At 31.4% G+C, this 57,671-nt stretch carries 56 protein-coding genes and 1 pseudogene (2 of these 57 cut by a window edge); 26 read left to right on the forward strand and 31 right to left on the reverse strand.

Features of this window, described 5'->3' with window-relative positions:
- From ACY3JO_RS07925 to uvrC, 15 genes and pseudogenes are all read right to left on the reverse strand, one after another.
- Positions 1-138: the start of a pyrimidine-nucleoside phosphorylase gene (locus tag ACY3JO_RS07925; RefSeq protein ID WP_463084459.1), read on the reverse strand. It extends 1,167 nt beyond the left edge of the window; only the first 138 of its 1,305 coding nucleotides appear in the window; its start codon is at positions 136-138; its stop codon lies off the left edge, out of view.
- The gene (locus ACY3JO_RS07930) at positions 135-1,319 is read right to left on the reverse strand and encodes a phosphopentomutase (RefSeq protein WP_463084460.1); all 1,185 of its coding nucleotides are present in this window, start codon (positions 1,317-1,319) and stop codon (positions 135-137) included. Before ACY3JO_RS07930 ends, ACY3JO_RS07925 begins: the two co-directional genes overlap by 4 nt.
- On the reverse strand, positions 1,316-2,206 hold the full coding sequence (xerD, locus tag ACY3JO_RS07935; RefSeq protein ID WP_463084461.1) for a site-specific tyrosine recombinase XerD: 891 nt from the start codon (positions 2,204-2,206) through the stop codon (positions 1,316-1,318). The genes ACY3JO_RS07930 and xerD overlap by 4 nt, the downstream gene beginning before the upstream one ends.
- A complete protein-coding gene (gene rlmB, locus ACY3JO_RS07940) occupies positions 2,203-2,922 on the reverse strand; it encodes a 23S rRNA (guanosine(2251)-2'-O)-methyltransferase RlmB (RefSeq protein ID WP_463084462.1) in 720 nt (239 codons plus the stop codon). Before rlmB ends, xerD begins: the two co-directional genes overlap by 4 nt.
- A 17-nt stretch (positions 2,923-2,939) precedes the next feature.
- Complete coding sequence (ispF, locus tag ACY3JO_RS07945; RefSeq protein ID WP_463084463.1) at positions 2,940-3,434, reverse strand: 2-C-methyl-D-erythritol 2,4-cyclodiphosphate synthase; 495 nt, start codon at positions 3,432-3,434, stop codon at positions 2,940-2,942.
- Entirely contained in the window at positions 3,395-4,087 is a 693-nt protein-coding gene (ispD, locus tag ACY3JO_RS07950; RefSeq protein ID WP_463084464.1) for a 2-C-methyl-D-erythritol 4-phosphate cytidylyltransferase, read from the reverse strand. The genes ispF and ispD overlap by 40 nt, the downstream gene beginning before the upstream one ends.
- Positions 4,075-4,680, reverse strand: a pseudogene (locus ACY3JO_RS07955) (TRAM domain-containing protein); the annotation flags it as partial. The pseudogene ACY3JO_RS07955 and the gene ispD, both read right to left, overlap by 13 nt.
- Before the next feature lie 257 nt (positions 4,681-4,937).
- Positions 4,938-5,996, reverse strand: a complete 1,059-nt coding sequence (gene disA, locus ACY3JO_RS07960; protein WP_463084465.1) for a DNA integrity scanning diadenylate cyclase DisA — start codon at positions 5,994-5,996, stop codon at positions 4,938-4,940.
- 1 nt (position 5,997) lies between these two features.
- Positions 5,998-7,347, reverse strand: a complete 1,350-nt coding sequence (radA, locus tag ACY3JO_RS07965) for a DNA repair protein RadA (RefSeq protein ID WP_463084466.1) — start codon at positions 7,345-7,347, stop codon at positions 5,998-6,000.
- Positions 7,348-7,355: 8 nt separating this feature from the next.
- On the reverse strand, positions 7,356-9,821 hold the full coding sequence (locus tag ACY3JO_RS07970) for an ATP-dependent Clp protease ATP-binding subunit (protein WP_463084467.1): 2,466 nt from the start codon (positions 9,819-9,821) through the stop codon (positions 7,356-7,358).
- Between the two features lie 31 nt (positions 9,822-9,852).
- Entirely contained in the window at positions 9,853-10,908 is a 1,056-nt protein-coding gene (locus tag ACY3JO_RS07975; protein WP_463084468.1) for an ATP--guanido phosphotransferase, read from the reverse strand.
- Entirely contained in the window at positions 10,905-11,339 is a 435-nt protein-coding gene (locus ACY3JO_RS07980) for a UvrB/UvrC motif-containing protein (protein ID WP_463084469.1), read from the reverse strand. Before ACY3JO_RS07980 ends, ACY3JO_RS07975 begins: the two co-directional genes overlap by 4 nt.
- Entirely contained in the window at positions 11,329-11,913 is a 585-nt protein-coding gene (pdxT, locus tag ACY3JO_RS07985; protein WP_463084470.1) for a pyridoxal 5'-phosphate synthase glutaminase subunit PdxT, read from the reverse strand. The genes ACY3JO_RS07980 and pdxT overlap by 11 nt, the downstream gene beginning before the upstream one ends.
- Position 11,914: 1 nt before the next feature.
- The gene (pdxS, locus tag ACY3JO_RS07990) at positions 11,915-12,802 is read right to left on the reverse strand and encodes a pyridoxal 5'-phosphate synthase lyase subunit PdxS (protein ID WP_463084471.1); all 888 of its coding nucleotides are present in this window, start codon (positions 12,800-12,802) and stop codon (positions 11,915-11,917) included.
- Positions 12,803-12,902: 100 nt separating this feature from the next.
- Positions 12,903-14,681 carry an excinuclease ABC subunit UvrC gene (uvrC, locus tag ACY3JO_RS07995; protein WP_463084472.1) on the reverse strand — a complete coding sequence of 593 codons (1,779 nt, stop codon included), beginning with the start codon at positions 14,679-14,681 and terminating at the stop codon, positions 12,903-12,905.
- A 131-nt stretch (positions 14,682-14,812) separates the two neighbouring features.
- Here uvrC and argS point away from each other — a divergent pair, with 131 nt between their 5' ends.
- From argS to ACY3JO_RS08055, 12 genes are read left to right on the forward strand one after another with little or no spacing between them, the layout of a single operon-like run.
- Positions 14,813-16,468 carry an arginine--tRNA ligase gene (argS, locus tag ACY3JO_RS08000; protein ID WP_463084473.1) on the forward strand — a complete coding sequence of 552 codons (1,656 nt, stop codon included), beginning with the start codon at positions 14,813-14,815 and terminating at the stop codon, positions 16,466-16,468.
- Between the two features lie 12 nt (positions 16,469-16,480).
- Positions 16,481-17,128 carry an MBL fold metallo-hydrolase gene (locus ACY3JO_RS08005; protein ID WP_463084474.1) on the forward strand — a complete coding sequence of 216 codons (648 nt, stop codon included), beginning with the start codon at positions 16,481-16,483 and terminating at the stop codon, positions 17,126-17,128.
- 16 nt (positions 17,129-17,144) lie between these two features.
- A complete protein-coding gene (locus ACY3JO_RS08010; RefSeq protein WP_463085666.1) occupies positions 17,145-17,696 on the forward strand; it encodes an HD domain-containing protein in 552 nt (183 codons plus the stop codon).
- Positions 17,697-17,712: 16 nt separating this feature from the next.
- Positions 17,713-18,180 (forward strand): QueT transporter family protein, encoded by a 468-nt coding sequence (locus ACY3JO_RS08015; protein WP_463084475.1) that lies wholly within the window; start codon positions 17,713-17,715, stop codon positions 18,178-18,180.
- A 12-nt stretch (positions 18,181-18,192) separates the two neighbouring features.
- Positions 18,193-19,407 (forward strand): tyrosine--tRNA ligase, encoded by a 1,215-nt coding sequence (gene tyrS, locus ACY3JO_RS08020; RefSeq protein ID WP_463084476.1) that lies wholly within the window; start codon positions 18,193-18,195, stop codon positions 19,405-19,407.
- Positions 19,404-20,252, forward strand: coding sequence for a 3D domain-containing protein (locus tag ACY3JO_RS08025; RefSeq protein ID WP_463084477.1), 849 nt, complete (start codon positions 19,404-19,406; stop codon positions 20,250-20,252). The genes tyrS and ACY3JO_RS08025 overlap by 4 nt, the downstream gene beginning before the upstream one ends.
- Entirely contained in the window at positions 20,252-21,085 is an 834-nt protein-coding gene (rsmA, locus tag ACY3JO_RS08030; RefSeq protein ID WP_463084478.1) for a 16S rRNA (adenine(1518)-N(6)/adenine(1519)-N(6))-dimethyltransferase RsmA, read from the forward strand. The genes ACY3JO_RS08025 and rsmA overlap by 1 nt, the downstream gene beginning before the upstream one ends.
- Positions 21,075-21,935 (forward strand): 4-(cytidine 5'-diphospho)-2-C-methyl-D-erythritol kinase, encoded by an 861-nt coding sequence (gene ispE, locus ACY3JO_RS08035; protein ID WP_463084479.1) that lies wholly within the window; start codon positions 21,075-21,077, stop codon positions 21,933-21,935. The genes rsmA and ispE overlap by 11 nt, the downstream gene beginning before the upstream one ends.
- 13 nt (positions 21,936-21,948) lie before the next feature.
- Positions 21,949-23,175 (forward strand): threonine ammonia-lyase, encoded by a 1,227-nt coding sequence (gene ilvA / locus ACY3JO_RS08040; protein WP_463084480.1) that lies wholly within the window; start codon positions 21,949-21,951, stop codon positions 23,173-23,175.
- Entirely contained in the window at positions 23,168-24,229 is a 1,062-nt protein-coding gene (locus ACY3JO_RS08045; RefSeq protein ID WP_463084481.1) for a M42 family metallopeptidase, read from the forward strand. The genes ilvA and ACY3JO_RS08045 overlap by 8 nt, the downstream gene beginning before the upstream one ends.
- Positions 24,226-25,200, forward strand: coding sequence for a tRNA 4-thiouridine(8) synthase ThiI (locus ACY3JO_RS08050; protein WP_463084482.1), 975 nt, complete (start codon positions 24,226-24,228; stop codon positions 25,198-25,200). Before ACY3JO_RS08045 ends, ACY3JO_RS08050 begins: the two co-directional genes overlap by 4 nt.
- 21 nt (positions 25,201-25,221) lie before the next feature.
- Positions 25,222-27,750 (forward strand): CBS domain-containing protein, encoded by a 2,529-nt coding sequence (locus ACY3JO_RS08055; protein ID WP_463084483.1) that lies wholly within the window; start codon positions 25,222-25,224, stop codon positions 27,748-27,750.
- Here ACY3JO_RS08055 and alr read toward each other — a convergent pair.
- From alr to rpmB, 11 genes are read right to left on the reverse strand one after another with little or no spacing between them, the layout of a single operon-like run.
- Positions 27,728-28,864: an alanine racemase gene (gene alr, locus ACY3JO_RS08060; protein ID WP_463084484.1), complete on the reverse strand. Its 1,137-nt coding sequence runs from the start codon at positions 28,862-28,864 to the stop codon at positions 27,728-27,730. The two genes, ACY3JO_RS08055 and alr, sit on opposite strands and share 23 nt — an antisense overlap.
- Positions 28,865-29,470, reverse strand: a complete 606-nt coding sequence (locus tag ACY3JO_RS08065) for a V-type ATP synthase subunit D (protein ID WP_463084485.1) — start codon at positions 29,468-29,470, stop codon at positions 28,865-28,867. It abuts the gene before it with no gap.
- Entirely contained in the window at positions 29,460-30,842 is a 1,383-nt protein-coding gene (locus tag ACY3JO_RS08070) for a V-type ATP synthase subunit B (protein WP_463084486.1), read from the reverse strand. The genes ACY3JO_RS08065 and ACY3JO_RS08070 overlap by 11 nt, the downstream gene beginning before the upstream one ends.
- Positions 30,835-32,604, reverse strand: a complete 1,770-nt coding sequence (locus tag ACY3JO_RS08075; protein ID WP_463084487.1) for a V-type ATP synthase subunit A — start codon at positions 32,602-32,604, stop codon at positions 30,835-30,837. The genes ACY3JO_RS08070 and ACY3JO_RS08075 overlap by 8 nt, the downstream gene beginning before the upstream one ends.
- Before the next feature lie 4 nt (positions 32,605-32,608).
- Positions 32,609-32,920 carry a V-type ATP synthase subunit F gene (locus ACY3JO_RS08080; protein WP_463084488.1) on the reverse strand — a complete coding sequence of 104 codons (312 nt, stop codon included), beginning with the start codon at positions 32,918-32,920 and terminating at the stop codon, positions 32,609-32,611.
- Positions 32,913-33,776, reverse strand: a complete 864-nt coding sequence (locus tag ACY3JO_RS08085; RefSeq protein ID WP_463084489.1) for a V-type ATPase subunit — start codon at positions 33,774-33,776, stop codon at positions 32,913-32,915. Before ACY3JO_RS08085 ends, ACY3JO_RS08080 begins: the two co-directional genes overlap by 8 nt.
- 2 nt (positions 33,777-33,778) lie before the next feature.
- Positions 33,779-34,345 (reverse strand): V-type ATP synthase subunit E family protein, encoded by a 567-nt coding sequence (locus ACY3JO_RS08090; RefSeq protein ID WP_463084490.1) that lies wholly within the window; start codon positions 34,343-34,345, stop codon positions 33,779-33,781.
- Complete coding sequence (locus ACY3JO_RS08095) at positions 34,345-34,818, reverse strand: V-type ATP synthase subunit K (protein WP_463083535.1); 474 nt, start codon at positions 34,816-34,818, stop codon at positions 34,345-34,347. The genes ACY3JO_RS08090 and ACY3JO_RS08095 overlap by 1 nt, the downstream gene beginning before the upstream one ends.
- 5 nt (positions 34,819-34,823) lie before the next feature.
- Complete coding sequence (locus tag ACY3JO_RS08100; protein ID WP_463084491.1) at positions 34,824-36,794, reverse strand: V-type ATP synthase subunit I; 1,971 nt, start codon at positions 36,792-36,794, stop codon at positions 34,824-34,826.
- A gap of 10 nt (positions 36,795-36,804) precedes the next feature.
- Positions 36,805-37,131, reverse strand: coding sequence for a chromosome partitioning protein (locus ACY3JO_RS08105; protein WP_463084492.1), 327 nt, complete (start codon positions 37,129-37,131; stop codon positions 36,805-36,807).
- A gap of 3 nt (positions 37,132-37,134) precedes the next feature.
- Positions 37,135-37,326 carry a 50S ribosomal protein L28 gene (rpmB, locus tag ACY3JO_RS08110; protein ID WP_463084493.1) on the reverse strand — a complete coding sequence of 64 codons (192 nt, stop codon included), beginning with the start codon at positions 37,324-37,326 and terminating at the stop codon, positions 37,135-37,137.
- 108 nt (positions 37,327-37,434) lie between these two features.
- Between rpmB and ACY3JO_RS08115 the strand changes: the two genes are divergently transcribed.
- From ACY3JO_RS08115 to ACY3JO_RS08180, 14 genes are all read left to right on the forward strand, one after another.
- Positions 37,435-38,253, forward strand: coding sequence for an MEMO1 family protein (locus ACY3JO_RS08115; protein ID WP_463084494.1), 819 nt, complete (start codon positions 37,435-37,437; stop codon positions 38,251-38,253).
- Positions 38,246-38,824, forward strand: a complete 579-nt coding sequence (pth, locus tag ACY3JO_RS08120) for an aminoacyl-tRNA hydrolase (RefSeq protein WP_463084495.1) — start codon at positions 38,246-38,248, stop codon at positions 38,822-38,824. The genes ACY3JO_RS08115 and pth overlap by 8 nt, the downstream gene beginning before the upstream one ends.
- Positions 38,812-41,982: a transcription-repair coupling factor gene (gene mfd, locus ACY3JO_RS08125; protein ID WP_463084496.1), complete on the forward strand. Its 3,171-nt coding sequence runs from the start codon at positions 38,812-38,814 to the stop codon at positions 41,980-41,982. Before pth ends, mfd begins: the two co-directional genes overlap by 13 nt.
- Positions 41,983-42,048: 66 nt before the next feature.
- On the forward strand, positions 42,049-43,116 hold the full coding sequence (locus ACY3JO_RS08130) for a peptidyl-prolyl cis-trans isomerase (RefSeq protein WP_463084497.1): 1,068 nt from the start codon (positions 42,049-42,051) through the stop codon (positions 43,114-43,116).
- A gap of 144 nt (positions 43,117-43,260) precedes the next feature.
- Positions 43,261-44,037, forward strand: a complete 777-nt coding sequence (gene mazG, locus ACY3JO_RS08135; RefSeq protein WP_463084498.1) for a nucleoside triphosphate pyrophosphohydrolase — start codon at positions 43,261-43,263, stop codon at positions 44,035-44,037.
- Positions 44,038-44,077: 40 nt separating this feature from the next.
- Positions 44,078-44,353 carry an HU family DNA-binding protein gene (locus ACY3JO_RS08140; RefSeq protein ID WP_463083527.1) on the forward strand — a complete coding sequence of 92 codons (276 nt, stop codon included), beginning with the start codon at positions 44,078-44,080 and terminating at the stop codon, positions 44,351-44,353.
- A 60-nt stretch (positions 44,354-44,413) separates the two neighbouring features.
- Positions 44,414-45,511, forward strand: a complete 1,098-nt coding sequence (gene gcvT, locus ACY3JO_RS08145) for a glycine cleavage system aminomethyltransferase GcvT (protein WP_463084499.1) — start codon at positions 44,414-44,416, stop codon at positions 45,509-45,511.
- Positions 45,501-45,878: a glycine cleavage system protein GcvH gene (gene gcvH, locus ACY3JO_RS08150; protein ID WP_463084500.1), complete on the forward strand. Its 378-nt coding sequence runs from the start codon at positions 45,501-45,503 to the stop codon at positions 45,876-45,878. The genes gcvT and gcvH overlap by 11 nt, the downstream gene beginning before the upstream one ends.
- A 4-nt stretch (positions 45,879-45,882) precedes the next feature.
- The gene (gene gcvPA / locus ACY3JO_RS08155) at positions 45,883-47,241 is read left to right on the forward strand and encodes an aminomethyl-transferring glycine dehydrogenase subunit GcvPA (protein WP_463084501.1); all 1,359 of its coding nucleotides are present in this window, start codon (positions 45,883-45,885) and stop codon (positions 47,239-47,241) included.
- Positions 47,238-48,680 carry an aminomethyl-transferring glycine dehydrogenase subunit GcvPB gene (gene gcvPB / locus ACY3JO_RS08160; RefSeq protein WP_463084502.1) on the forward strand — a complete coding sequence of 481 codons (1,443 nt, stop codon included), beginning with the start codon at positions 47,238-47,240 and terminating at the stop codon, positions 48,678-48,680. The genes gcvPA and gcvPB overlap by 4 nt, the downstream gene beginning before the upstream one ends.
- Positions 48,677-49,480 carry a radical SAM protein gene (locus ACY3JO_RS08165; RefSeq protein ID WP_463084503.1) on the forward strand — a complete coding sequence of 268 codons (804 nt, stop codon included), beginning with the start codon at positions 48,677-48,679 and terminating at the stop codon, positions 49,478-49,480. Before gcvPB ends, ACY3JO_RS08165 begins: the two co-directional genes overlap by 4 nt.
- Complete coding sequence (locus ACY3JO_RS08170) at positions 49,477-50,430, forward strand: radical SAM protein (protein WP_463084504.1); 954 nt, start codon at positions 49,477-49,479, stop codon at positions 50,428-50,430. Before ACY3JO_RS08165 ends, ACY3JO_RS08170 begins: the two co-directional genes overlap by 4 nt.
- Positions 50,405-51,805, forward strand: coding sequence for an HDIG domain-containing metalloprotein (locus ACY3JO_RS08175; RefSeq protein ID WP_463084505.1), 1,401 nt, complete (start codon positions 50,405-50,407; stop codon positions 51,803-51,805). Before ACY3JO_RS08170 ends, ACY3JO_RS08175 begins: the two co-directional genes overlap by 26 nt.
- Positions 51,789-52,487, forward strand: a complete 699-nt coding sequence (locus ACY3JO_RS08180) for a DNA repair protein Rad50 (RefSeq protein WP_463084506.1) — start codon at positions 51,789-51,791, stop codon at positions 52,485-52,487. Before ACY3JO_RS08175 ends, ACY3JO_RS08180 begins: the two co-directional genes overlap by 17 nt.
- Here ACY3JO_RS08180 and ACY3JO_RS08185 read toward each other — a convergent pair.
- The 5 genes in view from ACY3JO_RS08185 to dprA are tightly spaced (at most 14 nt apart) and all read right to left on the reverse strand, a layout consistent with a single transcriptional unit that may run on beyond the window.
- Positions 52,471-52,962, reverse strand: a complete 492-nt coding sequence (locus ACY3JO_RS08185; protein WP_463084507.1) for a hypothetical protein — start codon at positions 52,960-52,962, stop codon at positions 52,471-52,473. The two genes, ACY3JO_RS08180 and ACY3JO_RS08185, sit on opposite strands and share 17 nt — an antisense overlap.
- A gap of 14 nt (positions 52,963-52,976) precedes the next feature.
- Complete coding sequence (gene xerA / locus ACY3JO_RS08190) at positions 52,977-53,873, reverse strand: site-specific tyrosine recombinase/integron integrase (protein ID WP_463084508.1); 897 nt, start codon at positions 53,871-53,873, stop codon at positions 52,977-52,979.
- A 2-nt stretch (positions 53,874-53,875) separates the two neighbouring features.
- Positions 53,876-55,195, reverse strand: coding sequence for a methylenetetrahydrofolate--tRNA-(uracil(54)-C(5))-methyltransferase (FADH(2)-oxidizing) TrmFO (trmFO, locus tag ACY3JO_RS08195; protein ID WP_463084509.1), 1,320 nt, complete (start codon positions 55,193-55,195; stop codon positions 53,876-53,878).
- Complete coding sequence (gene topA / locus ACY3JO_RS08200; protein ID WP_463084510.1) at positions 55,174-57,264, reverse strand: type I DNA topoisomerase; 2,091 nt, start codon at positions 57,262-57,264, stop codon at positions 55,174-55,176. The genes trmFO and topA overlap by 22 nt, the downstream gene beginning before the upstream one ends.
- A protein-coding gene (gene dprA / locus ACY3JO_RS08205; RefSeq protein WP_463084511.1) for a DNA-processing protein DprA crosses the window boundary here: on the reverse strand, positions 57,264-57,671 show its 3' portion. It continues 678 nt past the right edge of the window; the window shows 408 of its 1,086 coding nt (coding positions 679-1,086); the start codon falls outside the window, past its right edge — the gene reads right to left on this strand; its stop codon occupies positions 57,264-57,266. Before dprA ends, topA begins: the two co-directional genes overlap by 1 nt.

Raw genomic sequence — 57,671 nt, forward strand, 5'->3', positions numbered from 1 at the left:
ATAAATTGCCATAAGCAAAACCGACATCTGATAATCTGGTATATCTCCCTTTACATAACCATTAATTATATAGGATATTTCATCGTCAGTTAATGGATGTCCATCTCTCTTTTTAATAATAAGATCTACCATATTCATAATATATTCCACCCTTCCTGAATAATACTTAAGAAACTCTTTCCATCAAGATTATTTTCAACTTTAAAGTAATCTGCTATTGTCTTTCCTAAATTAGCAAATGTCATTTGTATCCCTAAAGAATAGTTGTTTTTAAAATCTGGAGAATAGATAAGCAGAGGAACATACTCTCTTGAATGATCTGTACTTGGAGTTGTAGGATCACATCCATGATCTGCGGTTATTATTAAAAGATCTTTATCAGATAATAATTTCATAATCATTGGCAAGGATTTATCAAACTCTTCCAATGCTTTAGCCATACCAAAAGGATCATTTCTATGACCGTAAAGAGTATCAAAATCTACTAAATTTACAAAAATGAGACCCTCTTTTAATTTGTTCCAAGCAAGAAAAATATTTTCTATACCCTCTGCATTATTTTTTTGATGAAGAGAATATGTTAATCCTCTTCCTGCAAAAATATCCTCTATCTTTCCTACTCCAATTACATCATAATCATTATTTTTTAAAAAATCTAAAAGAGTATTACGGGGTGGAGGTAATGAAAAATCTTTTCTCTTAGGAGTACGATAAAAATTACCAGAGGTTCCTGCAAAAGGTCTCGCAATAATCCTTGCAACTGCATGTTCACCTTGTAAAATACTACGCGCTATTTCACACATTCTATATAATTCTTCTACAGGGATAACATCCTCATGAGCTGCAATCTGAAACACACTATCTGCGGATGTGTAAACAATAGGACAACCAGTTTTAATATGCTCTTCTCCCAATTCCTTAATTATCTCTGTACCAGAAGCAGGCTTATTCCCTAAAACTTTCCTCCCAATAGCTTTTTCAAATTTTTCTATTATTTCTTTTGGAAATCCATTTGGGTAAGTAGGAAAGGGTTTATCCAAAATTATACCTGATATCTCCCAATGACCAGTAGTAGTATCTTTTCCTGGGGAAGCTTCAGCCATCTTTCCATAAAATGCCAAAGGTCTTTCTTCGTAAGGAATTCCTTTTATAGGATATATATTAGATAAACCTAATTTACCCATATTAGGTAAATTTAATCCTCCCACTGCTTCTGCTGTATTTGCTAAGGTATTACTTTCTTCATCTCCATACTTAGAAGCATCAGGAAGCTCACCAATTCCCACCCCATCTAATATTATTAATATTACACGTTTCATTTTTCTTGCCTCCGCCCTAAAGGATGTGCTCTTCTATAAACTTCATGCAATTTACTGGAAACCACATGAGTATATATTTGCGTCGTAGATATATCAGAGTGACCAAGAAGCTCCTGAACAATACGAATATCAGCACCATTCATTAGTAAATGAGTAGCAAAGGTATGTCTAAAAGTGTGTGGAGATACTTTTTTAGATAAACCTAAGATCTTAGAATATACTTTTATGATATACCAAACACCTTGTCTTGTAATCCTATATCCTTTTTTATTTAAAAATAAAGCATCGCTATCTACAGGCTTAAAATATTCTCTTACTTTAAGATATTTTTCAATACTCTCTGAAGCGTACTCTCCTATTGGAACAATTCTTTCTTTTTCTCCTTTTCCAAAACACCTTATATATTTTTCTTTCAAGTTAACATTGTATAAATTTAGATTAACTAATTCAGAAACCCTCATACCTGTACCGTATAGGGTTTCCAAAATAGCCTGATTCCTAATACCTAAGGGGGAGGAAGGATCAGGAAGATCTAAAATACTATCTATCTCTTTTTTATCTAAAACCTCAGGAAGATAAATAGGTATCTTAGGAGTAAGTATCATACTTCCATAATTTTTAGAAAGATAGCCTTCTCTTATGAGAAATCTCAAAAAAGTTCTTATAGCTGAAATCTTCCGGGCAATAGATTTTATCTTATACTCCTTGTATAAGGTAGATAGATATTTCTGCCAATCTTCTCTATTAAAATCCTTTAAATTCTTCTTCTCTCCTTTTAAGAATGAAATAAAATGTTCTAAATCCCTTTTATATGCTTCTAAGGTATTAGAGGATAAATTTTTTTCGAATTTCAGATAAAAAAGAAAATCTTCTAATTTATCCCTCATAGACTTTCTCTTAGCTTATACAAAATAATTCCAAGAGCAACTGATACATTCAAAGAGTTCACTTTTCCATAGGGTGGTATCTTCACCAAAAGATCACAAGATTCCTTAACAAGCCTGTGAAGCCCCTCACCTTCGCTCCCTATTACTAAAGCCAAAGGAAATCTGTATTTTACTTTATCGAATTCAATATCAGTATCCAAATCTGCGCCTACTATAAGGAAATTCTCCTCTTTAAGATTCCTTAAAAAATTTGCCACATTAGATACTCTAACAACAGGTATAAAAGATAAAGCACCAGCTGAAGCCTTAAAAACAGTGGGAGTTAATCCAACACTTCTAAATTTAGGGATTACAATAGCAGATGCACCTAAAAACTCACAGGTTCGAGCAATCGCACCTAAGTTTCTTGGATCTTGAATATGATCTAAAATTACGATTATACTATTATTATCCAACTTTGTTTTTAAGTCTTCCCAAGAAACATATGGAACAGATGAGACAATAGCTAATATACCTTGAGAATTATCTTTTACTTCATTATCAATAAAATTTCTATCCACATATTGAATAGGTATATTTTTATCTTTAGCAAGATTTATTATCTCCTTGAATTTTTTATCAAAATGAATACCTTTTGCAATATAAATCTTGTTTATATTCAAATCTCCTTTTAAAGCCTCTAAAACAGGATTTTTTCCATATATTTTCTCTTCCATAAAAACTCTCCTTTTATTCAATATGCAATTAGAACTACTGCAAAGGCTGCAATTCCCTCTTTTCTCCCAATAAAACCCAATCCTTCGTTAGTAGTAGCCTTTATATTTACAGCTGATTTATCTATTCCTAAAGTAAAAGATATTCTCTCAATAATAGCTTCTCTATAAGGTAAAATCTTTGGCTCTTCTGCAATAATCATACCATCAATATTAATAATTTTTATCTTTCTTTCCTCTAAAAGACTTCTTACTTTTTCCAGTATGACCATACTTGATATGCCTTTATAATTTATATCCGAATTTGGGAAATAATATCCAATATCATAAAGTCCAGAAGCACCAAGAAGAGCATCCGAGATAGCATGAATAAGTACATCCCCATCAGAATGTCCCTTTAATCCCTTTGGATAAGGAATCTTTACCCCACCTATATATAAATCTTTTCCTTCTTCAAAAGGATGTACATCATAACCTAAACCAACTCTAATATTTTGGGAATGTAATCTATCCATATTAAATCTTCCTTTGTAGTAATTTTTATGTTAAAAGGATCTCCTTCCACTATGTATACTGGATAACCCAATCTTTCTAATAATACAGCATCATCAGTGCCTAAAAATCCATCTTGAAGAGCCTTATTATGAGCTTCTAATAATAAATTATATGGAAACATTTGGGGTGTTTGAATAAGCCATATTTTTTTTCTTTCTAAGGTAGCCTCTACCCTTCCTTTTTCATCTACTAACTTTACTGTATCTTTTGAAGGAATACCTAAAATACCAGAAGTTTTTCTTTCAATACAAAAATCTATTAATTTCTCTATATTCTCTATCTTTACAAATGGTCTTGCTGCATCATGTATTATTACATATTCGCATGGTTCCTCGATACTCCTAATCCCATTACAGACAGAATGTTGTCTTTCTTTGCCCCCTACTACTAACTTTATTTTTTTTGATAAATTCCATTCTTCAATCTTTTCCTGATAAAAATTCACCTTATCCTCTCTAACTACTAATATTAACTCTGATATTCTTTTGACCTTATCAAAAGTCTTCAAAGAATAGTAAATCAGAGGCTTATCTTTAATTTCCACAAGAAGTTTATCATCCCCAAATCTTACACTCTTTCCTCCAGCCACAATTATACCTACTATTTTTTCCAATGATCCTTATCCTCCCTTACCCTACCAAAGATAAGTCTTCCTGCAGCAGTTTGAAAGACACTTGTGACAACAACTTTTACAATTTGTCCTATATATTTTCTTCCATTTTCCACTACCACCATAGTTCCATCCTCTAAATAAGCAACCCCTTGTCCAGCCTCTTTTCCTTCTTTAACAATATTTAGGGTAAGCTCTTCTCCTGGTAAATATATTGGTTTTACAGCATTTGATAATTCATTTATATTTAACACTGTTATACCTTCTATTTTAGCAAGTTTATTTAATCCATAATCATTAGTTACTATTTTGCCCTTCAAAAGTTTCGCTAACTTTACCAATTTAGAATCTACACTTTGAATTTTAGGAAAATCCATATCTACAATTACTACTTGATCCCCCAATTCTTTTCTTATTTGATTTAGATTATCAAGTCCAAATCTTCCCCTATTCTTCTTTAAAGATTCTGAAGAATCAGCGAGTTGTTGCAATTCCTTTAAAATAAAGCGGGGAATAATTATTTTCCCTTCTATAAAATTTGTCTTCAATATATCTACTATTCTTCCATCTATAATTACACTTGTATCAAGTATTTTTACATACGGGAAATTATTAAAATCAAAAAACCTCATTCTGAAAATAAAATAAATATATATAGCAAAGACTAAAAAGGCAAAAATAAAATTTAATATATAAAGAGTATTGCCTTTGTTATACAAAAAAGACACGAATGAAAAAACTAAAAGACCTACAAATAACAAAGAAACTATTATAAACCATAATTTCCAAAGTTTTTTCATAAAGTCTCAGTCCCCCAAAAAATAAAATATTTAAATAAATCCCCTAAAAAATTTTAAAAAACTGAAGAAATTCTTTGTAACCTGCTTAAAGCCTCTCTTATTTTTTTAGCTCTCACCTCCCCAACCCCTTCTATATTATCAAGATCCTCAAAGCTACTTTCTATAATTTTAGGCAAACTACCAAAATATTCCACAATATTGTCAATAATAGCAGACGGAATAGATGTTATTCGATTTAGAATTCTATAACCTCTTGGTGTTACTAATATACTTATTTCTATTTCTTCTTTCTTATATCCCAATATCTCACCTGCAACTATAGCAAACTCTTGAAAATTTCCCTTAAAATTATCTAAAAGCTCCTTCAAAATTTCATCTGCTTCAGTAGGCTTCCTCTTGTAATCTTTTATAACTAAAATTGTCTCTTCCTTAACACCTGCAAGTAAAGCTTCTAACTGTATTTCAATTAACCTTCCTTCTATGCCAAGTTCTATAAGATAATTCTCCACTTCCTTATGAATTGTGAATAGCATACATGCCCTATGCAAAAATATAAGCACATCATAAAGATTGACTTGATTTTCCAATTCTAAAGAATTTAACTTATTCAAAAGATCATCATATATATTCCTGTATCTTTCCATAGTTTGAAGTGCTTGAGAAGCTTTAGTTAATATTTCTCCTACATCTCTTAGAACATACTTCCAATTATCCTGAAAAAGGGTAATCGTATCCTTTCTTTGAGAGACACTAATAACTAAACATCCTATCTGCCTTGCCACTCTTTCTGCTGTAGCATGTCTTGCTCCTGTTTCAGAAGAAGGAATATTGGGATCAGGCAACAATATCACATTTGCATAAAGAATTTTCTTCGCTTCTTTACTCAGTATTATTGCTCCATCCATCTTTGAAAGCTCATAAAGCCTATTGGGGGTAAATTCTATGTCTAATGGAAATCCACCATTCATAATTGGTTTAAGTTTCTCTGCCTCTCCTATTACTATTAATGCTCCGGTCTTTGCTTTTACAATCTGCTCTAAGCTTTCCCTTAAGGGTGTACCTGGAGCCACAAACTTCAATGCTTGTACAACAAATTTTTTTGGATCTGCCATTTTAAGCCCACACCTTCTCTATTTCTAAAATATTAGAAACAGGAATAAAATAAAAATCTTCCTGATCTATAATTTTACTTTTAGAAGGAATTATTGCTTTTATAAAACCAAATTTCTTTGCTTCCAAAATTCTCTTTTCTAAATGTGGTGTACTTCTTACTTCTCCTCCTAATCCTATCTCACCTATTGCTATCAAATCGTGGGGAAGAGGTTTATCCTTCAGAGCAGAAAGTATGGCCAACACTATCCCTAAGTCTATTGCAGGCTCTTCAATTTTTAAGCCTCCTACCACATTGAGAAAAACATCTTTATCAGAAAAATTAATTCTAAGTTTTTTCTCTAAAACTGCTAAAAGAAGTATTACCTTATTTAAATCTATTCCTGATGTTATCCTTCTTGGATACGTTGTATTGGTTTTACTAACCAACGCTTGTACTTCAACTAATAAAGGTTTTGTACCTTCTATTATTGGTATAACTATTGAGCCTGATATAGCTAAATTCCTATTCTCAAGCAATCTTTGAGAAATATCTTCAACTTCAATTAAACCCTCATCCTTCATCTCATAAAGCAGAAAGTCATTAGTTGGTCCAAACCTATTTTTTACAACCCTAAGTACTCTAAAATCACTATATCTTTCCCCTTCCAGATATAAGACCACATCTACTAAATGTTCTAATAATTTTGGACCTGCTATATCTCCTTCCTTTGTTACATGGCCTACTAAAATTACAGGGATCTTTGTTTTTTTTGCAAAATTTACCATCTTATTAGTACATTCCCTTACTTGAACTACATTTCCAGGAGATGTAGGAAACTCGGAGGAATAAACAGTTTGAATAGAATCCACAATTACCAAAGAATAATCAGATTTTTCTAAATAGGGTAGAATCGCCTCAATATCCCTTTCACATACAAAATCTATTTGAAGATTTGAACTACTTTTTGAAACTCTCTTAAGCCTAATTCCTACTTGCGAAAAAGTTTCTTCTGCCGATAAATATAAAACCTTTGCATTTTTACTCTGAATAGCAACAGCAATTTGTAAAAGTAGAGTAGATTTTCCTATCCCTGGTTCTCCACTTAATAAAATTACAGCCCCCTCTACAATCCCCCCTCCCAATATAAAATCAAATCCTCTTAACCCACTTTGTATTCTTTTCTCTTCTAACTGTGATATAGAATCTAATCTTACAACTTTTAAATTTTCTTCGCCTTTTAATGTTTTACTTTCTTTTTCAGAAATTTCTATAAAGGAATTCCAACTTTGACAGTTAGGACATCTGCCAAACCATCTTATACTTTCGTATCCACATACTTGACATACAAATTTAGTTTTTATTTTCGTCATTTACATTTTTATTTAGAAGGCTCCTTTGCTAAAGTGACTTTTCTGAAAACAATATTGCCATCTTTACTAAGTTCTGCCTTTATAATATCTCCTTCATTAAAATCACCCTGAAGAATAAACTCAGCAAGTGGATCTTCAATATAATATTGAATAGTTCTCTTTAATGGTCTTGCACCATATTGAGGATCACACCCTTTTTCTAATAGGAATTCTTTTAAATCATCAGAAAGTTCTATATCTAATTTCTTTTCTCTCAATCTTTCTCTAACTGGTTTCAAAAGAAGATCTAATATTTTTCTAAGATCTTCCTTTGTTAATGGTCTAAAGAAGACAATCTCGTCTAATCTATTCAAGAATTCAGGTCTGAAATATTTCTTCATTTCCGAAAGTATAGTTTCCTTTATCTTATCAAAGGATTTTTCTCGGTCCTCTTTTGATGCAAACCCTATTGTAGCTTCTTGTTTGAAGTATTCAGCGCCAAAGTTAGATGTCATTATTAATATGGTATTTCTAAAATTAACTCTTCTTCCATGTCCATCTGTAAGCTGTCCTTCATCCATTATTTGTAACAATATATTAAAAACATCACTATGGGCTTTTTCTATTTCATCAAATAGGATGACAGAATAAGGTCTTCTATGAACCTTTTCCGTTAACTGACCACCCTCCTCATATCCCACATATCCAGGGGGAGCACCAATAAGTCTTGATACAGTATGTTTCTCCATATATTCAGACATATCTAATCTAATTAAAGCATTTTCATTTCCAAAAAGGTATTCAGCTAAAGCTCTTGCAAGTTCGGTCTTTCCAACACCCGTTGGACCTAAGAACATAAATGCACCTATAGGTCTTCTTGGATCTTTCAAACCAGACCTTGATCTTCTTATAGCTCTTGACACAACACTTACAGCCTCATCTTGAGAAATAATTCTCTTATGAAGTTCTTCTTCCATTCTGAGTAATCTTTCTCTTTCTTCCATAAGAAGTTGTGCTACAGGTATACTAGTCCAGCTCGCCACCACTTGAGCTACATCCTCTGGAGTTACTACTCCTTCATTCTCAATAGATGTAGTAGCTAAGAAATTCTTAAGATATTCTTCAATTCTTCTTTCTTCATCTCTAAGTTGAGCAGCCCTTTCAAAAGCTTGATTTCTGATAGCTATTTCTTTTTGTTCTCTTATTCTTGCAAGTTCCAATTCTAAATTACTATGAGCGGTAGATTTCTGCCTTTTCAGTCTGACTCTTGCAGCTGCCTCATCAATTACATCTATAGCTTTGTCAGGAAGAAATCTATCAGTGATATACCTTACAGAAAGTTTAACAGCCTCTTCTAATGTTTCATCAGAAATTTTAACCCTATGATGAATTTCATATTTTTCTCTCAATCCCTTAAGAATTTCCAATGTCTCTTCTGGAGTTGGCTCATTAACTATAACAGGTTGGAATCTCCTTTCTAAAGCTCCATCTTTTTCTATATATTTTCTATATTCTTGGGGAGTTGTTGCTCCAATAACTTGAATTTCTCCTTTTGCTAAAGAAGGTTTTAAAATATTAGCTGCATCTACAGCTCCTTCAGCAGCTCCAGCTCCAACTAAGGTATGAATCTCATCTATAAACAAAACTACATCCTTTGCCATCTTTACTTCTTCTATTATCCTCTGCATTCTTTCCTCAAACTCACCTCTATACTTTGTACCAGCTACTATGCTACCCATATCTATAGCTACAATTCTTTTATTTAACAACGTTTCTGGTACATCTCCTTCCACAATTTTTTGGGCTAATCCTTCTACGATAGCTGTCTTCCCTACTCCAGGTTCTCCAACAAGTACTGGGTTATTCTTAGTTCTTCTACTCAATATTTGAATTATTCTTTCTAATTCCTTTTCTCTCCCAATAACAGGATCAAGTTTACCCTGTCTTGCAAGCTGAGTTAAATCTCTACCAAATTCATCCAAGGTGGCTGTTATAGCTCTCTTCTTCTTATTTGTATTCTGGGAAGCAATTTGTCTTCCCTTTATCTTTGCTGGATCAATTGGTTCTCCTAATAACTTAAGTATTTCTACTGTAACATCCTCTATCCTTACTCCCATTCCCTCTAACACGTGAGCTGCTACACCTTCTCCTTCCTTCAACAACCCAAGAAGTAAATGCTCTGTACCAATATAATTATGATTCAATTCTTGCGCAGATTCAGAAGCATACTCTAAGACCTTCTTGGCTCTTGAAGTAAAAGGAAGGGCTCCATAGGAGGTACCATCACCACGACCTATTAGTCTCTCTATCTCACTCCTGAGGTAATTAAGATCAAGACCCAAGTTTATCAAAACTTGAGCAGCTATGCCTCCATCCTCACGGAGTAACCCCAGGAGAATATGTTCTGTACCAACAGTAGAATAATTAAGCCTTCTTGCCTCCTCCTGTGCTAAGAGTAGTACTCTGTAAGCTCTTTGCGTCAACTTATCCATCATTTTCTATACACCTCCTTAACATGACACCTCCCTAATCTATTTTATAATTTTTGAAAACATCATGCAATAAATCTGCCCTCACCCTATCCCTTTCTTCAGGATCCATTTCCCTACCTAATTTAACTTGTAAATGAGCAGGCAACGTTAATATCAATAACAAATCTAATAATTTGATTGGTAAATTTATTATTTTATAAAAAGTACCAAATCTAATATTAGAAAGTAAAGAGATAACCTCCAAACTTTCTAAATATTTAGCATAATTTATAATACCCCATGCTCTTCCAAGAATATCTTCTACCCATCTTCTCCTTTCCTCAAAAAGTAATTCTCGAGCCTTTATTTCTTCATTGACGATTTTTAAAGCTATTTCCTCCATTTTTTGTATTAATTCTTCTTCGCTACAACCCAGAGAGGATTTACTTGCAATTTGATAAAAACCAGCTATAGCCTTAGTATTCTCACCATAAAAACCCCTAATCAAAACCTTAGAAGATCTCAACCTCCTAAAAAGATTTTTAATTTTCCCAGTAAAAGTTAGACCCGGTAGATGTACCAAAAAAGATATTCTTAGGCCACATCCTAAATTAGTTATACAAGAGGTAAGATAACCCATACTATTATCAAAGGCAAAATCAAAATATTCGGAAATATGATTTTCCAAAGATTGAAGCATTTTCCAACTCTCATCAATTTCTAATCCACCACTTAAAACTTGAATTCTGAAATGATCTTCTTCATTTAATCTAATACTCAATTTACCATCTTTTCTTACAATAAGACCTGTACCAGATAGATTATTAAACTGATCTTCACTTATTAAGTGTTTTTCTATTAAAACTTCAGATACTAATTTAGATAATTTCTCCAATCTCAAAAAATCGTAATCTTTATTAAATTTAGTGTCATTTTCAAATACCCATTCAACCTTATTTATAAACCTTTTTCTTTGCGGTTCGGAAGCTTGATTTGGGAATGGAAATTCTCTAACATTCCTCGCTAATCTTATCCGAGTACTCAATATTATATCTTTATGTAAATTGTCTTCTCCAAGCCACTTAAGATACTTATAATAGAATTCTCTCATCCACTCCTCTCGTTCAATTTATTCAAGAAATCTCTTAACTTTGCTGCTTTTTCATAATTCTCTTCTTCTACTGCCTTCGACAATTCTATTTTATATTTAAGTATATCTTCTTTTTTAGAAGTATTTTTAGGAATTTTTCCCTTATGTTCTTTGTTTCCATGGTAACTCTTTATTATTTCTCCTAATTCATCCTTAAAAACAGAATAACAATAATAGCAACCCACCATACCTGTTTTCTCTATCTTCTTCCAGGTTCTTCCACAATTAGGACATCTCTTTTCTTCCTTATCCTGAGGAAAGGCATTTTGAAAAAGCCTCTTAATATATTCTTGCAAGCATTCTCCACAAAGGGAATATTCTCTTATTCCTTTCTCGTCTTTTATCTCTAAAAGATATATAGCTAAATTTTTATGGCATAAATCACATTTCATTCCTTCCAATACACCTCTGTAAAAAATATTCGTGTATTCTTGTGTCATCCGTTAGCTCTGGATGAAAGGTCAATCCTAAAATACTTTTTTCTTCTACAAAAACAGGCTTTTCCATAAATACTCCAAGTACTTTGACATCTTTTCCTACATCTAATATCTGAGGTGCCCTTATAAAAACAGCCTCAAAAGGTTTATCTCCTATAGCTGGAATATCTAAATAGGTGGAAAAGCTTTCTCTTTGCCTACCGTATGCATTTCTTGAAACTGTAATATCTAAAACTCCCAAACTTTTCTGATGAGGATGATTTTCTATTCTTTTTGCAAGAAGAATTAAACCTGCACAAGTTCCCATTGCAGGAAGGCCAGCCTTTATTGCATCTTGAAGTTTTTTAAATAATCCTGTATTTTCAAGAACAGTTAAAAAGGTAGTACTTTCTCCACCAGGTATAATGATTCCATCAATCTTATCCAAATCCTCCGACTTCTTTATAAGAATAGTATCTACATCCAATTTTTTAAGCATATTTTTATGTTCAATTATGGAACCTTGAATAGAAAGTATACCTATTCTCATTTTACCAACCTCTTGTCTGTAGTAATTCGGTTTCATTCAACTTCCTTATGTCAATACCAGGCATAGGTTCACCTAAATCCTCAGAAATTTCAGCTAAAACATAAGGATCATCATAGTAGGTTACTGCAAGAACAATCGCCCTTGCTCTTTTTCTTGGATCCTTAGACTTGAAGATTCCAGATCCAACAAATACACCATCTGCACCGAGATGCATCATTAAAGCTGCATCAGCAGGTGTAGCTATTCCTCCAGCAGCAAAATTTACAACTGGGAGCTTACCAAGCCTTTTTGTTTCCATTAACACCTCTAAAGGAGCACCTAACTCTTTAGCTTTTGTTACCAATTCATCATCAGGTAGTAACACTAAAGATCTTATTTCATCCATAATTTGTCTCATATGTCTTACTGCTTCTACCACATTTCCTGTTCCAGCCTCACCCTTAGTACGTATCATAGCTGCACCTTCTGCAATTCTTCTTAAAGCCTCTCCCAAATCTCTAGCACCACAAACAAAAGGAACTTTAAAAGCATGCTTATTTATATGATATTTTTCATCGGCAGGTGTCAAAACTTCACTCTCATCAATAAAATCTACACCTAAGGCTTCAAGAATCTGGGCTTCTACAAAATGCCCAATCCTTACCTTAGCCATAACAGGTATACTAACAGCAGACATTATCTCTTTTATCTTCTTTGGATCAGCCATTCTCGCTACTCCACCCTGGGCTCTAATATCAGCAGGTACCCTCTCCAAAGCCATCACAGCAACAGCCCCAGCTTCTTCTGCTATTTCAGCTTGCTCAGCATTAGTAACATCCATGATAACTCCACCTTTTAACATCTGAGCAAGACCTCTTTTTACTTTATCTGTTCCTGTAAATATTTCCATATTTCACAACCTCCTTTAAGGAAAAGGAATATATTTTTTAAAATGTATACTCCTTTTATAAAAAATTGTCAAAAGTTAAAGTATTAAAAATACTTTAAAGTTACCCATTAAAATACATATATATCTTTTCAGCAACCTTTTCAGGAATTCCTGGTATGTTTTTTAGTTCTTCTAAAGAAGCCTTTTTTATGTCTTCTATAGAAGAAAAATGTTCCATAAGTATTTTCCACCTCTTCTGGCCAACCCCTGAAATCTTCATTAAGGAAGGCTCTAATATCTTTTTTCTATGAAGCTTTCTATGATAAGAGATTGCAAACCTATGAGCCTCGTCTCTTACATGTTGTAATAAATGAAGAGCATAGGAATCCTTTGGAAGAACAATTGGTTTTGATCTATCTGGAAGAAAAATCTCTTCATTTTCCTTAGCAAGAGCTATAATTAATTTAGTCTTTATACCTATCTCATTAAGTACTTCCATAGCAGAGCTTAATTGTCCTTTTCCCCCATCAATAAGTATAATATCTGCCAAAGGATCTTCATCTATCCTTTTTAATCTTCTTCTTAATACCTCTTGAAGCATTAAGAAATCATTTGGGAATTCTTCTACGTACTTTATCTTATATCGCCTATATCTACCCTTATCAGGAAAACCTTTAAAAAAGAAAACCTTAGATCCTACAGCCTCCTTACCTTGAAGATTTGAAATATCAAAACCTTCTATGGACAATGGTATATCATCAAGCCCAAACAATTTTTGTAATTCTACAAGGGCTCCCCACACTTTCTCTGATTTTAAGCTTTCAATACTTAAATCCTTTAAAGCCATTTCTAAAAGTTTACTTTCATCTTCATTTACAGGTAGCCTTAAATTAACAGATGCTCCTTTCTTCTCAGAAAGATACTTAATAATATCAAAATCTTCGTAAGATATTTCTTGAGGAATTATAATAATATCAGGAATCTCCCTATTAAGATAATACTGAAGAATAAAAGCTCTAATTATTTCATCTTTAACAAAATCATAAGAAAGATTTAAGACAAATATTCTTTTCTCTATTAATTTACCTTCTCTTACAAGATATACTAAAATTTTGGCCTTATGATCCTCAATATATAATTGAATAAGATCTTTGTTTTCATTATTAAAAGAAATAATCTTTTGTCTTTCACCCAAATTTTGAAGAGTCTTTATCTTATCTCTCATTTTTGCTGCTTTCTCAAACTCTAAATTATCTGAATAATTTTTCATCTCTACAAACAATTTTTCAATTATCTTTTCATATTTACCTTCCAAAAAAGAAAGCACATCTTTTACCATATCCCAATACTCTTCCTTACTCACATATCCTTGACATGGAGCCTTACAGTTACCTATGTAATAATTAAGACAAGGTCTTTTAGGCTTGCTTTTTGGTAAATTCCAACTACAAGATCTCAGATTAAATATTTTCTTAACGAGAGATATTGTTTCTCTTACAGTACTACTTTGAGGATATGGGCCAAAATATTTAGCTCCATCATCTTCAAATTTTCTTGCTTTAATCAGTCTTGGATATTCCTCATTTAAGGTAAGTTTTAACAATGGATACTGCTTATCATCCCTTAGCTGTACATTCATTATAGGTTTATATTTTTTAATCAAAACGGATTCAAGAATTAAAGCTTCAGTTTCTGAATCAGTAACATAGTAGTTAATATCCTTAGATTTTCTTAATATATATTTCGCTTTTGGGGAATCGTCAGTTAAATAGGACATTACCCTCTTTCTTAGATTTTTTGCCTTGCCCACATAAATTACTTTTCCATTATAATCATTAAAAAGATATACCCCAGGTGAATCTGGAAGATTCTCAATCTTTTCTTTTATTCCCTTATACATTTCCTCCATCATAAATAAATTTTAAATCAGTATAGATAAAAGTTCAATTTTCACTAAAAGTTGCATCCTAAGAAGTTATAGGTTATATTATTAAAATAGTTTTACAAAATAAATCATAGGGAGTAAAAAGCATGAGAAAACATATACAAAATTTAGTAGAAAAAGCTATAAAAAAATATGAAGAGATTGAGAATATAAGTACTGACGGAATTGAAATCATTATAGAGGTCCCAAAACAGAAAGAATATGGAGACTATGCAACAGCTGTAGCCCTTCAAATAGCTCAAAAAAATAAAAAACCCCCAAGATTAATAGCAGAAAAATTAGTTACATTTTTAGATAGTTCTCCTTTTATTGAAAAAGTTGAAGTTGCAGGACCTGGCTTTATAAACTTTTTCCTAAATGAGAAGGCTTTATGGGAAACTATTAAAGATATAAGAAAAAACATAGATAAGTTAGTAAAAATACCCCCTAAAAAGAAAAAAATACAGTTGGAATTTGGTAGCATAAATCCTACAGGACCTATGCATATTGCTCATGCAAGAGGGGTTACTATAGGCGATTCATTAGCCAATCTATTTAGAAGAATAGGCTGGAATACAGAAAAAGAATTTTATATAAACGATGCAGGTACACAAATTGATCTTTTAGGAGAATCTTTATATGCCCGATATATGCAACTTCAAGGCAAGGATTATGAGTTACCAGAAGAAGGATATCATGGAATATATCTTATTGACTTAGCAAAAGAACTTCTCAATAAAAAGGAAGAAATTGAAAAACTATCTGATAATGAAAAGAAAGAATTCTTTAAAAATTATGCACTAAAAAAAATGTTAGAGAATATAAAGAATACCCTGTTAAATTTTGGGGTTGAATATGATGTATGGTTTAGTGAAAAGACTCTTCATGAAAACGGAAAAATTAAAGAGGTGCTTGATATTCTTGAAAAAAGAGGTTTTTCTTATTATAAAAAAGATGGGGCTATATGGTTTGCATCTACAAAATTTGGAGATGAGAAAGATAGAGTTTTAGTAAAAAGTGATGGAAAACCTACTTACTTTCTTGCAGACATAGCCTATCACTTAAATAAGATTGAACGAGACTTTGATTGGATAATAGATGTTTGGGGGTCAGATCATCACGGCCACGTAACAAGGCTAAAAGGAGCTATACAAGCCTTAGGCTATTCAAAAGATATCTTAGAGATAATTTTAGTACAAGTAGTTAAACTCATGAAAGGTAATGAAGAAATAAAAATGTCAAAAAGAACAGGTGATTTTGTAACTCTTGACGAAGTACAAGAGGAAGTTGGAAGAGATCCTATAAGATTTTTCTTCCTTTTAAGAAGTCCTGAAAGTCAATTGGATTTTGATTTGGAACTTGCTAAGAAACAATCCTTAGAAAATCCAGTATATTATGTTCAATATGCCCATGCAAGATGTTGTAGTATTTTGAAAAATGCTGAATTTCAAGGTTATAACCTATCAGACCTTGATAATGCAGATCTCTCATTGTTAAAGGAAGAAAAAGAGAAAGAGCTTATACTTACCCTTTTGAGATATCCGGAAAAATTAGAAGATATAACAAGAACATTGGAAATTCATCAGTTACCATTTTACCTCCTTAATTTAAGCTCTCTCTTTCATGGTTATTATGATTCCTATAAGGTATTAGTGGAAGATAAAAATCTTACCTTAGCAAGATTAGCCTTAATTGATTGTATCAGAATAATAATAAAAGATGCTTTAAATATATTAGGAGTTTCAGCTCCAGAAAAAATGTAGGGGGTGAAACTTATGAAGATAAGATGGTATGGACATTCGTGTTTTGTATTCACAAATTCAGAAGGAAAGAAAATCCTTACCGATCCTTTTGATACCTCTGTAGGCTATGAGATTCCTAAAGAAGAAGTAGATATTGTAACAGTAAGTCATTCTCACTTTGACCACAATGCAGTACATCTATTAAAAGGGACTCCTATTGTTGTAGAAGGAGAAGGAGAAACTACTATCCATAATGTTAAGATAAAAGGCTTTAATACATATCATGATGAGAAAAAAGGACAAAAAAGAGGTATTAACACTATTTATCTAATAGAAACAGATGGAATTAAGATACTTCATTTAGGTGATTTGGGACATCCTTTAACGGATGAGCATAAAGAAAGAATTGGAGATGTGGATATACTCTGTATACCAGTAGGTGGGATCTATACTATTGATGCTGATAAGGCTATAAAGACCATAGAAATAATAAAGCCTAAAATTGCAATACCAATGCATTATAAGACCCCACATCTTAAATTTGATCTTGCTAAAGTTGACGAATTCTTAAATAAGGTAAAATATCCAATTAAAAAATTTGATGAAAAAGAGATAGAAATTTCAAAAGATAAATTACCAACAAATACTGAAGTTTGGGTCCTTTATATTAACATCTTTTAAGGGAGGTTCATAGATGATATCAAGAGAAGAAGCTTTTAATAAACTAACAATATATGTGAAAAATAACAATCTAATAAAGCATATGATAGCAACAGAAGCTATAATGAGAGCTTTAGCAAGAAAATTTGGAGAAGATGAAGAGAAATGGGGAATTACAGGACTTTTACATGATATTGATTATGAAGTAACAGAAAAAGAACCTGAAAAACATAGTCTCTTAGCAGAAGAAATTTTAAAAGATGTATCTCTTCCTTCAGATATAATTGATGCTATCAAAGCTCACAATGAAATACATGGCTTACCAAGAGAAACCCTTTTAGCCAAATCACTATATGCTGTGGATCCCCTAACAGGTCTAATTGTGGCTGCAGCCCTTATACATCCTGAAAAAAAACTTGCACCATTAGATACAAACTTTATTCTAAATAGATTTAAAGAGAAAAGTTTTGCCAGAGGAGTAAATAGAGAACAAATAAAATCATGTGAAGAAATAGGATTATCCTTAGAAGAATTTATATCCTTAGGCTTAGAAGCAATGAAAGCTGTATCTAACGATTTAAACCTATAAGGAAAAGGGTGTTTCTATGAACACAAAAAAAATTTCAAGAATTGCTTTTTATGCAGTCATTTACAGTGTTATAACAATAGTGTTGTCTCCTATTAGCTATGGACCTATTCAAGTTAGAATTTCTGAATTCTTAACTTTATTTCCTTTTTTAGATTATTTTGCAATTCCAGGGCTATTTTTAGGATGTTTTATTGCTAATATCTTTAGCCCTGTTGGTTGGATAGATATGATCTTTGGTAGTTTGTGCACTTTAATAGCTGCATATTTAACAAGAAAGATGCCCAATATATATCTTGCTCCTTTACCACCAATTTTAGTAAATGCTTTTGGGGTTAGCCTTTATTTACATTTATTCTTTCACCTTCCATATTTTCTAAATGTTATTTATATAGGAATTGGTGAAGCTATTGCTACTTATGTAATAGGACTTCCAATTTTCTTATATATACTTAAAAGCCCACAATTAAAAAAATATTTTGAGTAAAGGGGTAGCAAAATGAAAAGAGTAAGTATAGAGGAAGAATTAGAGATATTAATCTCTAACGTAGTTGAAATAATACCCGAAAATGGATTAGAAGAGAAGCTAAAAAAAGCAAGAGAAGAGAACAGACCTTTAAGAGTTAAACTTGGAGCAGACCCATCTGCTCCAGATCTCCATTTAGGACATGCTGTAGTGCTTAGAAAATTGAAACAATTTCAAGATTTGGGACATCAGGTCGTATTCATCATTGGTGATTTTACCGCAAGAATAGGCGATCCATCAGGAAGATCAGAAACAAGAAAACCTTTAACACCTGAACAAGTAAAGAAAAATGCTTTAACTTATCAAGATCAAGTTGGAAAAATTCTTGATATATCAAGAGCTGAGATAAGATACCAAGAAGAATGGTTTGGGGGAATGAAGTTAGAAGATGTTTTAGTCCTCACATCTAAATATACCCTTGCCAGAATGTTAGAAAGGGATGATTTTGCTCAAAGATTTAAAGAACAAAGACCTATATTTTTACATGAGATCATGTATCCTCTCCTTCAAGCTTATGATTCTGTAGCTATAAAAGCAGACATAGAATTGGGAGGAACTGATCAAAAATTTAATCTAATAGTAGGAAGAGAAATACAAAGAGAGTATGGTTTAGAGCCTCAAGTAGCTATGCTTATGCCCATATTAGAGGGTTTAGACGGCAGACAGAAAATGAGCAAAAGTCTTGGAAATTATATAGGTCTTACAGAACCTCCAAATCAGATGTATGGTAAGGTAATGTCAATACCCGATGAATTAATAATAAGATATTTTGAACTTGCCACAGAACTACCTAAAGAGGAGACCAGAGAAATAGAAAGAAAAATGAAAGAGGGAATATTAAATCCAAGAGATGCAAAAGCAAGATTAGCAAGAGAAATTGTGAAGATTTATCATGGAGAAGAAGCAAGTATAAGAGCAGAAGAAGAATTTAATAGAATATTCCGTAACAAAGAACTTCCTGAGGAAGTACAAGAAGTAATAATTAATGAACCTAAAATCTGGATAGTAAAATTATTGACCTTATTAGGTGCAGCAAAAAGTAATAGTGAGGCAAAAAGATTAATATCTCAAGGCGCTGTAGAAATTAATGGCACAAGAATTGAAGATATAAATATGGATATAGAAATTGACAAACCCTTTATCTTGAGGGTTGGAAAACACTTTTTTAGGAGGATTAAAAGAGAGTGAAAAGAAAAATAATCACCATAACTGTATTTTTAGGAAGCCTCGTAGTAATAACAACAGCAAAAATTATTGAAACTAATCTTTGGAATAAAAATTTGCATTTAAGACCTATAAAAGAAATCATTATTGTTGATGGAAATAGAAGACCTATAAAAGTAAGAACAAATGCTGGATTTGTTTGGGAAGTTTTAGAGGAAAAAAATATTAAAGTATCAAAATATGATATTGTTAGTCCACCCGCTCGTACTCCTCTTGCAGCCAGAATAAAGGAAATTCGCATCACAAGAGTAAAAGAAGAAACAGTCCAAAAAATTAGAATTATAGAACCCAAGATTATCTTAAAAGTTAAAGCTGGAAATATTTATAAAGAAGAAATTCTTCAATCAGGAAAGATTGGAAAAATCCAAGAAACATATAAAAGAAAATATATTAACGGAAAACTTGCAGAAGAAAAAAAACTATCTTCAAAAGAAATCCAAAAAATGACCCCTAAAGTAATAAATGTAATCTCCCCAGTACTCAAATATTTAAACCTAAAATCAGCAGAATACGAGGTAGTAAAACCAATTACTGTAACTGCCACAGCCTATGAGCCTTGGACAGGTGGAGATGGAAATAGTATAACAGCTCTTGGATGGAAGGCCATAAAAGGAATAATAGCAGTAGACCCAAGATATATTCCCTTACGAAGTACTTTTTATATTCCCAATTACGGTTTTGCCATCGCAGGTGATACAGGAGGCTTAATAAAAGGTTGGAAAGTGGACCTTTGTTATCCAACAGTTAGAGAGGTTGCCAATTTTGGAAGAAGAAAAATCAAAATATATCTTTTGAAAAGAATATCTTAATGGAATTAACCGATAAAAGCACATTATTATCATTATTAAAGGAACATAATATATTTTTAAAAAAAAGTCTTGGTCAAAATTTTTTAATAAACCCTTATCTTTTAAAAAAAATAGTAGATCAATTAGATATAACAAGAGAAGACACTATTTTAGAGATAGGATGCGGAGTAGGTACTCTTACTTTAGAACTTGCAAAAAGAGCAAAAGAAGTTATTGGAATTGAAGTAGATAAAAGATTTAAACCCATATTAGAGGAACATTTAAAAGATTTTAACATCAAACTTATCTTTGAGGATGTGTTAAAAGTAGATCTTAGAAAGATTATAACGCAACCCTATAAACTAACCGGAAATCTACCTTATTACATCTCAGGATCCTTTTTAGGAGAATACTTGAAAAAAGGACCTTATGCCCAGATAATGGTACTCATGCTTCAAAAAGAAATGTTTGAAAGAATAACTTCAAAAGCAGGCTCTAAAAAATATAGCCCTTTATCTATCCTTTTAAGCTTAAACTACAAATATGAATTAATAACGAAAGTCTCTCCTGATTCATTTTTTCCACCACCAGAAGTTGAATCAGTAGTTATAAAACTGACATATTCTCCTACACCTTATAATATTTTAGATAAGGATCTTTTTTATAACATATTAAGGATAGGATTTGCCCAAAGAAGAAAATATCTTATTAACAACCTACAAAGGTATTTACCTCAGATTGAATGGAAAGCTTTATTTAAAGATTTAAACATAGATTTAAAAACAAGAGCAGAAGAAATAATACCAGAAATGTTTATAGAAATTGCTAATAGGGTAAAAGACTATGAATATTAAACTATTAACTTTTGCTAAGCTTACTCTTCTTCTTGATGTAATTGATAAAAGGCCTGATGGATATCATAATGTTAAAATACTCCTACATAACATAAATCTTAGTGATTTTATGAGTATCAATTTAATTCCATATCCCTATTTTATTTTAGAAACTAATCTCCATATATCTCCAAAAGAAAATTTAATATATAAGGGTTATAAAGCCTTTATAAAAGAGACGGGAATAAAAGTTGGATGCAAAATCTTTCTTCATAAAAGAATACCAAAAGAAGCAGGGCTTGGAGGTGGAAGTTCTAATGCGGCAGGTATAATATACGGATTAAATATACTTACCAAAGCAAATCTTTCCTTAGAGGAAATGGCCAATATAGGAAAATTTTTGGGATCGGATATACCTTTCTTCTTTTATGGGGGATCCTCTGTTGCAGAGGGGAGGGGTGAAATAATTAAAAAAATTAAACATCAAAGATTAAAATTTCTTTTAATCTTTCCACCTTTTGGAATAAGTACTAAAGAGGTATACTCAAAAATCTCTAAAGATCTATTAGGAAATCATATAGATTTTAAAAAAAAGGTTTCAGAATATACTAATGGAATCTACATTAAACCATATAATTTTTTAGAAAAAATAACCTTTAATATGTATCCAGAACTTGCTATTATAAAGAAAGAAATAGAGAAAGTCACTGAATATGTTTCTATGACAGGATCAGGTTCAACCATTTTTGTAATGGTAAAAGATAAAGAAGAGGTAAAAAAAATCTTGGAAAGACTAAACAAATATATAGAAAAAGGGTATAAAATAAAATTGGTAGATTCAGCAGAACAAGGAATCAAAATCTTAAGATAAAGGAGTGTTTTAAATGATAGGGTTAAAAGATGTTGAGACCTCAAGGATGAGGATTTCACCCTATATCCACAAAACCCCCCTAACCTACTCCCAAAGCATCAGTGATCTTACAGGTAAAGATATCTATTTAAAGTTTGAAAATCTTCAAAAAACAGGTTCTTTTAAAATAAGAGGAGCCATGAACTACATATCCCAATTAAAAGATAAAAAAATAAACGGGATAGTTACTGCTTCTGCTGGAAATCATGCCCAGGGAGTAGCATATGCCGGAAAACTTTTTAACATTAAAACTATTATCGTAATGCCTGAAAATACACCACTAATTAAGATCATAACCACGAAAAGTTATGGGGCTTATGTTATTCTTCATGGAAAAATATATGATGAGTCTTATTCCTATGCCAAAAGTATTGCAGAAGATGAAAAAATGGAATTTATTCCAGCCTTTGATGATGAGAAAATAATAGCAGGACAAGGAACTATTGGTTTAGAAATTTTAGAAGATCTTGAAGATATAGACGCAGTAATAGTACCTCTTGGGGGAGGTGGCCTTTCTGCAGGCATTTGCATAGCTATAAAAGAAAAAAGTCCAAAAATAAAAGTTTATGGAGTACAATCTATAGCCTTTCCTTGTTTCTATGAAAAGTTCAAAAACACAAAAATAGAAAATAAACCCTCTCAAACCATAGCAGAAGGGATAGCAGTCAAAAAAACTGGTGAAATTACTTATTCTATATTGGAAAAATATTTAGATGATATCTTTGTCGTTGATGAAGAAAAAATTGCTCAAGCTATATTACTTTTTCTGGAAAGAACAAAAACACTGGTTGAAGGAGCTGGAGCTACTACTTTAGCTGTTTTGTTAGAACATGGAGATCTTATTCATAAAAAGAAAATAGTACTCATATTAAGTGGAGGAAACATTGATGTAACCCTCCTCTCAAAAATAATAGAATACGGACTTATCGAAACTGGAAGACTGGTACATATGATAGTAAAACTGCCTGACTTACCAGGACATCTTTCAAGGGTAATAAATGTAATATCAGAAGAAAAAGCAAATATAATAACAATTCATCAAGATCCATCCTTACCTTTATTCCCTAAAATAGAAAGTACCGTTGAATTTACCTTAGAGACAAAAAACCCCGACCAAATTAGAAGAATTTTTGATAAAATAAGAGGAATAGGATACGATGTTGAAATCTTAGAAAAAGGAGGTTTAAAGAAAAATGAATGACTTATTACAAATGTTAAAAGAGCTCACAGAAGCCAACGGTGTATCAGGATACGAAAAGGAAATAAGAGAGGTAATTAAAAAATATCTTAAAGATCATGCAAGTTTAGAAGAAGATCGCTTAGGAAGTCTTATCTTTAAAAAAGAGGGTCAAAACTCATATCCCAAGGTAATGCTTGCTGCTCATATGGATGAAATTGGTTTTATGGTGAAGAATATTACCACAAACGGATACATAAAATTCTTACCCCTTGGTGGTTGGTGGGATCAGGTATTACTTTCTCAAAGAGTAGTTATTCATACTCAAAAGGGACCTGTTATTGGAGTAATCGGATCAAAACCACCCCATATTCTTACTGAGGAAGAAAGAAAAAAAGTTGTAGAAAAGAAAGATATGTATATAGATGTAGGGGCTAAGAGCGAAGAAGAAGCTTTAAATATGGGAATAAGACCAGGAGATGCTATAACACCAAAAAGTGATTTTACTGTTATGAATAATCCTGATATGCTTATTGCAAAAGCATGGGATGATAGAGTTGGTTGTGCATTAATGATCGAAATTATTAAGGAATTAAAAAGTACAAATCATCCCAACACTGTATTTGGTGTAGCCACAGTACAAGAAGAAGTTGGTCTTAGAGGAGCAGTAACTTCCTCTTATGTAGTAAATCCTGATGTTGCCATAGTCTTAGAATCGGATATAGCTACCGATATGCCAGGCATAGAAGAGGAAAAAAAGGTATTTTTAGGAAAAGGACCTTCCATTATACTTTATGATGTTACCATGATTCCTAACGTCAATCTAAGAAGACTTTTCATTGAAACTTCAGAAAAATTAAATATTCCAATCCAATTTTCAGCCTTAGAAAGAGGCGGTACTGATGGGGGAAGAATCCATATTCATGCTAAAGGTGTACCTTCCGTAGTAATTGGTGTTCCAGCAAGATATATTCATTCCCATACAAGCATAATAAATATTCAAGATTTCCTGAATGCAAAGAGACTTATATTAGAAGCAATAAAAAGATTAGACAAAGAAATTGTAGAAAATTTATGAAAAGAAAAGCCATATCCCTTCTATCAGGCGGATTAGACAGTATATTAGCAACATGGCTTATCCTTCAACAAGGGGTAGAAGTAATTGGAATATATTATTCTACACCTTTTTTTGATATAGAAAAAGCCAAAAAGGCTGCTGAATTTCTCAATATCCCTTTGGAAATTATTGATGTGACTGATGAATTTATACCTATTTTATTAAACCCAAGATATGGTTATGGAAAAAATATGAACCCTTGTATTGATTGTCATGCTTTCATGATAAAAAAAACTAAAGAACAACTTAAAAAATATAATGCTGATTTTATTGTAACAGGAGAAGTTTTAGGAGAAAGACCCATGTCCCAAAATAAACAATCCTTAAAAATAATAGAAAAATATTCTGATGCAGAGGAAATATTACTTAGACCATTATCAGCCAAATTACTTCCTCCAACAAAACCTGAAAAAGAAGGGTTAATTGATCGAAACAAAATGTTAGATATAAAGGGTAGATCAAGGAAAATACAACTTGATCTTGCAAAAAGAATAGGATTAAAAGAAATTCCAACTCCTGCTGGTGGTTGTCTTCTTACAGAACCTAATTTCTCAAGGAGACTTAAAGATCTTATAGAACATCAAAAACTCATCTCAAAAAGAGATTTAGAACTTTTAAAATTGGGTAGACACTTTAGAATTGATATGGTAAAAATCATTGTAGGGAGAAACAAAGAAGAAAACGAAAAATTGTTAGAATTAGCAAATCCTGAAGATATAATTATAAAAGCAGAAGAACCTTCTCCCATAGTACTAATACCCCAGAAAATAGAAAATGAAAAAATTTTAGAAATAGCAGAAAAAATTGCAGGATATTATAGCGATCATAGAAATAAAGAAAAGGTAAAAATAAAAATAAAACATGGAGAAAAAGAAAAAGAATTAGAAATAGAACCATATAACAAAGAAAATTTTCCTTATAAACCTATATAGATTATGAAGGAAAAAATTCAATTGATTCTTACTCATAACTATTTAGATTTTGATGCCCTATCCTCTCTCTATGCTGCAAAAAAAATATACCCAAAAGCCATAGCTTATACAAGCAAAAGCATGGAGAGAAAAGTTTATGAATTTTATTTATTATATAAGGATATCCTTAGGTTTCAAGAAAACTACGAGTATATTATTTCAAACAAAGACAATATAGAAAAGATCATATTAGTAGATAACCATTACATAAACAGAATAGATAAAAATATTCAAGAAATATTAAAAGAAGGAAATTATATTATAGAAATTTACGACCATCACGAAAGTGGAGACATAAAAGGAAATACTGAGATCATAGAAAGAACTGGATCCACCACCACCATATTAGTAGAAAAACTAATAGAAAATAAAATTCCTATAGATCCCATAGAAGCTACCATATTTCTAATTGGAATTTATCAGGATACAGGGAATTTTACCTTTGCAAATACCACTCCAAAAGATTTAAAAACAGCCAGCATTCTTTTAGAAAGAGGTGCTGATTTAAACATCATAAACTATTATTTACATGAAAAATTAACCGACGAACAAAAAGAATTTCTTGATGAACTTTTACAGAACTCAAAAGAGGAAATTATAAGAGGTTATAAGGTTGTTATAAGCAAATTAAAAAAGGAAAAATATATAGAAGGTCTCTCTATATTGGCTCATAAAGTTTTGGATGAAAAAGAAGGATATATTCTTTTCATATTACTTCAAGTAAAGGAAAAAATTTATGTATTAGGAAGAACAAGACTTCCCAACATCGATCTTAGAGATATCTTGAAAGAATTTAATCCGGGAGGACATAAAAGTGCTACTACTGTAGTACTGAATAGCAATAGCATGGAGCTTGACGACCTTGAAAAGTTTTTAAAAGAAAGATTATTAATTTATTTACCTAAGGATTTTACTGCAAAAGATATAATGTCTTATCCAGTAGTCACAATAACACCAGATACAAGCATTCGCGAGGCCTTCAGAATAATGATGAAATATGGTTATGGTGGATTATGTGTTGAGGAAAATGGCAAGCTTATAGGAATTATAAGTAGAAGAGATGTAGAAAAAGCAATAAATTTAAAACTAACAAAAAGAAAGGTCAAATCTTTTATGTCAAAACCAGTAATAACTGTCACTCCTGAAACATCTATCTCGGAAATAGAAAGAATTTTAGTAGAAAAAAATATCGGAAGAGTTCCTGTAGTAGAAAATGGTAAGATAGTAGGAATTATTACAAGACAAGATATATTAAAGTTTAGATTTTTGAAATCACAAACTTATGCACCTTTAGGAAGTATATTTCAGATCCAAGAAGAGAAAATAAAAAATTCGACTTGGAAAGAGATTTTAGAAGAATTGAGAAAGTTGACATCACAGTATAACATTTCTATTTACGCCATTGGGGGTTTTGTAAGGGATCTCTTATTGGGAATACCTAATTACGATCTTGATCTTGTGGTAGAAGGAGATATAAATATCGTCATATCAAAAATAATGGATAAATGGACTGGAAGAGTGAAAGTTCATGATGAATTTGGAACATCCGAAATAGTAATAGATGGAAAGAGAATAGATATCGCTACCGCAAGAACTGAATATTATGAGGAACCTGGAAGCCTCCCAAAAGTAGAGAGAAGTTCTTTTTGGTTAGACTTAAAAAGAAGAGATTTCACGATAAATGCTTTAGCAATGAGTTTAAATGAAGAAAATTTTGGAGAAATCATAGATCTTTATGGAGGATTAGAAGATCTTACAAGAAAAGAATTAAGAATTCTTCATAATTTAAGTTTTATAGAAGATCCAACAAGAATTCTTAGAGGAATAAGATTGGAAGTAAGACTTTCCTTTTCCTTCGAAGAAAAAACATTTTCATTATTGAAAGAAGCCATAGAGCATGGATTTCTTAAAAAGATTGGAAAAGAAAGATTGAGAGAAGAAATAATTCTAATCTTAAACGAAAAAGAACCAGTAAAAGTACTGAGAAGATTAGAAGAATTGAATGCTATAAACCAAATATTTCCAATTAAAAATCTTCCAAAGAATATAGAGAAAACACTTGATATTTTAATAAAAGAGTATCCTGAAGATTATAAAATTCAAGTCTTAGATATAATTTCAAATGCCGACGAAAAAGATGGAACAAAATGGTTAGAAGAATTACATTTTTCTAAAAAAACCATATATTATTTCTCTATACTGAAAAGATACATGGAAAAAGAGATACTTAACGAAAAAGATATTCTTTTCCTCTATGAACTTCCAATACCCATATTACTTCTTATTTCTGTCAATGCAAAAAGAAAAAAAGAAATTCTTAGAATAAAACTTCTAAAAGAGAAAAAAGTACCATATATAACTGGAGAAGAACTACTTAGCTTTGGTGTTAAAGGAAGAAAAATAGGAGAAACTCTAAAATTATTATTTTTGAAACACTTTAATAATGAGATAAAAGATAAACATAATGAAATAAAACTTGTAAATGAAATTATAAATCAAGCTCCTCAATAGGATCTTTTAAATTTTTTCCATTAAATTTATAAACACTGCATAGTCTCTTTGCAGAACCAAACCCTGTTAATATTTCATAAGGAATAGTATTCGAAAGAATAGAAAGTTCTTGAGCATCTATTATTTTATCTCCCTCCTTTCCCATAATTGTTACCAAATCACCCGTTTTTATATCCTCATCCGTAACATTTACTGTAAATTGATCCATTGATATCCTTCCTACAACTTTAAAAAACTCACCTTTTATTATAACTTTAGCCTTATTTGATAGTTCCCTTCTATATCCATCAGCATATCCTATAGGAATAAGTGCCAAAACCATATTTTTTTGTGTAATATATGTATGTCCATAACCTATTCCCCATCCTGCAGGTACTTCTTTTATTAAAGTAACTCTTGCTCTGATTTCCATAACTGGCCTTAATTTCTTATCTCCATATCCATACAAAGAGATACCAGGTCTTACAGCTTGATAATGTAGTTCTGGAAAATTAAAAATTCCCCCTGTATTGGATACATGAAAATATATGTCATGATAATTTTTTAGATCATTATATATTTTCTGGCAAAGTTCCTTTTGAAATATATTATAAGGATCCTTTTTGTTTTCCGGAGTAGAAAGATGAGTAGACAAAGCCTCTAAATACAGTTCAGGATATTTACTTAATATATCCTTTATTTTATCTATATCAGTAGGAAGTATCCCTTCTCTGCCCATGCCTGTATCTATAGCAAGATGAAATTTTAATCTTTTTCCTAATTTTTTAGCGTATTTACCAAGTTCCTCTAAGAAAAATAAATCCGAAACTAATGGGATAAGATTAAATTCAAAAAAATAAGGAATAGAATAATAGAGCTGCGGAGATAAAATTAATATCTCCCCAGTTATACCTATGTTTCTTAACTCAAGTCCTTCTTCTATATGAGCAACAGCAAATTTTTTAATTCCCTCTTTTTGCAAAAATCTTGATACTACTTTTGCCCCATGCCCATAAGCATCAGCTTTAACTACAGCTATTATTTCAACCTTTTCTCCTACTTTTTCTCTTATTATCTTTAAATTATTTAAAAGAGCAGATAAATCAATTTCTCTCCACGCTAATTTATTTTCCATTTATGATTCCTTTAATCTTAACAACCTAAAGAAATTTCCTCTTTCTAGTTCTTCTAACTTAACTGTAATAAGTTTTATGGTTTCCTCAATTTGAGGAATCAACTTATATTCTAAGGCATTAACTCTTCTCTTGGTCCTCTCTATCTCTTGAAGAAGAGAAAGAATATATCTTTCTTTATTAGCTAAAGCCACTAACTCATCTAACAATTCAGACCATAAACGAGAAAGCTCGTCTAAATCAGTAGGAGTTTCTATCAAGCTATAAGATGGAAAATAAAGGTTAGAAATTGATAGTTCCTTAACGGGAATATTCATCATCTTTTCATATTTTTGGTACAAAAGACTTTTTCCATCATTCATAAATACAAGTAAATCCCATATAGGCCCAGAGGTTTTTATATATACAATACCTCCGAGAGCCAAGAATTCTAAAAATTTCACCTCTGTAAGTTCTCTTAAAGTTCTATAGTTTTGTATCTCTTCCATAAATCTTTGGATCAAACCTTCTAATTTATCTTCCAACAATTTATGCCCTCTCCTCGCAATAGCAAGCCTCTTTTTAAGTCTTAAAAGTTCCATTCGGTTAGGATTAACTCTAAGAGGCATCTTCCTTCCCCCAGAATTCATCAAGATATTCAGGTCTCACTCTCTTGAGACTGGATCTTGGGAATTTTCTAAGTAGCTTCCAACCTAAATCTAAGGTCTCAAATATACTTCTATTTTCATATTCACCTTGTCTTATAAATTTATCCTCAAATTCTTCTGCAAATTCCAAAAACTGCAAGTCCTCTTCAGTAAGGGCTGCTTCTCCTAAAACTACCGCTAACTCTTTAGCCTCTAATCCACGAGAGTAGGCGGCATAAAGCTGGTTAGAAAGATCACCATGATCTTTTCTTGTTCTTCCTTCTCCTATTCCACCTCTCATAAGTCTTGATAAAGATTGAAGAACATCTATAGGTGGATATATTCCTCTTCTGTAAAGTTCTCTACTTAGGAATATCTGACCCTCCGTAATATAACCTGTGAGATCTGGTATAGGGTGAGTTCTATCATCTTCTGGCATGGTAAGAATAGGAAGTAGAGTGATAGATCCTTTCTTACCTTTAATTCTTCCTGCCCTTTCATATAATGTGGCAAGATCTGTATAAAGGTAACCTGGATAACCTCTTCTTCCTGGGACTTCTTTTCTTGCAGCTGATACCTCTCTTAACGCTTCTGCATAATTGGTCATATCACTTAATATGACTAAAACATGCATGTCTAAGTCAAAAGCTAAATATTCAGCACAGGTTAATGCAAATCTTGGAGTTGCAATTCTTTCTATAACTGGATCATTGGAAAGATTTATAAATAGAACACTTCTTTCAAGAGCTCCCGTTTCTTTAAAGTTTTCTATAAAGAAATAAGCTTCCTCAAAAGTAATACCCATAGCTCCAAAAACTACTGCGAATTTTTCTTCCTCATTCAAGAGTCTTGCTTGTCTCGCTATTTGTGCTGCTAATGCAGCATGGGGTAGTCCAGATCCCGAAAATATAGGAATTTTCTGGCCACGTACAATAGTATTCATTCCATCTATAGCGGAGATACCAGTTTGAATAAATTCCGATGGATAGGCTCGAGAATAAGGATTAATTGGACTACCATTTATATCCATCCTCTTATGAGGAATGATCTCAGGACCACCGTCTCTTGGACGCCCTAGACCATCAAAAGTTCTTCCAAGCATAGAAGGAGAAAGATTTATTTCAAGAACTTGCCCCAAAAACTTAATTCTCATACCTTTTAAAGATAAATCTTGTGTGCTTGCAAACATCTGCACTAAAGCAGCACCTTCTTGAGCCTCGAGAACTTGCCCCTGTCTTATTTCTCCATTAGAAAGTTTTACTTCAACAACCTCTCCATATTTGACATTTTCTATATTCTCCACCAAAACTAAAGGTCCACTTATTTTTGATACAGAGGTATATTCTTTAAGCATATTCCTTTGTCCCCTCCTTTATACCACGTAACTTCTGAGCAACCTCAAAAAGTAGATCTTCTAATTCCTTTATCCTATCCTCTGGTATAAATTTCATTCGAGCTATCTTTTCTCTTTCTGGCATTCTTAAAATATCATCTAAAGGATAACCTTCTTCTATTAACTTTAAAGCTACATTATGAAAATTCATTATGTTTTTAAGCATAAGATATTGCTTATATAATGAAGTATAAGTGTCAACCTCATGAAGTGCATTTTGATGTAAGAAATCTTCTCTTATAGATCTTGCCGTTTCTAAAGTTAATCTATCTTGAGGTGATAAAGCTTCCATTCCTACCAATCTTACAATATCTTGAAGTTCCGCTTCTCTTTGTAGAATTGCCATAGCTTTTTGCCTTAATTCATAATAATCTTCAGCTATTTTTTCTCTCCAATACTTACTAACAGGCTCCAGATATAAAGAATAACTTACAAGCCAATCTACTGCAGGAAAATGTCTACTAAAGGCAAGTCTTGCATCTAGTCCCCAGAATACTTTAGCAACTCTCAATGTGGCCTGTACAACAGGATCAGATAAGTCTCCCCCAGGAGGAGACACAGCTCCTATAATACTTACTGAACCTATCTTTTCATCTTTTCCTAAACATCTTACTAAACCTGCTCTTTCATAAAATCCTGCTACTCGAGAGGCTAAATAAGCAGGATAACCTTCTTCTCCTGGCATTTCTCCAAGTCTTCCAGAAATCTCTCTCATTGCTTCTGCCCAACGTGATGTAGAATCAGCCATAAGTGCTACATGATATCCCATATCTCTAAAGTATTCTGCCATTGTAATACCTGTAAATACAGAAGCCTCTCTTGCTGCTACTGGCATATTAGATGTATTTGCTATGAGAATTGTTCTTTCCATTAATGGTTTTCCTGTTCGAGGATCTTTTAACTCAGGAAATTCTATCAAAACTTCGGTCATTTCATTTCCTCTTTCACCACAACCAATATAAACCACAACTTCTGCATCTGCCCATTTAGCTAATTGGTGCTGAATAATTGTCTTTCCACTTCCAAAAGGTCCAGGAACACAAGCGGTACCACCTTTTACCAGTGGAAAAAAAGTATCCAATACCCTCTGTCCTGTTATCAAAGGTATTTGAGGGGGAAGTTTTTCTTTAACAGGTCTCTGGTATCTTACTGGCCATTTATGCATTAACTTTAATTCTACTTTATCCCCGTTCTCTTCCTCTAATATTCCAATAGTATCATCTACCGTAAAACTACCATTTTTAATTTCTAAAATTTTCCCTTTTAGCTTAGGAGGAACTAAAATTCTATGCTCTAATGCTGATGTTTCTTGCACAACCCCTAATATATCTCCACCTTCCACATAATCCCCTATTTTAACTCTTGCCTCAAAATTCCACTTTTTGCTTCTATCTAAGGCTGGGAAAGAAAGTCCTCTACTTAAAAAATCTCCACTAACTTCGGCCAATCTATTTAATGGCCTTTGGATTCCATCATAAATCTGACCAATAATTCCAGGTCCCAGTTCAACAGAAAGAGGCTCACCCAATGCATATACGGGCTCTCCTGGTCCTATCCCTTGAGTTTCTTCATATACTTGAATATACACTAAATCATTATCCAAACCAATAATTTCACCAAAGAGTTCTAAGTTTCCTACCCTTACCATCTCATACATCTTAACATTTGCAAGCCCTTTCGCTACAACTAAAGGACCTGCAACTCTAACTATCTTTCCTTCCATATTACTATCCCTCTCCTTCAGAAAATATATCTATTCCTAAAGCTTTTTCAGCCATATCTCTTAAAATCTCTTCCCCTAATTTTCTTTGTGAAAATGTATCGGGTAAAATAAGAGGAATCTTATCTTTTACATTTTCTAAAATATTTCCAGAAACACTTTCCAAAACTATAATCAAAGAATATTCCTTATCAGACAATCTATTAAAAACATCAAAGGCTTCTTTTTCATCTTTTACAGGAAAAACATCTACACCGTATATCTTAAATATTTCTACCAAACTTTCCAAACCTATAATAGCAATTTTACCTTCAAGCATTTGTTTTCAACAACCTTCTTTCCCAAAAAGCTTTTGGAATATTATTCTTTTTACTCTCCAAAAGGAGAATTAAATCTTCTAATTCCCACCATTTGTCATAGAAATAAAAAATAACAACTTCAGGACCGCTAATCACATTTTTAAAATTCATTGTCATATAATTTAAAAGATATTTTTTAATCAAAAAGTCAAAGTCAACATTTTCAGCCTCTTTTAAAACTCCCTGATAAGTCCCAGATGTTTTCTCATAAAAAGATTCAATGGAACTCAGATTTATACCATGTTTCTTAAATATATCTATATTTATATTTAATCTTTGAAGTCTTGAAATAATCTTTAAAACATAAAGATCTGTCCTTAATTCCCAAAATTTCTTAATATTAGGCAAACTAAGATTTTTTGTAAGCTCTTGTGAATATTTTACTACTTCCAAATCGATATATATATTTACGAGGTTTAAATCATTAGTTTCTTGCAAAAATCTAACCGCTCTACCTAATATTCTCTTTTTTAATTGACCATAAACAGCTCCATATTTGACATCAAAGGTCCCTAAAAAATCCTGTTGTGTATTACTCTTTAATAAATTCACCCTTACATCATGAACCATTAAATCAAAAAGCATAAGATCTAAATATGGAGACTTAACAGTCATCCTTATGTTTTTAAGATCGTCATTTAGAATCTTTATAATTCCCACATATCCTTCTAAAAGACTCCCATAATTATTATTCCTTAAAAACTCAACTATCTCTTCTATAGAGGAATTTATTAACTGCTCCCATGTTTGCTTATCTATGAATTTAGAGAACTTAGCTTTTAAATTTGTAGATAAAAATAGATATTCTGCATACATAATTACATCTCACCACGCAATATTTTAGCAATATCAAGAATATTATTATTCACAAGCTCTTCCAAAATTGTGTCTAAGGTAAGATCTATAATCACATTTCCTTTTTCAATTATAAATCCACCCATCCCTTCAACTCTTTCTTCTCTTAGTATAAGATTAAATTCCTTTGAGAGAGTTTCAATATCCAGGCTATCTTCGCCCTTTGTCAACAAAATACTACCCTCATTAATCTTTTCCCTTAATAAAATAGATCTCCATATGTCTGTATATTTATCTTTTGAAAGCTTCTTTACTCTTTTTAAAAGTTCAGATTTCAAATTGTATACAACTTCAGTCTCAACCTTAGCTGATTCAGTTAAATACTTCAGTTTAACCTGAGACATTAAAGTCTCTTCCTCTTTCTTCAATCTATCTTCCAACTCTCTCTTAATTTGTTCCTTCCACTCTTCAAACTCTTTTTCTTTTTTTGTCACAAAATCAGTAAATTCCTTTTCCTTCTTATTTCTTAACTCTTCAATTTTAAATTCTTTTTCTTTTTCAAGCCTTTCTAATACTTTCTCTATGGACATTAGATCTTCACTCCAAAGAATAAGAATATTATTGAAGTAATTAAGGAAAGAATAGCATAGGTTTCAACTAAAGCAGGAATAATAATAGCCTGACCAGAAGTTTGTGGTTTTTGGGCTACCATTTGCAATGCTGCAGCACTTGCCCTTCCCTGCCAAATTCCACTCACAAATTCACCAATCATAAGAGGAATACTTACAGCAAAAACCATAAGCCCCTGCTCAAGGGTTAAATTAGGGACATTACCCCCAAGAAGCCCAAGTCTCATTAAAATAAGAAATGCTCCTATAAATCCATAAAATCCCTGCGTACCAGGAAGAGCTTGTAGTATAAGAACAGTACCAAAAAGCTCTGGTTTTTCTGCTAATACTCCTCCTGCAGCCTCACCAGCAATACCAACTCCTTTACCAGAGCCTGCTGCTGCAAGACCAGCACCTAAAGCAGCGCCTATAAGGGCAATTGCTAAACCCAACATACTTCTTACCTCCCATTAGATTGTTTCTTTAATTTAAAATATTTACCTTCCACTCTATAAATAGAGAATCTTCTGCCACCATCAACAAAGAACCTTCCATACATTTCTAAAAATTGCAATCTGGTAGAATGAACAAAGGCTGAAAGAGCACTTAAAACAAAATTTAATACTTGTCCGAAAACCCATACTAATGGCAATAATATAAAACCTAAAACTGGAATCCCTTTAATCATATTAGCAAGTTGTGTTATCACGAAACCAAATATTGAACCTACTAAGTTTAAGGCAAAAAGTCTAGAATAGGAAAGAATATCTCCAACAAATGAGGTCAAGCCATATCCACCTAATATTCCGTATATACTAATTAATCCCACAATAAATCTTGCTATACCCTTATTATCCCTTCCTTGAGTTAGCACAAGACCTATCAAGCTTAACCAAATTAGATATTTAAATATTTGTAAGTATGGAATATTTATTTTTAGTGCATTTCCTCCAAAATATATAAGGATTGACCCTAAAAAGAGTATCCAAAGTCCAGCATCATAGAAAGCCCCTTTATAATCCTTTACTCTCCAACAAGAAATAAATCTTAGAATTAAAGCATAAAATTGAGATATTACACCAATGAGAAGTGCAATACCTAAAGCGGTTATTAAGTCCTGACTTGGATTTATAATAGGAAATATCCCCATAAATTTACCGTCAGGACCTAAAAATATCTGATTTCCAAAAAAACTCCAAGTAATTATACCAACTAAAATAGATGGAAAACTTAGAATAGTTAATAAATCCAATAATTCCTTAGTTTCATCCTCCGGCTTATAAACTTTCTTTATCCATATTGTAGAGATGAGTAAAAGAAGCCCATAACCCACATCTCCCAAACAAATACCAAAAAATAACATATAAAAAGGCACCATAAAGGGAGTAGGATCTATAAATCCATAAGGAGGAAGTCCATAAAGCTTCGTTAAAAATTCAAAGGGTTTTATAAATTTAGGATTATTTAAAAGTACAGGCGGATCTTCATCGGGTAAAGGATCTCTACTCTCAAAACCAAAATTGGTAAGTCTTTTTTCAACAATATTTAGAAATTCATTTTTATCCTTTTTAGGTATCCAACCAGAAAAAACAGAAAAATATTTACTTCTATAAGAATACTCTTTATAACCCAACTCTCCTATCTTAGAAAGGTAATAATCATACCAGGCAAGTATGTTTTTCTTTCTAGTATATAGATCTTTAGCCTTTTCAAAAAGTTCAAAAAGCTCTTCTTTTAATTTTATTAGAAAATTACTTATCTTTTCAAGGGCAGTTTTTGGATAATATTTTAAATAAGGGATTCTTTTATTCTCAAAATTATATTTTGTTAATAGGGATTCAAAATAGGATATTTTATCCTTAGGTATAAGGATAACTATCCTTACTTCATTGTTCATTTCAAAATACTTATACCAATTTTCCTCTAATATATCACTCGCTTCCCTCAAAAACTTGGAAAAATTATCCTTTTTAAAACTTCCGCTATATATGTTAAATCGCTTAAAGGTTCTGGGAAAATTTAATTCTGAATCCAGAAATTCCCAATATTTAGTTTCCTCATACAAAGCAGCCAAAATTTTCTCTTTTTCTTCTATTACTGAAAGCCTTTTTTCTAAACTTTTTGCTTCCCTATATAAATTTTCTAAGGAGACCTCACTCCTTAACTTTTCAAACTCCTCTTCAGAAATTTCCTCTCTACCAGCAAAAAAAGCTTCTAAAAAACCCTTTTTTTGTGGATAAAATATATTTATAATTCTTAGTATATCCTCTATTCTTGAAATTTCATTATCATATGGGTTTCCTTTTTCTGAGGTCTCCTCATTTCCTAATTTCTCCCAATGGATACGGGGGAACTCTTTAAATATATCTCTCAATATACTCTCTTCATTCTTAGGAACAATTAACCAAAATTTTTCTATATCTAAAATCATTTTTTCTTCCTCAACCTTCTAAAAGTTTTTGGAAGAGAAAATCTAAGGCTTTAGGTAAGTTACCTTCCAATTTTTCTTTATGTTTTTTTAATTGTAAATCGTACTCTTTTGCTATCTCCGCTATCTTTCTTTCTATTTCCTCTTTTCTTACTTTCTCTATCCCTTTTATCTCCCTTAAATATTCTTGTCTCTTTTCCTCTTGTTTTAAAAGAAACTCTTCTATTTTTTTGTTAAATATAATTTCTATGTTTATTTTTTCCTTTTCTATTTGGGTTTCTAATTCTTTTTCCTTTTCATGAATATAAGAAATTACATCTTTAACTTTTTCTTCCCTCATAGCTTATACAACCTTCTGTACTTTTCCAGCCTTTAAGCACCTGGCACAAACTTTTATTGTTTTAACCTTTCCATTAACTAAGGCGCGAACCTTATGAAGGTTGGGAAGCCATCTGGTTTTTGTTCTACGATGAGAATGGCTTACTTGTAAACCTACCCAAGGACCCTTTCCACAAATCTCGCATCTTCGTGACATATTTTCATCCTCCCTTCTCTAAATATAGAATTTTAAGAAACTTTCTTTAAAACCATATTAAAACTTAGAATTTCTATTTTCATCAAAAATCGGTTATAATTATAACATATGAAAGACAGAATACCATATGTAGCAGGATATTTTTATCCTGCTGATGAAAGAGAACTAATAAGCCTTATATCCAAGTTTATTATAAAGGCAGATGAAAAAATATCTGTCATAGGGTGCGTTGTTCCTCATGCAGGATATATTTACTCTGGAAAAGTTGCAGGTAAAGTATATTCAAGTATAAAAATACCTGACAATGTTATAATTTTAGGTCCCAACCACAATGGATTAGGGGTACCTGCATCAATATATAAGGAGGGTAAATGGTTAACTCCACTAGGTAAGGTAGATATAAACAACGATTTATCTGAAAAGATACTTAAACACTCTAAGTATTTAATTGAAGATCCTTATGCCCATATATATGAACATTCCATAGAGGTTCAAATTCCCTTCTTACAATTTTTAAACCCCAATATAAGTATAGTTCCCATCACAATAGTGGATTATAGAACTCCCATATTATATGATTTAGCAATAGCCATCTATAAAGCCATATTAGAAACTAACGATCAAATTCTTGTTATTACAAGTTCTGACTTTTCTCATTATGAACCTCTGACCATAGCTAAGAAAAAAGATTTCTATGCTATAGAAGCCATCTTAAATTTAGATGAAGAAGAATTTATGAATCGAGTAAGAAAAGAAGATATTAGTATTTGTGGAACAGGACCTATTTTTGTGACAATAACAGTAAGTAAATATTTAGGCGCTTCAAAAGGAATACTTATAGACTATAGTACTTCTGGAGATATCACGAAAGACTATTCAGAAGTAGTAGGATATGCAGGAATAGTTTTTCTAAAAGGAAGTGAATAGATTAGGAATAATTGGCTTAGGAAATCCTGGAAAAGAATATGCAAACACACGCCATAATGTTGGTTTTATGGTGGTGGATTATTTACACAATTATTTCTCCTTTAACAAATGGGAAAGAATAGAATTGAATTTTGTTTCTGAAGGCTTTATAGAATCATCCAAAATATACCTTGTTAAGCCCCAAACATATATGAATCTAAGCGGTAAGGGAGTAAAAAATTTTCTTGATTATTATAATCTTGAGTCACAAGAAATTCTGATAGTACAAGATGATTTAGATCTTAATTTAGGGTCTATAAGAATTAGGTTTAATGGAAAAGATGGAGGACACAATGGAATAAAATCTATTATACAGGAAATTCAAACTTCCAATTTTTATCGCTTAAGAATTGGAATAGGAAAACCAATAGATAAAGCTGAAACAATAAATTACGTATTAGGAGCGTTCACAGAAGAAGAATGGAAAATCTTATCAAAAGTATTAAACAAAATGCCAGAAATAATTAATACTATTTTAAAGGAGGGATGGGATAAGGCTCAGAATCTTTATAATAGAAGATGGCTCTTTTAGAAAAATTTATTAGAAGTAAAGAGTTTAATAAATTAAAATATCTTATCAATGAGGGAAAAAACTTAAAAATTTTCAAGATTTATAAAGGTATATATCCTATACTACTTGAATCTTTACTTAACCTTGGAAGGCCTATTCTATGGATAACCAATAATGATGAAAATTTAACATTATGGGAAGAATTAAAAATTGAGATCGATATTTTAGAAACATTTCCTTCTTACGTTCATTTACCTTATGAAAAACCTTTAAGATCTGTACAAAAAGAAGGAAAAAGATTAAAGGTTCTTACTGATCTTCTATTAAATCCGAATCATATAATTATAGCCTCTTTAAAATCCCTTGTCTATCCATTAACCTCAAAAGACAAACTCTCAAACAATTTCATGGTCTTAGAGGTAGGTAAGGAGATAGAGAGAAATCTTTTAGAAAATTTTCTTCAAAGAAATCAATATGATAAGAATATTCAAGTAGAGAAAATAGGAGAATATAGTATTAGAGGTGGAATTTTGGATATCTTTCCATCCTCTTCTGAATATCCTATAAGATTAGAATTTTTTGGAGATGAAATAACATCAATAAGATTTTTTAGTATCGAAGACCGAAGGTCTATAAAAAATTTAACAAAATTTATTTTAACTCCCTTATATGAACTTGATAAAAATTTAGATGAAGAAAAATATTTCTTGAAACATAATGAAGTAATAGACTATATTTTCTCCTTCTTGTCATCCAAAACCTTGATCGTATTTGAAAATTTAGGAGAAAGTTTAGCTCTCTTAGAAAAATGGGAGGAAAAAGGAAAAGAGAATTATAATAAAAGATCATCAAAAGAAAAGTTACCACCTAATCTTTTTCTTACAAAAGAAAGATTGTTAGAGAGTTTAGGTAAATATCAATATTTAGATCTTTACAATTATGAACCTGACATTAATTTTACTATATACTCTCCCCCCACATTTAAGGGTACAGGAGATTTTTTAGAAAAGACATTAAAAAGTTATAAAGAAGATGGTTGGGATATTTACATTTCCTCTGAACATGAAGATATATTAAAGATACGCTTAAAAAACATAGATTTGAAATATTTAAGAGGAGAAAAAATAAAAGAAGGCTTTTTATGGGAAGATGAAAAAATATTAGTATTAACAGATTATGAAATTTTTGGAAAGAGAAGAAAAAGAAAAGTAATAAAAACAGAAAAAGGCTTAAGACCTAAAGATTTATCATTATTAAAAGATGGGGATTATGTAGTACATGTTAATTATGGTATAGGCATATTTAGAGGTCTCAAGAAACTCAAAATAGAAGGAATCGAGAATGAATTCATAACTATAGAATATGCAGATAAAAGCTATTTATATGTACCTTTGGAAGAGATGCACCTTATTCAAAGATATGTATCATCTTCTCAAACTCCTCCTCAGATAAGCAAACTTGGTACGAAACAATGGGAAGAAACTAAAAGAAAAGTCAAGGAATCAACTAAAGAAATTGCTGAAGAATTGCTAAAAATATATGCTCAAAGGGAAATTTCTCAAGGTTTTGCCTTTTCTAAAGATAATTTTCTACAAAAAGAACTGGAAGCAAGTTTCCCTTACATTGAAACCGAAGATCAAATTAAAGCTCTAAATGAAATCAAAAAGGATATGGAATCGAACAAACCTATGGAAAGAGTGCTTATTGGAGATGTGGGTTTTGGAAAAACAGAGCTTGCTTTAAGAGCAAGTTTTAAAGCAGTATTAGATGGAAAACAGGTGGCTATTCTTGTACCCACTACTATTTTAGCATTTCAGCATTGGAGAGTTTTTAAAGAAAGGCTTGAAGTTTTTCCCGTGAATATTGAGATTTTAAGCAGATTAAAACCAAAATCGGAACAAAAAAGAATTTTGGAAAAAATTAAAAAAGGAGAAATAGATATTATTATAGGAACCCATAGAATCCTTCAAAAGGATGTTCAATTTAGAGATTTAGGACTTATCATAGTAGATGAAGAACATAGATTTGGAGTATTGCAAAAAGAACATTTTAAAAAGAAATACCCCAATGTAGACATTCTCTATCTTTCTGCTACTCCTATTCCTCGCACTCTTTCTATGATTCTTTCAGGAATAAGGCAATTTTCTATTTTAGAAACACCACCTGAGAACCGATTACCTATACAAACCTTTGTGTTAGAATATAATCCTCAAATCATCCAAGAAGGGATAAGAAGAGAATTAGAAAGAGGAGGTCAAGTATATTATGTCTGCAATGATATTCCAAAACTTGAAAAAATAAGAGAATTTCTTATTCAATTAGTTCCAGAGGCCTCTTATGGTATTATTCATGGTCAAATGGCGGATGAAAAGATTACGGAAATAATGAATGATTTTTACAACGGAAAAATAGATGTGCTTATAGCCACCACAATAATCGAATCAGGAATAGATGTACCTAACGCCAATACACTTTTCATAGAAAATGCAGAACACATGGGTCTTGCCCAGTTATATCAACTTAGAGGTCGCATTGGACGGTCAGATAGACAAGCTTATGCTTATTTTCTCCACGCTCCAATAAAAAAACTATCTGAAGAAAGTATAAAAAGATTGGAAGCATTAAAAGAATTTTCAAGTTTGGGGTCTGGCTTAAGACTTGCATTGCATGATTTAGAGATAAGAGGAGCAGGTAAAATATTAGGCAAAGAACAACATGGACATATTGACTCGATAGGATTCTACCTCTACCTACAACTTTTAGAAGAGGCCATTAAAGAATTAAAATCACAAGAAAAAGAAGAGAAAGAAAAAAATTGTAAGATAATTCATTCCTTTGCTATTTCTATACCAGAAGACTATATAACCTCAAGCAGTGACCGTATCTACTATTATCAGAAACTTGCTCACTTAAAATCCCTTTCAGAATTAGATGATATTAAGAGGGAGATGGAAGATATCTATGGACCAATTCCTGAAAGTTTAAATAATCTCTTTTTGTTTTCTAAAATAAAATTCTTAGCAGAAAATATGAATATTGAAAAAATCGAAATCTCTACAAAATTAAAATTACACCAAAAAGATGGAAAAACTAAAGAGCTATCTCTTCCTCAAGGAACAATCACCAAAAAACTTGAATTTATTTATAATTTTCTAAAAGATCTCTCCAATATAAGATAAAATTGTGATATAATCGCAATCAGATTGCTTATAAAAAAATCTTTACAGGATATGAGGTGAACAGCAATGAAGGGTAATAGTGTTCTAAAAATCGTATTTCTTGTATTTATTGTTCTTTTTGTATTAGGGGGTGCTTTTGTTACCTTTGTTTATCATCAGATGAAAAACTATCCTGTAATCAAAGTAAACAATATCCCCATAAGCAGACAGGAATACAAGGACAGATTAAATTTTATGAAAACCCAATATGCCATATTATACAATATAGATTTTACAACAACCGATGGACAGAAACTCTTAGGTAAGGTAAAAGAAGAAACTATAAAAGATTTAGCTCGTTGGAAGATATTACAAGAAGAGGCTAAAAAAAGAGGGATTAGTGTCTACAACCAAGAGGTAGAACAGAGATTAAAAGAGATAGAAAAGGAATTTCCAAACACTCTTCAATTTGAGATGGCTCTTGCCCAATATGGATTAGATAGAAATACATTTAAAGAGGAATTAAAGAAAAATCTCCTTTATAGAAAGTTGATGAATGAAATTGGTAAGGATGAAAAAGTTTCAGAGGATGAAATTAAAAAATATTATAATGAAAACATAAAACTTTTTGAACATCCCAAAGAATATAAAGTGCACTTGATACTTGTAAAAGACGAGAAAAAAGCAAACCAAATATATAACGATTTAGTAAATAATAAAATAACCTTCACTGAGGCAGCTAAAAAATATTCTGAGGACACAACTACAAAGGACAAGGGTGGAGAATTAGGATTTGTTACAGAAGGAACATTACCAGAAGAAATAGAAAAAGTAACAAAAAAACTTCCAATCAATCAAGTAAGTAAACCTATTAAAACACAAGATGGCTATTATATTACTAAGATTTCAGAAATTAGAGAAGCTTACACAACACCATATTTCCAAGCAAAAGCAGAAATTGAAGAAAAACTTCTTACTGATAAAAGAGGCAAAGTCATAAACAAATGGTTAGAAGATCAATTAAACAAAGCAAAAATTGGAAAAGATTTTTCAGACAAAGATCTCTGGATGGTAATATGGAGAAAGCTAATAGAGATACAACAGTTTTTCTATAGAAAAGAGGCAAAAACACCTCTTCCAAAAACAGATGAATAGGATTTTTATGAGTTTATAGAACATAGGTAAAATCTTATTTAGAAACATTCAAGATAGAAAAATTTAGCTTGAATACTTGCTTTTTTTCGAGTTGGTGCTATAATCTTAGTGAAAATCAAATTTTTACAGATAAGAAGAAAGGCGATGAATAGAAAAGAGGATTTATGTAAAGAATTTATAGAATTGTATAATGTTGTTGAGAGGGTAAGAAAGAAATGCCCATGGGATCAAAAACAAACCCCTAAGTCATTGATTCCTTATCTATTAGAGGAGACCTATGAATTGATTGAAGCGTTAGAAGAAAATAATTCTGAGAAGATAAAAGAAGAGTTAGGAGATGTACTATTACATATTCTTATGCAAATCGTTATGGGAGAGGAAGAAAAAAAATTTAGTTTTGCAGAAGTATGTAAAAATTTAAGAACCAAGTTAATAATAAGACATCCTCATGTTTTTGGAAATGTGGAAGTTAATGGAGTAAAAGATATTTTAACAAATTGGGAAACAATTAAAAGTCAAGAAAAAGAAGAAAAAGGTATATTAAGTGGTGTACCATTGAACATGCCATCTCTTTTATCTGCCTTTAGAATTCAAGAAAAGGCTTCTCATGTGGGATTTGATTGGGAAAAGACTGAAGACATATTACCAAAACTAAAAGAGGAATTTAAAGAATTAGAAGAGGCAATCACTAATAAGAATAAAGAAAAAATAGAAGAAGAAATTGGAGATATTCTTTTTACTATAGTAAATATATCGCGTCATTTAAACATAGAACCTGAAGGAGCATTACGCAAAACCAACAAGAAATTTATTAAAAGATTTGAGTTTATAGAGAAGAAGATAAAAGAATTAGGAAAAGATTGGAAAAACCTTACCTTAAAAGAATTAGATGAACTTTGGGAACTTTCGAAAACTTCATAGATTTATGATATAAATCCATTAAGAAAGGGGGTGAATAAGGATGAAAAAGGCCGATTTCATCGCAAAGGTAGCAGAGAAGGCAAAAATCACAAAGAAAGAGGCAACTAAAGTAGTAAATGCTGTACTAGAAACTATAACCGAAGCATTATCTAAGGGGGATACAGTTCAATTTGTAGGATTTGGTACTTTCTCTGTAAGAAAGAGAGCAGCTAGAGAGGGAAGAAACCCTCGTACACAACAACCAATTAAAATACCAGCAACAAAAGTTCCTGTATTCCGTCCCGGAAAAGAGCTTCGTGAAGCAGTAAAGAAGTAAATCTAAAGTCCCAGGCTGGCTAATTCCAGCCTGGGACTTATTATTTTTGGGAGTGAAAAAATGGCAAAGAAGCTATTTTTAGAGGATGAGCATAAAAAATTAAAGGCTAAGTTTTTTGAGTTTGCAAATTGGTGGATGCCCTTAGAATATGTAGGAACAGTAAAAGAACACCTTTCTGTAAGATATGAAGTAGGAATTTTTGATATATCCCACATGGGAAGAATTGTAGTTAACGGCAAAAATTCTAAAGACCTCCTTCAATATACAACTTCTAACGATGTTAACAGACTACACCCAGGAAAGGCTCAGTATTCTTTAGTTTTAACCCCTCAAGGGACTATTATGGATGATATTCTCGTATATATGATTTCAGAAGAAGAATTTCTATTAATAGTAAATGCTATTAATACAGAGAAAATATTTAATTGGCTATTAGAAAATAATAAAAAGTTTAATGTCTATATTGAAGATATAACCTTTAAAACAAATCTATTAGCTATTCAGGGACCAGAAGCTGAGAAAATTGTTCAAAAATATACAAATTATCCTTTAAATAATATTCCATATTATCATTTTGTAAAGGACAAAATAATAAATAAAAATGTTCTAATATCAAGAACTGGATATACAGGAGAAGATGGTTTCGAAATTGTTGTATCTGTAGAGGATGTGAAAGAAATTTTTAACATCTTTACACAAGAAGAAAAAATAACACCTTGCGGGCTTGGAGCAAGGGATACCTTAAGGTTAGAAATTGGATATCCCTTATATGGTCATGAATTAGATGAAAACACAACCCCTTGGGAAGCCAATTTAGGATGGGCTGTAAAGTTGGAAAAAGGGGAATTCATTGGAAGGGATGCTTTGATTGATAAAAGAGATAAAAAAACAAAAACCCTAAATGGATTTGAGCTTTTGGAAAATGGTATTCCTAGAGCAGGATATGAAGTCTATAGTCATGAAGAAAAAATAGGTTATGTGACAAGTGGAAATTATTCTCCTATATTGAAACGAGGAGTTGGATTATTATATAATAATTCAATTCATGAAGAAGTGAGAATTAAAGCAAGAGATAAATTCTTAAAAGCTAAAATTGTCAAGCCCCCCTTTGTTAAGAATACATCTATAAAGAAAGGAGAAAAGAAAAATGTATCCTGAAAATCTTAAATATTCAAAAGAACATGAATGGGTAAAATTAGAAGGAAATATTGCAATTGTTGGTATCTCTTTTTATGCTCAAGAAGAACTTGGTGATATTGTTTACATAGATCTACCAGAAATAGGTAAAACTGTAAAACAAAATGATGTATTAGCTGTAATTGAATCTGTAAAATCTGCTTCCGATGTCTATTCACCCATATCAGGTAAGGTAATAGAAGTAAATGAAAAACTTAAAGAAAAACCAGAAATAATAAATGAAGATCCCTACAATGAAGGCTGGATCGCAAAATTGGAAATTAGTGATCCTAAGGAATTAGACACACTAATGAATGTAGAGGAGTATAAAAAATTTATAGGAGCTTAAAAATATGGCTTATATCCCCCATACTTCAAAAGAAATTTTAGAGATGCTAAAAGCCATAGAAGTAAGTAGTACTGAGGAGTTATTCAACGATATACCAGATGATATTAAGAAAAAAGCAAAAGAGAATTTTATTTTACCACCCTCAATATCAGAAATAGATCTTATCAACGAGATACAAAATTTAGCTCAAAAAAATAAAGGCGAAAAATTCATATCCTTCTTAGGGGGTGGTGCTTATAAACACTATATACCTCCCTTTGTTAAGCTAGTAGCTCAATTTCCCAACTTCTATACTTCCTATACTCCATATCAGCCTGAAATTAGTCAGGGAGTTTTACAAGCCATATTTGAATATCAAAGTCTTATATGCGATCTTACTCAGATGGATGTGGCTAATGCTTCCCTTTATGAGGCAGGCTCAGGTATTTGTGAGGCAGTTTTCATGGGAGTAAGGATAAATGGTAAAAAAGAAGTTTTAGTATCCGAAGGGTTACATCCAGAATATTTAGAGACACTTTATACATATTTAGGGGCTCAAGAAATTAAAATTGTAAAGATTCCACTTAATAAAAACGGTGAAACAGATATTGATTTTCTAAAAGAAAAAATATCCAATAATACTTCCTCTGTAATTATACAAAACCCTAATTTTTTTGGAGTTATAGAAAAGGAATTAGAAGAAATAGAAAAAATAACCCACCAACATGATGCTTTACTAATAATTTCCATATATCCTATATCCTTAGGAATTTTAAAAGCTCCAGGAGAGTACAATGTGGATATTGTAGTCGGAGAAGGCCAATCCTTAGGTATACCATTAGGCTTTGGTGGGCCATATTTAGGTATCTTGGCTACAAAAAGAGAATACATAAGGCAAATGCCTGGTAGAATTGTAGGAGAGACAAGGGATATAGATAATAAGAGAGGATTTGTAAATACTCTTCAAACCCGTGAACAACATATAAGAAGAGCAAAAGCCACATCTAATATATGTACAAACGAAGCCCTCACAGCAATAATGGCCGCAGTATATATGTCTCTTTTAGGTAAGAAGGGTATTAGAAAAATTGCCGAACTTTGTTTCTCAAGAACTCATTATTTAAAGGATATTTTAACTAAAGAAGGTTTTGAATTAACCTATCCTAATTCATACAATTTTAACGAATTTGTTTTAAAAACCCCAATAGATAGTAATATAGTTATAGACTCACTCAAGAAAAAAAACATTATAGCAGGAATTCCTCTTAAAAGGTTCTATCCTGAAAGAGAAAAAGAAATCCTCATTGCAGTTACTGAGATGAATTCATTAGATAATATTAACTTTTTAGTATCTTCTTTAAAGGAGGTCATATATAAAAATTGAATAAAGAAATACCTCTCCTAAAAGATTTACATGATAATAACAGACCTACAATCAATCTTCCAGATCCTTTAGAGGATTATCTTCCAGAGAGGATCTTACCTGAAAAACTAATTAGAAAAGACATACCTATTCCTCAAATAAGTGAGCCAGAAGTGGTGAGACATTTTACCAATCTTTCTCAAAGAGGTTATGGAGTTGATACAGGTTTTTACCCGTTAGGTTCATGTACCATGAAATATAATCCCAAAATAAATGAAGAAATAGCAAGTTTTCCATCATTTGCTAATTTACATCCCTATACTCCAGAAGATTTATCCCAGGGAAGTTTAGAAATTATCTATAAACTTGGAGAATATCTATCCATTATAACAGGCATGGATAAATTTACTTTTCAACCTTCTGCAGGAGCTCATGGAGAACTTACATCATTGTTAATTATCAAAGCATATTTTAAAGACAAAGGAGAGAAAAGAAAAATTGTATTAGTTCCAGATTCTGCCCACGGAACAAATCCTGCAAGTGCAACAATGGCAGGATTTGAAACTATAGAAATACCATCTGATGAAAGAGGACTTGTAAATCCTAATATATTAGCAAAATATCTAAATAAAGATGTGGCTGTTTTGATGCTAACTAATCCAAATACTCTTGGTCTTTTTGAAAAAGATATATTGAAGATCTCCCAAATGGTACATGAGACAGGAGCTCTTTTATATTATGATGGAGCAAATTTAAATGGTATCATGGGATATGCAAGACCTGGTGATATGGGATTTGATGCTGTCCATATAAACCTTCATAAAACCTTTTCCACTCCCCATGGGGGTGGAGGCCCAGGAGCGGGTCCTGTAGGTGTAAAATCATTTTTGAAAGATTATTTACCAAAACCAACAGTAGAATTTGATGGAGAAAGGTATTATCTTAATTATGAGGTCAAAAAAAGTATAGGAAGAGTAAGAACGTTTTATGGAAATTTTTTAGTACTTCTAAAAGCTTATTGCTATATTAGACTTCTTGGATCTGAAGGTTTGAAGAATGTTACTGAAATGGCTGTATTAAATGCTAATTATTTAAAAGAAAAATTAAAAGATCTTTTCCATCTACCTTACCCTGATCTCTGTAAGCATGAATTTATCCTCTCTGGTAAAAAACAAAAAGAAAAAGGAATTAAAGTACTTGATATAGCTAAAAGGATACTTGATTATGGAGTACATCCACCTACAATATATTTCCCTCTTATAGTAGAAGAAGCTTTAATGATTGAGCCTACAGAAACTGAAACCAAATATACCTTAGATCAATTTGTAGAAATTTTAAAAGCTATTATTAAAGAGAGTGAGGAAAATCCTGATATATTAAAATCAGCCCCTCATAATACACCTGTAGGTAGATTAGATGAAGTATATGCAGCTAAAATATTAAAGGTAAACTGGAGATGATATCAGTAAAACCTATTAGAACCCTGCCACTAAGTACCACAGGGGAATGGTGTGCTTTGCAATGTGATCATTGTAAGGCTCATTTTTTAAAAAATATGACAAATATAGATCATCTTTCAAGAAAGCTTGAGTTAAATTATTTTAAAAGTATTTTGGTTAGTGGCGGATATAATAAGGAAGGCTATCTTCCCCTCTCAAAATCCTCTATAAATCTTATGAAAAAATTAAAAGAATCAGGATATAAACTAAACTTTCATATGGGTCTTATAAATGAAAAAACAATTAAACATTTAATATCACTACCAGATATGGTTTCATATGATTTGATGTTAGATGACTTTGTTATTAAAAATATTTTTCATCTTAAGGATAAGGATAGTAACGAATTTAAAGAAAAATACTTTATGATAAAAGAATATTTTCCAATAAGTCCTCATATATTAATAGGAGCTAATTATGGAAAGATAGAAAAAGAATATGAAGAAATAGATTTTTTATCTAAAGATCCTCCTCCTGAGAAAATTATATTCATTGTGATTACTCCCATTCAAAATACACCTTTCCAAGAAATATCTTTACCTTCTATAAAAGAAGTTGAAGAACTTTGGAATTATGCTAAGAAAAAACTTCCCAATACTAAGTTTTATCTTGGATGTGTACGCCCAAATGGTAATTACAGATATGAATTAGACTCTTTAGCCATATACCTTAACTTTCATGCTATTGTTAATCCTCACTCTGAAGCTATAAAATCCCAGAATAATATAAAAATCTTTGAAGAATGCTGTGCCTTATTATGAGATTTGGAATTTCTTCAGGTAGTTTGGATGTACTTAAAAGAAAATATATAAAAGAAGATTCACCAACGACTTTATATCTTATGACACTACAAAAGTGTCTCAATAATTGTGCCTTCTGCACCCAAGCAAGAGAAAGTCACGCTGATGTTTTTATGCTTTCGAGAATTACATGGCCTCTAATAGAAATAGAAGATTTAATAAACCTTTTAGAGGAATATAATCCTTTTAAAAGATTATGTTTTCAAGTGACAAATCATCTAAGTTGGGAAAAAGAATTAATTGAAACTATAAAACTATTTAAAAATTTCAATTTACCTATTTCTATTTCTGCCCCCTTTAATAACATATCTCATATGGAAAAATTCTTCAAATTAGGAATCGATAGAATAAACATATCTATTGATGCGGTAGGAAAAGATCTTTTTAGAAAAATAAAATATGGAGATTTTGAAGAAAGATTAGAGTTTATTAAAGAAGCAAGTATAAAATTTCCTTCCCAAATCACATCTCATATAATTGTAGGATTAGGAGAAAAAGAAAAGGAGTTAGTTTACATTATAGATAAGTTATCAAAATGGAAGGTAACAGTAGCTTTATTTGCATTTACACCTCTAAATGGAACTCGTCTTGAAAACATGAACCCTCCTAATTATTACAAATACAGAAAAATACAACTTATCACTTTCCTTTTACAAAGAAATTTAATCTCTTTTGATGAATTGTTTTTTGATAAAAATGACAATTTATTAATTACGGAAGATATTTTATCATTGTCTGAGCCTTTTTTTAAAATAATTTTTAAAACAACTGGATGCCCTAATTGCAACAGACCTTATTATAATGAAAGCCCAAGAATAGTACCTTATAACTTCCCAAGAAATTTAAAAGATATAGAGATTGAAGAGATAAAAGATCTACTCAGAAATGGAAAGGCAAGCATTAATTTATAAAACGTTAAAAATAGTACGTGATTATGCCAAAGCTAATCATTTAAAAATCTATATAGTAGGTGGTTTTGTAAGAGATTACCTTATTGGAAAAGAACTAAAGGACATGGACTTTTTAATTTACCCATTAAATTATAATTTTTTATTTGTTCTAACTAACCTTTTTAACGGTAAACTTATCAAATTAGATGAGGAGCGAGAGTATTACAGAATAATTATAAATAATAATGATGAAGACATAATTTTAGATTTTACCCCAATATATGAAAACAATTTACTATTAGAACTTCTAAGGCGTGATTTTACTATAAATTCTATTGTATTAAATCTTTCCAGCTTTAAAATAATTGATCCTTTAAATGGTTTAAAAGATTTAGAAAGAGGAATATTAAGAATATCTTCACCTAGTTCCTTTAAGGAAGATCCTTTAAGGATTCTAAGAGCTTTTAGATTTTTAGGATATGGTTTTAAAATAGAAAAAAATACTTATGAGAAGATCATAGAAGATAGAGAAAAATTAAAATCAGTGAAAGCAGAAAGGATACACGGCGAAATTTACAAAATACTAAGTTCGTCATTCTCAAGTTATTTATGGATTAAAATGGTAGAAACAAAAGTTTTAGAGGTTATTTTACCAGAGCTTTTTGTATTAAAAGATATTCCATGGAGTAATCCCCACCATGAAGATCCATTGATGCACTCTATAAGTTCTTTATCTGCTCTTGAAGATATAATATACAATATAGAATCTATTTTTCCAGAATCATATCAACAAATCTTAACATACTTAAATAAAAAATTCTTTTCAAACTATACAAAGCTTGAAACTCTAAAATTAGCAGTATTACTTCATGATATAGGTAAATCTGAAACTTTCTCTATTGATGAAGCCTCTTTAGTTCATTACTATGGACATTCACAAAAAGGAGTTGAACTTTTAGATAATATAGGAGAAAGATTGAAGTTAAGTAAAAAGGAAATAATTTTTTTAAAAAAACTTATTGGGACTCATATGTACCCTTTAAGCTTCATACAAAATCCAGTATCCAATCCTATTTATAAGTTCACTTTAAGAGTAAAAGATGATGTACCTGCTTTGATACTACTCTTTATGGCTGATCAAATATCTATTAAAGGTAAAATAGAAAACTTGGATTGGTATAGGAAAATATTAAATGAATTTTTCAGAATAAAGAATACTCCTAAACCCTTGTTAACAGGTAATGAAATCATGGAAATATTTAATCTAACCCCATCTCCCCTAATAGGTAAATTAAAAGAAAAGCTTATAAAAGCACAGATAAATAATAAAATATCTACAAGAGATGAAGCCATAAGATACCTTGAAGAAATATTGAAAAATGAAACCAATAGCTAAAAAAATAATTGAATATACTATGAAAGATCTTTTTTATAAATTAAATTTTCCCTTTGAGTGGGGAAGAGAAAGTTTATATCAATTATATTTCTATGAAAAAGGAGAAGAACGAATAATAGAAGAAAGTTTCAAAAATTATAAAATCTTTCAGAAATGGATGAATTCTCATAACATTATTCTCTCTAATTTTATAGAAAAGCTAAAAAGCATTAGGGATATAAGGAGTGATTTTTTAAGCTTTGAACGTTCTTCTCTTAAAAATTTAATTGTAGATTTATACAATATTATAGACGATATCAGAATATTTATTGAAAAAAATAGCATACCTTTACCTCAAGATATTTACATACCAGATATTAACATATTAAGTCCTGAAAATTTTACATGGGAAGTTCTCTCTTTTTATATCAAGTCTATAAGATTTATTACATTCTCTATCAATTTTTTTAATTATCCCCAAATATCTGAAGAAATAATTCTTTATAACAACAGAAAATATTTTCCCGAACATTCTTACAAGTTAATAGATGAAAAAGTATATCTTCAAGACTTAATTCTATCTTGGTCAGGAATACCTTCTCAAAACTATATAAAAGAATTTTATCTTCCAAAAGATATTAAGTTAGAAGATGGACTTGAATATTTTACAATAAAAGACAAAATATTTATCTTTCATAAATAATCAATTCCAATTTCTTTAACCAAAATTCCCCACTTGCATCCTTCTCAAGAATAATCTCTATAATATTTGTTTGACCTACTATCCAGTACTTTGTAACATCAAAAGAAGGAGTAATATAATATTCACTGCCAAAATCAAAACCTGAAATCACATTTTTTGAGTTTACATATATGGAAATAGGAGCCCATGTTTCTTCAGCCATAAAAGAAGAACTCATACCTGTAATCTTTAAAACTACTCTTTTGAGATTAAAAAGAGGGGTTACTGGAGTATATAACTTCAATTGCCCTTCTGCCCTTAACATGGCTAAATGATATTCACCATCACTTCTTTCTAATACTACCCCCTTTCCCATCTCAAAAACTAAATTTCCCTTGGGAGGATTTTTAGAGAAATCAATGGTAAAACTTTGTTTTGCAAGTCCTATATTTAGTAAAAATAAAAGCATTATAAAAAGAAACATATATCTTTTCATACTTAAACCTCCTTTTATTCTTCTTTTTTAGCTCTTGGATAAGCCTTTGTGTAAATATTTCTTATCTGTTCTGAAGTAAGATGAGTATAAATCTGAGTTGTAGAAATTCTTACATGACCCAGAAGCTCTTGTACATACCTAAGATCAGCTCCTCCTTCTAAAAGGTGTGTAGCAAAGGTATGTCTTAAAGTATGAGGAGAAACCCTTTTCTCTAAAAATTTAGTATATCTTTTCAAAATTAGCCTTACTCCACGATCTGTAATTCTTTCTCCTTTAGCATTTAGAAAAAATGCCTTTTCAGGTTTCTTCAATAGTTTGGACCTTACATGATCATTATAAAGCTGTAATATCCTTAAAGTATTTTCTTCAATTATCACTACTCTTTCTTTAGCCCTTTTTCCAAAAACTCTTATCTCTCCATAATTCCAATTAATATCTTCCTCATTTATTCCTACAAGCTCACTTACTCTTATCCCTGTAGCATATAGAGTCTCCAAAATAGCTCTATCTCTTATACCCAAAAGATTATCTAAGGATGGAGCTTCGAGAAGTTTATATACCTCATCAACAGATAAAAACTGAGGCAATCTTTTCTCTATTTTAGGTATAGGAATAAAAACAGTAAGATCTTCTTTAATTTTATCATAGGTAAGAAGATATTCAAAAAAACTTCTTAAAGAAATTAATTTTCTTGCAATAGTACTCTTCTTATAGTTTTTTTGAGCAATATTTTGTATGTAAGACCTGATCACTCTTTTATTCGTAAAATCCAAATCTCTCTCTTTACAATAATTATAGAAATCCAAAAGATCAATATTATAACTTCTCAAAGTATTTGGAGAATAATTACGTTCAAATCTCAAATAATTAAGATATCCTTCTATCTCTTTTTTTAAATCCAATTTTGCCATTTCTATATATTGATCGCAAACCTCCTTATCATATCCTCAAGATCTCTTAATGCTCTCTCGGCATATAATCTATTTCTCATCTTCCTATCTTTAATAGGCATATCTAAGGGAGTCAAAATTCCAAAATTAGCATTCATAGGCTGAAAATTCTTTACAGGTACTTTAGTAGTCACATAACCAATAAGAGCTCCTATCATTGTAGTATGAGGTAATATTATGAGTGGTTTTCCTTTATATAAACGAGCCGCATTTATTCCAGCTATTATTCCCATACTCGCAGATTCCATATATCCTTCTACACCAATAATCTGACCAGCAAAAAATATTCTCTCGTCTTTAGCAAACTGTAAGGTTGGTTTTAAAAATTTAGGGGCATAGAAATAGGTATTTCTATGCATTACCCCATATCTTGCAAATTCAGCATTTTCAAGCCCAGGAATTAATCTAAAAACCCTCCTTTGCTCTTGAAATTTAAGTCTTGTCTGAAAACCCACCATGCTATAAAGGGTTTTCTGTATATTTTCTGGTCTTAATTGAACCACAGCATAAGGCTCTTTGCATGTTTTTGGATCTAGAAGACCAACAGGTTTCATAGGACCATAACGTAATGTATCAATACCTCTTCTTGCCAAAATTTCTATAGGAAGACATCCCTCAAAATATTTTTCTTCACCAAGGAAATGTGATTCCACTACATCAGCATTTATTAATTCATTCACAAACCTTTTATATTCTTCCTCATTCATAGGACAGTTTAAATATGCCTCTTCCCCTTTACCATATCTTGAAGCACTATAAACCTTATCAAAATTTATACTATCAGCATAAATAATAGGTGATACTGCATCATAAAAATACAGAGAATCTGCATCTAATATTTCAGTCAAATATTGAGCAAAATCAGAAGAAGTTAGAGGTCCCGTAGCCACAATCACAATTCCCTCAGAAGGAATTTTTTTAACTTCCTCTCTTATTATAGTTACATAAGGATTTTCCATTAATATCTGTTGCACCTTTTTAGCAAAGAGTTCTCGATCAACGGCCAAAGCAACACCAGCTGGAACCTTCGTTTCTTCAGCAACCTTAAGAACGAAGGAATCAAGCCTCTTCATTTCTTCTTTTAAAAGTCCTGAGGCATTTGTGATCTCTGTAGATTTAAAGGAATTACTACAAACAAGTTCAGCTAAATATTCTGTTTTATGAACAGGAGTCATAACTTGTGGTCTCATTTCGTATATCTCTACAGGAATTTTTCTTTTGGCAAGTTGCCAAGCAGCCTCAACTCCTGCAAGTCCTCCACCTATGATTTTGACTTTTTCCATTTTCTATTCCTCCCTTTCTTCCATAATATGTAGTTACAATCCTTATTACTACATTTTTTAAATCTGTTGCTCTCTAAAAGAGTACTACCACATATTGGACACTTTTCGTGAGTAGGCTCATAGGGTGATGCAAAAGTACATTTAGGATAATTTGAGCATCCCCAAAAAGTCTTTCCTTTTTTAGATCTTTTTTTAACAACAGTACTTCCACAGAGAGGACATTTGCCTTTTGCTTCATCACATATTGGTTTTGTATACTTGCATTCAGGATATCGTGAACAAGCATAATATTTACCATTTTTATTTTCTCTAAGTTGCAAATCACTTCCACAAATGGGACATTTTTCATCAGTTTTTTCAGCAATTTGTACCCTATCTGAATTTTTATAAACTTCCTCTAACTCTTCTTTAAATTTAGGATAAAACCTTTTCAAAACTTCTATGGCTTCGACTTTTCCTGTCTCAATTTTATCTAGATCTTCTTCCATCTTTGCTGTAAATTTCACATCAATTAGATTAGGGAATTTCTCGACTAAAAACTCATTAACAACTTTTCCTAAGGTAGTAGGTACTAAAAATCTGTCCTTAACAACCACATATTCTCTTTCTTTTAATGTTTCTATGATAGTAGCGTAGGTACTTGGTCTTCCTACTCCAAATCTTTCTAAGGTTCTCACCAAAGTAGCCTCAGAATATCTAGATGGAGGTTTTGTAAAATGCTGTTCCGGATATAGATTAAGAAGATTTAAAAGATTACCTTTTTCTGGAACATATTCTATTTCTTTATCGATTTCAGATTCTTCCTCCTCTTCATAATAAACTGACATAAAACCAGGAAATTTAAGTTTCCTTCCCTTTGACAAAAATAGATACTTATTTCCCTCTACATATATTTCTACCACATCATAGATAGCTGGAGCCATTTGACTCGCGATAAATCTTTCCCATATAAGTTTATAAAGCTTAAATTGATCTTCTGAAAGATAAGGCCTTACCATTTCTGGTAATCTAAAGACTGAAGTTGGCCTTATAGCCTCATGGGCATCTTGAATACCAAGTTTCTTCTTTGTCTTTTTCTCCCCTCCGATAAATTCTTTTCCAAAATTCTCTTCTATACATTTAATAGCCTCCATTCTTGCTTCAGGAGCTATTCTGGTAGAATCTGTTCGCATATAAGTTATAAGTCCTATTCTCTCTTCTCCAATATCTATACCCTCATAAAGAGTTTGAGCAATTTTCATAGTCTTTCCAACAGGAAAGGCATATCTTCTTGAGGCCTCTTGTTGTAAAGTACTTGTTATAAAAGGTTGAGGCGAGGACTTTTTCTCTTCCTTTTTATTTACATCTTTTACTATATAATTTATCCCTTTTAACTCTTCTAATATCTTATTCACTTCTTCTTCATTTTTTAAATTGACCTCTTTACCTTCATATGATATGAGTCTTCCATATATTTTCTTATTCGTTTTATCTGCAAACTCTCCCCATATGTACCAATATTCTTGGGGTATAAATTGCTCAATCTCCTTTTCTCTTTCACAAATAAGCCTCAGAGCTACTGATTGTACTCTCCCAGCAGAAAGTCCTCTTTTAACCTTTTTCCATAAAAGAGGGCTAAGTTCATACCCAACTAATCTATCCAAAATTCTTCTTGCTTGTTGGGCTTCTACTTTACTGATATCAAGATCCCTTGGATTATTTATTGCTTCTTGTACTACCCTTGGAGTTATCTCATGAAATTCTACTCTTGAGAATTTATCTTTTGGAATATTTAATACATTAACAAGGTGCCATGCAATAGCTTCACCTTCTCTATCAGGGTCTGTAGCTAAGTAAAAATGATCTGCTTCTCTTAATAGTTCCTTTAGATTCTTAACAACTTCTTTTCTTGAAGGGATGATTACATATTTAGGCTTAAAATTATCCTTTATGTCTACTCCAAGTTCCTTCTCAGGTAGATCTCTTACATGACCATAAGAAGCAACTACTTTGAATTCCTTACCAAGTATTTTTTCAATTGTTTTTGCTTTAGCTGGAGATTCAACTATTACAATCTTTTTATTTTTCACTATAAATTATCACTCCTTTTCCCATATCTATTCCCTGGAAATTCTTCTACAAGGCCTTTGGCTTGTAAAGAAACTATTATAAACATTAATCTTGATATATCCATGTTTAATTTGATCATTAAATCCTCAATAAATATAGGATTAAAATCTAAAAATTGCAATACCTTTTTTTCATCTTCTGTTAAAATAACATCTCTTTTAGGTTTATAAATGAAAGGTATGTGAAATTCTTCTAATATATCTATTATATCTAATACCATTTTTGCTCCTTCTTGAATTAACTTATTTGTTCCTTTACTTCTTTCGTCTATTATCCTTCCTGGAACAGCAAAAACCTCTCTCCCTTCATTCAATGCAAAACTTGATGTTATTAGAGCCCCACTTTTCTCTCCTGCTTCAACTACAAA

The organism is Dictyoglomus sp. LHC4, from assembly GCF_055181355.1.

Bases quoted from the DNA above. Each gene is read 5' to 3' on its own strand.
- rlmB (WP_463084462.1), bottom strand. From the start codon at position 2,922: ATGGAAGAGAAAATATATGGAAAAAATCCTGTTTTAGAGGCTTTAAAA.
- ACY3JO_RS08180 (WP_463084506.1), top strand. From the start codon at position 51,789: ATGAAACCAATAGCTAAAAAAATAATTGAATATACTATGAAAGATCTT.
- ACY3JO_RS08095 (WP_463083535.1), bottom strand. From the start codon at position 34,818: ATGTTGGGTTTAGCAATTGCCCTTATAGGCGCTGCTTTAGGTGCTGGT.
- ACY3JO_RS07980 (WP_463084469.1), bottom strand. From the start codon at position 11,339: ATGAAATGTGATTTATGCCATAAAAATTTAGCTATATATCTTTTAGAG.
- ACY3JO_RS07975 (WP_463084468.1), bottom strand. From the start codon at position 10,908: ATGAGAGAATTCTATTATAAGTATCTTAAGTGGCTTGGAGAAGACAAT.
- ACY3JO_RS08080 (WP_463084488.1), bottom strand. From the start codon at position 32,920: ATGCTTGAAGGTAAAATTGCTATTATAGGTTTGGAAAGTTTGGTAGAA.
- xerD (WP_463084461.1), bottom strand. From the start codon at position 2,206: ATGAGGGATAAATTAGAAGATTTTCTTTTTTATCTGAAATTCGAAAAA.
- tyrS (WP_463084476.1), top strand. From the start codon at position 18,193: ATGAAAAGAGTAAGTATAGAGGAAGAATTAGAGATATTAATCTCTAAC.
- ACY3JO_RS08115 (WP_463084494.1), top strand. From the start codon at position 37,435: ATGAAAGACAGAATACCATATGTAGCAGGATATTTTTATCCTGCTGAT.
- ACY3JO_RS08130 (WP_463084497.1), top strand. From the start codon at position 42,049: ATGAAGGGTAATAGTGTTCTAAAAATCGTATTTCTTGTATTTATTGTT.
- mfd (WP_463084496.1), top strand. From the start codon at position 38,812: ATGGCTCTTTTAGAAAAATTTATTAGAAGTAAAGAGTTTAATAAATTA.
- ACY3JO_RS08005 (WP_463084474.1), top strand. From the start codon at position 16,481: ATGAAGATAAGATGGTATGGACATTCGTGTTTTGTATTCACAAATTCA.
- ACY3JO_RS08065 (WP_463084485.1), bottom strand. From the start codon at position 29,470: ATGCCTCTTAGAGTTAATCCTAACCGAATGGAACTTTTAAGACTTAAA.
- mazG (WP_463084498.1), top strand. From the start codon at position 43,261: ATGAATAGAAAAGAGGATTTATGTAAAGAATTTATAGAATTGTATAAT.
- gcvT (WP_463084499.1), top strand. From the start codon at position 44,414: ATGGCAAAGAAGCTATTTTTAGAGGATGAGCATAAAAAATTAAAGGCT.
- ACY3JO_RS08050 (WP_463084482.1), top strand. From the start codon at position 24,226: ATGAAAAGAAAAGCCATATCCCTTCTATCAGGCGGATTAGACAGTATA.
- pdxS (WP_463084471.1), bottom strand. From the start codon at position 12,802: ATGGAAATATTTACAGGAACAGATAAAGTAAAAAGAGGTCTTGCTCAG.
- ACY3JO_RS08105 (WP_463084492.1), bottom strand. From the start codon at position 37,131: ATGAGGGAAGAAAAAGTTAAAGATGTAATTTCTTATATTCATGAAAAG.
- ACY3JO_RS08090 (WP_463084490.1), bottom strand. From the start codon at position 34,345: ATGTCCATAGAGAAAGTATTAGAAAGGCTTGAAAAAGAAAAAGAATTT.
- pdxT (WP_463084470.1), bottom strand. From the start codon at position 11,913: ATGAGAATAGGTATACTTTCTATTCAAGGTTCCATAATTGAACATAAA.
- ACY3JO_RS08170 (WP_463084504.1), top strand. From the start codon at position 49,477: ATGAGATTTGGAATTTCTTCAGGTAGTTTGGATGTACTTAAAAGAAAA.
- ACY3JO_RS08085 (WP_463084489.1), bottom strand. From the start codon at position 33,776: ATGTATGCAGAATATCTATTTTTATCTACAAATTTAAAAGCTAAGTTC.
- ACY3JO_RS08175 (WP_463084505.1), top strand. From the start codon at position 50,405: ATGGAAAGGCAAGCATTAATTTATAAAACGTTAAAAATAGTACGTGAT.
- ilvA (WP_463084480.1), top strand. From the start codon at position 21,949: ATGATAGGGTTAAAAGATGTTGAGACCTCAAGGATGAGGATTTCACCC.
- ACY3JO_RS08075 (WP_463084487.1), bottom strand. From the start codon at position 32,604: ATGGAAGGAAAGATAGTTAGAGTTGCAGGTCCTTTAGTTGTAGCGAAA.
- radA (WP_463084466.1), bottom strand. From the start codon at position 7,347: ATGACGAAAATAAAAACTAAATTTGTATGTCAAGTATGTGGATACGAA.
- rsmA (WP_463084478.1), top strand. From the start codon at position 20,252: ATGGAATTAACCGATAAAAGCACATTATTATCATTATTAAAGGAACAT.
- ispF (WP_463084463.1), bottom strand. From the start codon at position 3,434: ATGGATAGATTACATTCCCAAAATATTAGAGTTGGTTTAGGTTATGAT.
- ispE (WP_463084479.1), top strand. From the start codon at position 21,075: ATGAATATTAAACTATTAACTTTTGCTAAGCTTACTCTTCTTCTTGAT.
- gcvH (WP_463084500.1), top strand. From the start codon at position 45,501: ATGTATCCTGAAAATCTTAAATATTCAAAAGAACATGAATGGGTAAAA.
- uvrC (WP_463084472.1), bottom strand. From the start codon at position 14,681: ATGTATAAGGGAATAAAAGAAAAGATTGAGAATCTTCCAGATTCACCT.
- alr (WP_463084484.1), bottom strand. From the start codon at position 28,864: ATGGAAAATAAATTAGCGTGGAGAGAAATTGATTTATCTGCTCTTTTA.
- ACY3JO_RS07930 (WP_463084460.1), bottom strand. From the start codon at position 1,319: ATGAAACGTGTAATATTAATAATATTAGATGGGGTGGGAATTGGTGAG.
- rpmB (WP_463084493.1), bottom strand. From the start codon at position 37,326: ATGTCACGAAGATGCGAGATTTGTGGAAAGGGTCCTTGGGTAGGTTTA.
- ACY3JO_RS08140 (WP_463083527.1), top strand. From the start codon at position 44,078: ATGAAAAAGGCCGATTTCATCGCAAAGGTAGCAGAGAAGGCAAAAATC.
- ACY3JO_RS08165 (WP_463084503.1), top strand. From the start codon at position 48,677: ATGATATCAGTAAAACCTATTAGAACCCTGCCACTAAGTACCACAGGG.
- trmFO (WP_463084509.1), bottom strand. From the start codon at position 55,195: ATGGAAAAAGTCAAAATCATAGGTGGAGGACTTGCAGGAGTTGAGGCT.
- argS (WP_463084473.1), top strand. From the start codon at position 14,813: ATGAGAAAACATATACAAAATTTAGTAGAAAAAGCTATAAAAAAATAT.
- xerA (WP_463084508.1), bottom strand. From the start codon at position 53,873: ATGGCAAAATTGGATTTAAAAAAAGAGATAGAAGGATATCTTAATTAT.
- ACY3JO_RS08045 (WP_463084481.1), top strand. From the start codon at position 23,168: ATGAATGACTTATTACAAATGTTAAAAGAGCTCACAGAAGCCAACGGT.
- ACY3JO_RS08185 (WP_463084507.1), bottom strand. From the start codon at position 52,962: ATGAAAAGATATATGTTTCTTTTTATAATGCTTTTATTTTTACTAAAT.
- ACY3JO_RS08070 (WP_463084486.1), bottom strand. From the start codon at position 30,842: ATGCTTAAAGAATATACCTCTGTATCAAAAATAAGTGGACCTTTAGTT.
- gcvPA (WP_463084501.1), top strand. From the start codon at position 45,883: ATGGCTTATATCCCCCATACTTCAAAAGAAATTTTAGAGATGCTAAAA.
- ACY3JO_RS08015 (WP_463084475.1), top strand. From the start codon at position 17,713: ATGAACACAAAAAAAATTTCAAGAATTGCTTTTTATGCAGTCATTTAC.
- ACY3JO_RS08100 (WP_463084491.1), bottom strand. From the start codon at position 36,794: ATGATTTTAGATATAGAAAAATTTTGGTTAATTGTTCCTAAGAATGAA.
- ACY3JO_RS07970 (WP_463084467.1), bottom strand. From the start codon at position 9,821: ATGATGGATAAGTTGACGCAAAGAGCTTACAGAGTACTACTCTTAGCA.
- disA (WP_463084465.1), bottom strand. From the start codon at position 5,996: ATGGCAGATCCAAAAAAATTTGTTGTACAAGCATTGAAGTTTGTGGCT.